Origin of the sequence: Methylobacterium sp. J-092 (genome assembly GCF_022829325.1) — a bacterium.
Classification (GTDB): Bacteria; Pseudomonadota; Alphaproteobacteria; order Rhizobiales; family Beijerinckiaceae; genus Methylobacterium.
In genome coordinates, this window is sequence record NZ_JAKSXU010000067.1 from 54902 (window position 1) to 111396 (window position 56495).

Annotated in this window: 53 protein-coding genes, 2 tRNA genes and 2 pseudogenes (1 of these 57 cut by a window edge); 31 read left to right on the top strand and 26 right to left on the bottom strand. The window is 67.3% G+C overall.

What is annotated here, in order from left to right; all coding sequences use genetic code 11:
- Positions 1-220 precede the first annotated feature (220 nt).
- From MKK60_RS06375 to MKK60_RS06385, 3 genes are all read left to right on the top strand, one after another.
- Positions 221-832 carry an urease accessory protein UreE gene (locus tag MKK60_RS06375; protein ID WP_147728379.1) on the top strand — a complete coding sequence of 204 codons (612 nt, stop codon included), beginning with the start codon at positions 221-223 and terminating at the stop codon, positions 830-832.
- A 97-nt stretch (positions 833-929) separates the two neighbouring features.
- Entirely contained in the window at positions 930-2672 is a 1743-nt protein-coding gene (locus MKK60_RS06380) for a hypothetical protein (RefSeq protein WP_243984472.1), read from the top strand.
- 145 nt (positions 2673-2817) lie between these two features.
- The gene (locus MKK60_RS06385; RefSeq protein WP_243984474.1) at positions 2818-3672 is read left to right on the top strand and encodes a class I SAM-dependent methyltransferase; all 855 of its coding nucleotides are present in this window, start codon (positions 2818-2820) and stop codon (positions 3670-3672) included.
- 10 nt (positions 3673-3682) lie between these two features.
- Here MKK60_RS06385 and MKK60_RS06390 read toward each other — a convergent pair whose 3' ends face one another.
- The 4 genes from MKK60_RS06390 to MKK60_RS06405 all read right to left on the bottom strand — a co-directional run bounded on the left by MKK60_RS06390 (position 3683) and on the right by MKK60_RS06405 (position 9907).
- Positions 3683-4831: a glycosyltransferase family 4 protein gene (locus MKK60_RS06390; protein ID WP_243984476.1), complete on the bottom strand. Its 1149-nt coding sequence runs from the start codon at positions 4829-4831 to the stop codon at positions 3683-3685.
- Between the two features lie 31 nt (positions 4832-4862).
- Positions 4863-6173 carry a glycosyltransferase family 2 protein gene (locus MKK60_RS06395; protein ID WP_243984478.1) on the bottom strand — a complete coding sequence of 437 codons (1311 nt, stop codon included), beginning with the start codon at positions 6171-6173 and terminating at the stop codon, positions 4863-4865.
- A 73-nt stretch (positions 6174-6246) separates the two neighbouring features.
- Entirely contained in the window at positions 6247-8367 is a 2121-nt protein-coding gene (gene glgX, locus MKK60_RS06400; RefSeq protein ID WP_243984481.1) for a glycogen debranching protein GlgX, read from the bottom strand.
- Between the two features lie 118 nt (positions 8368-8485).
- Positions 8486-9907 (bottom strand): trehalose-6-phosphate synthase, encoded by a 1422-nt coding sequence (locus tag MKK60_RS06405; RefSeq protein WP_147858801.1) that lies wholly within the window; start codon positions 9905-9907, stop codon positions 8486-8488.
- Between the two features lie 348 nt (positions 9908-10255).
- Between MKK60_RS06405 and MKK60_RS06410 the strand changes: the two genes are divergently transcribed.
- From MKK60_RS06410 to MKK60_RS06435, 6 genes are all read left to right on the top strand, one after another.
- Entirely contained in the window at positions 10256-10735 is a 480-nt protein-coding gene (locus tag MKK60_RS06410; protein WP_147841071.1) for a hypothetical protein, read from the top strand.
- 11 nt (positions 10736-10746) lie between these two features.
- A complete protein-coding gene (locus tag MKK60_RS06415; protein WP_147727465.1) occupies positions 10747-11178 on the top strand; it encodes a phage holin family protein in 432 nt (143 codons plus the stop codon).
- Positions 11175-11555: a DUF3618 domain-containing protein gene (locus MKK60_RS06420; RefSeq protein WP_405043539.1), complete on the top strand. Its 381-nt coding sequence runs from the start codon at positions 11175-11177 to the stop codon at positions 11553-11555. The genes MKK60_RS06415 and MKK60_RS06420 overlap by 4 nt, the downstream gene beginning before the upstream one ends.
- Positions 11556-11610: 55 nt before the next feature.
- Positions 11611-12381 (top strand): hypothetical protein, encoded by a 771-nt coding sequence (locus tag MKK60_RS06425; RefSeq protein ID WP_243984484.1) that lies wholly within the window; start codon positions 11611-11613, stop codon positions 12379-12381.
- A gap of 95 nt (positions 12382-12476) precedes the next feature.
- Positions 12477-13028, top strand: coding sequence for an RBBP9/YdeN family alpha/beta hydrolase (locus MKK60_RS06430; RefSeq protein WP_147727462.1), 552 nt, complete (start codon positions 12477-12479; stop codon positions 13026-13028).
- 100 nt (positions 13029-13128) lie between these two features.
- Positions 13129-13371, top strand: a complete 243-nt coding sequence (locus tag MKK60_RS06435; protein ID WP_147841068.1) for a hypothetical protein — start codon at positions 13129-13131, stop codon at positions 13369-13371.
- Positions 13372-13374: 3 nt separating this feature from the next.
- Here the strand turns inward: MKK60_RS06435 and MKK60_RS06440 are convergent, their stop codons facing one another.
- From MKK60_RS06440 to MKK60_RS06475, 8 genes are all read right to left on the bottom strand, one after another.
- Complete coding sequence (locus tag MKK60_RS06440) at positions 13375-14406, bottom strand: YcjF family protein (protein WP_243984487.1); 1032 nt, start codon at positions 14404-14406, stop codon at positions 13375-13377.
- A gap of 34 nt (positions 14407-14440) precedes the next feature.
- Positions 14441-15880, bottom strand: a complete 1440-nt coding sequence (locus MKK60_RS06445) for a YcjX family protein (RefSeq protein ID WP_409567373.1) — start codon at positions 15878-15880, stop codon at positions 14441-14443.
- A gap of 104 nt (positions 15881-15984) precedes the next feature.
- A complete protein-coding gene (locus MKK60_RS06450; protein WP_243984491.1) occupies positions 15985-17106 on the bottom strand; it encodes a hypothetical protein in 1122 nt (373 codons plus the stop codon).
- A 103-nt stretch (positions 17107-17209) separates the two neighbouring features.
- Positions 17210-17998: a histidinol-phosphatase gene (gene hisN / locus MKK60_RS06455; RefSeq protein WP_243984494.1), complete on the bottom strand. Its 789-nt coding sequence runs from the start codon at positions 17996-17998 to the stop codon at positions 17210-17212.
- Positions 17999-18056: 58 nt separating this feature from the next.
- On the bottom strand, positions 18057-20027 hold the full coding sequence (locus MKK60_RS06460; protein WP_243984497.1) for an AI-2E family transporter: 1971 nt from the start codon (positions 20025-20027) through the stop codon (positions 18057-18059).
- Positions 20028-20150: 123 nt separating this feature from the next.
- Positions 20151-21608, bottom strand: a complete 1458-nt coding sequence (locus MKK60_RS06465; RefSeq protein WP_243984499.1) for an MmgE/PrpD family protein — start codon at positions 21606-21608, stop codon at positions 20151-20153.
- Positions 21609-21783: 175 nt separating this feature from the next.
- Positions 21784-23079: a nicotinate phosphoribosyltransferase gene (locus MKK60_RS06470; RefSeq protein ID WP_243984501.1), complete on the bottom strand. Its 1296-nt coding sequence runs from the start codon at positions 23077-23079 to the stop codon at positions 21784-21786.
- A gap of 153 nt (positions 23080-23232) precedes the next feature.
- Entirely contained in the window at positions 23233-23736 is a 504-nt protein-coding gene (locus tag MKK60_RS06475) for a pyridoxamine 5'-phosphate oxidase family protein (protein WP_243984503.1), read from the bottom strand.
- Between the two features lie 224 nt (positions 23737-23960).
- Between MKK60_RS06475 and MKK60_RS06480 the strand changes: the two genes are divergently transcribed.
- Entirely contained in the window at positions 23961-25100 is a 1140-nt protein-coding gene (locus tag MKK60_RS06480; protein ID WP_243984505.1) for an Mrp/NBP35 family ATP-binding protein, read from the top strand.
- An 8-nt stretch (positions 25101-25108) separates the two neighbouring features.
- Positions 25109-25735 carry a molybdenum cofactor guanylyltransferase MobA gene (mobA, locus tag MKK60_RS06485; RefSeq protein WP_243984507.1) on the top strand — a complete coding sequence of 209 codons (627 nt, stop codon included), beginning with the start codon at positions 25109-25111 and terminating at the stop codon, positions 25733-25735.
- Between the two features lie 72 nt (positions 25736-25807).
- Here mobA and MKK60_RS06490 read toward each other — a convergent pair.
- The 3 genes from MKK60_RS06490 to MKK60_RS06500 all read right to left on the bottom strand — a co-directional run bounded on the left by MKK60_RS06490 (position 25808) and on the right by MKK60_RS06500 (position 26827).
- Positions 25808-25883, bottom strand: a tRNA-Phe gene (locus tag MKK60_RS06490).
- Positions 25884-25982: 99 nt separating this feature from the next.
- Positions 25983-26177 carry a DNA gyrase inhibitor YacG gene (gene yacG, locus MKK60_RS06495; protein WP_147726000.1) on the bottom strand — a complete coding sequence of 65 codons (195 nt, stop codon included), beginning with the start codon at positions 26175-26177 and terminating at the stop codon, positions 25983-25985.
- The gene (locus MKK60_RS06500; protein WP_147726001.1) at positions 26174-26827 is read right to left on the bottom strand and encodes a Maf-like protein; all 654 of its coding nucleotides are present in this window, start codon (positions 26825-26827) and stop codon (positions 26174-26176) included. The genes yacG and MKK60_RS06500 overlap by 4 nt, the downstream gene beginning before the upstream one ends.
- 289 nt (positions 26828-27116) lie before the next feature.
- On the opposite strand from MKK60_RS06500, the gene MKK60_RS06505 reads away from it, so the two are divergent.
- From MKK60_RS06505 to MKK60_RS06560, 12 genes are all read left to right on the top strand, one after another.
- A tRNA-Gly gene (locus MKK60_RS06505) sits at positions 27117-27190 on the top strand.
- A gap of 212 nt (positions 27191-27402) precedes the next feature.
- Positions 27403-27744: a hypothetical protein gene (locus tag MKK60_RS06510; protein ID WP_243984509.1), complete on the top strand. Its 342-nt coding sequence runs from the start codon at positions 27403-27405 to the stop codon at positions 27742-27744.
- 113 nt (positions 27745-27857) lie between these two features.
- On the top strand, positions 27858-28265 hold the full coding sequence (locus MKK60_RS06515) for a hypothetical protein (protein WP_243984511.1): 408 nt from the start codon (positions 27858-27860) through the stop codon (positions 28263-28265).
- 233 nt (positions 28266-28498) lie between these two features.
- Positions 28499-29980 (top strand): DNA cytosine methyltransferase, encoded by a 1482-nt coding sequence (locus MKK60_RS06520; protein ID WP_243984513.1) that lies wholly within the window; start codon positions 28499-28501, stop codon positions 29978-29980.
- The gene (locus MKK60_RS06525) at positions 29958-31322 is read left to right on the top strand and encodes an McrB family protein (protein WP_243984515.1); all 1365 of its coding nucleotides are present in this window, start codon (positions 29958-29960) and stop codon (positions 31320-31322) included. Before MKK60_RS06520 ends, MKK60_RS06525 begins: the two co-directional genes overlap by 23 nt.
- 3 nt (positions 31323-31325) lie before the next feature.
- Positions 31326-32603, top strand: a complete 1278-nt coding sequence (locus tag MKK60_RS06530; protein WP_243984517.1) for an McrC family protein — start codon at positions 31326-31328, stop codon at positions 32601-32603.
- Positions 32604-32715: 112 nt separating this feature from the next.
- A complete protein-coding gene (locus MKK60_RS06535) occupies positions 32716-33258 on the top strand; it encodes a hypothetical protein (protein WP_243984519.1) in 543 nt (180 codons plus the stop codon).
- A gap of 90 nt (positions 33259-33348) precedes the next feature.
- Positions 33349-34983, top strand: a complete 1635-nt coding sequence (locus MKK60_RS06540; RefSeq protein ID WP_243984522.1) for an AAA family ATPase — start codon at positions 33349-33351, stop codon at positions 34981-34983.
- A 10-nt stretch (positions 34984-34993) separates the two neighbouring features.
- The gene (locus tag MKK60_RS06545) at positions 34994-35158 is read left to right on the top strand and encodes a hypothetical protein (protein ID WP_243984524.1); all 165 of its coding nucleotides are present in this window, start codon (positions 34994-34996) and stop codon (positions 35156-35158) included.
- Positions 35148-35363 (top strand): hypothetical protein, encoded by a 216-nt coding sequence (locus tag MKK60_RS06550; protein ID WP_243984526.1) that lies wholly within the window; start codon positions 35148-35150, stop codon positions 35361-35363. The genes MKK60_RS06545 and MKK60_RS06550 overlap by 11 nt, the downstream gene beginning before the upstream one ends.
- Complete coding sequence (locus tag MKK60_RS06555) at positions 35360-35698, top strand: hypothetical protein (protein WP_243984529.1); 339 nt, start codon at positions 35360-35362, stop codon at positions 35696-35698. The genes MKK60_RS06550 and MKK60_RS06555 overlap by 4 nt, the downstream gene beginning before the upstream one ends.
- Before the next feature lie 14 nt (positions 35699-35712).
- The gene (locus tag MKK60_RS06560; RefSeq protein ID WP_243984531.1) at positions 35713-36093 is read left to right on the top strand and encodes a hypothetical protein; all 381 of its coding nucleotides are present in this window, start codon (positions 35713-35715) and stop codon (positions 36091-36093) included.
- 412 nt (positions 36094-36505) lie between these two features.
- Here the strand turns inward: MKK60_RS06560 and MKK60_RS06565 are convergent, their stop codons facing one another.
- Positions 36506-36760 (bottom strand): hypothetical protein, encoded by a 255-nt coding sequence (locus MKK60_RS06565; RefSeq protein WP_243984533.1) that lies wholly within the window; start codon positions 36758-36760, stop codon positions 36506-36508.
- 450 nt (positions 36761-37210) lie between these two features.
- Between MKK60_RS06565 and MKK60_RS06570 the strand changes: the two genes are divergently transcribed.
- Together MKK60_RS06570 and MKK60_RS06575 are read left to right on the top strand one after the other, a co-directional pair.
- Positions 37211-39307 (top strand): hypothetical protein, encoded by a 2097-nt coding sequence (locus tag MKK60_RS06570; RefSeq protein WP_243984535.1) that lies wholly within the window; start codon positions 37211-37213, stop codon positions 39305-39307.
- Between the two features lie 476 nt (positions 39308-39783).
- Positions 39784-39984 carry a hypothetical protein gene (locus tag MKK60_RS06575; protein ID WP_243984537.1) on the top strand — a complete coding sequence of 67 codons (201 nt, stop codon included), beginning with the start codon at positions 39784-39786 and terminating at the stop codon, positions 39982-39984.
- A 344-nt stretch (positions 39985-40328) separates the two neighbouring features.
- Here the strand turns inward: MKK60_RS06575 and MKK60_RS06580 are convergent, their stop codons facing one another.
- The 3 genes from MKK60_RS06580 to MKK60_RS06595 form a co-directional block, all read right to left on the bottom strand.
- Positions 40329-41741, bottom strand: a complete 1413-nt coding sequence (locus MKK60_RS06580; protein WP_243984539.1) for a DUF3987 domain-containing protein — start codon at positions 41739-41741, stop codon at positions 40329-40331.
- Between the two features lie 713 nt (positions 41742-42454).
- On the bottom strand, positions 42455-43744 hold the full coding sequence (locus tag MKK60_RS06590) for a Y-family DNA polymerase (RefSeq protein WP_243984542.1): 1290 nt from the start codon (positions 43742-43744) through the stop codon (positions 42455-42457).
- Positions 43741-44169: a LexA family protein gene (locus tag MKK60_RS06595; RefSeq protein WP_243984544.1), complete on the bottom strand. Its 429-nt coding sequence runs from the start codon at positions 44167-44169 to the stop codon at positions 43741-43743. Before MKK60_RS06595 ends, MKK60_RS06590 begins: the two co-directional genes overlap by 4 nt.
- A 375-nt stretch (positions 44170-44544) precedes the next feature.
- Between MKK60_RS06595 and MKK60_RS06600 the strand changes: the two genes are divergently transcribed.
- A complete protein-coding gene (locus MKK60_RS06600; RefSeq protein ID WP_243984546.1) occupies positions 44545-45618 on the top strand; it encodes an alpha/beta hydrolase family protein in 1074 nt (357 codons plus the stop codon).
- A 115-nt stretch (positions 45619-45733) separates the two neighbouring features.
- Here MKK60_RS06600 and MKK60_RS06605 read toward each other — a convergent pair whose 3' ends face one another.
- The 4 genes and pseudogenes from MKK60_RS06605 to MKK60_RS28650 form a co-directional block, all read right to left on the bottom strand.
- Positions 45734-46150: a dienelactone hydrolase family protein gene (locus MKK60_RS06605; protein ID WP_313901114.1), complete on the bottom strand. Its 417-nt coding sequence runs from the start codon at positions 46148-46150 to the stop codon at positions 45734-45736.
- Positions 46046-46490: pseudogene (locus tag MKK60_RS06610) on the bottom strand (dihydrodipicolinate synthase family protein); the annotation flags it as partial. The gene MKK60_RS06605 and the pseudogene MKK60_RS06610, both read right to left, overlap by 105 nt.
- 570 nt (positions 46491-47060) lie before the next feature.
- Complete coding sequence (locus MKK60_RS06615; protein ID WP_243984551.1) at positions 47061-47288, bottom strand: GDCCVxC domain-containing (seleno)protein; 228 nt, start codon at positions 47286-47288, stop codon at positions 47061-47063.
- 5 nt (positions 47289-47293) lie between these two features.
- Positions 47294-47746: a mercuric transporter MerT family protein gene (locus tag MKK60_RS28650; RefSeq protein ID WP_409567372.1), complete on the bottom strand. Its 453-nt coding sequence runs from the start codon at positions 47744-47746 to the stop codon at positions 47294-47296.
- Positions 47747-47775: 29 nt separating this feature from the next.
- Between MKK60_RS28650 and MKK60_RS06620 the strand changes: the two genes are divergently transcribed.
- A complete protein-coding gene (locus MKK60_RS06620; RefSeq protein ID WP_243984553.1) occupies positions 47776-48189 on the top strand; it encodes a MerR family transcriptional regulator in 414 nt (137 codons plus the stop codon).
- A gap of 115 nt (positions 48190-48304) precedes the next feature.
- Here the strand turns inward: MKK60_RS06620 and MKK60_RS06625 are convergent, their stop codons facing one another.
- From MKK60_RS06625 to MKK60_RS06635, 3 genes and pseudogenes are all read right to left on the bottom strand, one after another.
- The gene (locus MKK60_RS06625; RefSeq protein WP_243984555.1) at positions 48305-49741 is read right to left on the bottom strand and encodes an IS1182 family transposase; all 1437 of its coding nucleotides are present in this window, start codon (positions 49739-49741) and stop codon (positions 48305-48307) included.
- 490 nt (positions 49742-50231) lie between these two features.
- Positions 50232-51041, bottom strand: coding sequence for a hypothetical protein (locus tag MKK60_RS06630; protein WP_243984558.1), 810 nt, complete (start codon positions 51039-51041; stop codon positions 50232-50234).
- Positions 51042-51045: 4 nt separating this feature from the next.
- Positions 51046-51576: pseudogene (locus tag MKK60_RS06635) on the bottom strand (RNA polymerase sigma factor); the annotation flags it as partial.
- Positions 51577-51736: 160 nt separating this feature from the next.
- Between MKK60_RS06635 and MKK60_RS06640 the strand changes: the two are divergent.
- From MKK60_RS06640 to MKK60_RS28430, 4 genes are all read left to right on the top strand, one after another.
- Complete coding sequence (locus tag MKK60_RS06640; protein WP_243984564.1) at positions 51737-52963, top strand: S8 family serine peptidase; 1227 nt, start codon at positions 51737-51739, stop codon at positions 52961-52963.
- A 70-nt stretch (positions 52964-53033) separates the two neighbouring features.
- Complete coding sequence (locus MKK60_RS06645; protein ID WP_243984566.1) at positions 53034-54485, top strand: SLC13 family permease; 1452 nt, start codon at positions 53034-53036, stop codon at positions 54483-54485.
- A 95-nt stretch (positions 54486-54580) separates the two neighbouring features.
- Entirely contained in the window at positions 54581-56071 is a 1491-nt protein-coding gene (locus tag MKK60_RS06650; RefSeq protein WP_243984569.1) for a glycerate kinase, read from the top strand.
- A 327-nt stretch (positions 56072-56398) separates the two neighbouring features.
- A protein-coding gene (locus MKK60_RS28430) for an adenylate/guanylate cyclase domain-containing protein (RefSeq protein WP_279604000.1) crosses the window boundary here: on the top strand, positions 56399-56495 show its start. 824 nt of this gene lie beyond the right edge of the window; the window shows 97 of its 921 coding nt (coding positions 1-97); the start codon lies at positions 56399-56401; its stop codon lies beyond the right edge, outside the window.

A 56495-nucleotide genomic window follows, 5' to 3' on the forward strand; every position in this document is an offset into this window, starting at 1 on the left:
CGGCCAAGGTTCCGTCGAGATCGGCGACGGGCACCGGAAAGCTGGGCTCGGCCCGACCTCGTGCCGGCGACCGCGATGACTGGCCGCGCCGCGGTTCCCGTGGCCGGCCGCGCGCGAATGGGCCTCGGCACGGCGCATCGTGCGGGGTAAGAGCCTGCGGATGCGGGTTCCGCGAGGCCCGAGCCTCGTTCCTTCCGATCACCGCCTGAGAGAGGGTGCCATGCCGAGAGCCACCACGATCGTCCGCAAGGCCGCGGTCCGCCCCGACGCGGTCGTCGACACGATCAGCCTCGATCATGCCGGGCGCCAGGCGCAGCACGGACACCTCCACAGCGCCGGCGGCCTGCACATCGACCTCGCCCTGACCAAGGCCGCCGGGCTCGAGGACGGCGACGCCCTGCGCCTCGACGACGGCCGCCTGGTCGCGGTCAAGGCCGCCCCGGAGGCGCTGCTGGAGATCCGCGCCGAGAATCCGGCCCGCCTGATCCGCCTCGCCTGGCAGCTCGGCGGCAATCACGTCCCGGCCGAGATCGGCGCCGAGGTGCTCCACGTCCCGGCCTCGCCGGCCACGGCCGAGCTCGTCCGCGGCCAGGGCTGCACCGCGAGCCCGGTCGACCGCGCCTTCCGGCCCGAGCGCATGGCGCATGACCACAGCACCTGCGGCCACGACCATTCGCATGATCACCACGATCACGCGGCCCACGCCGATCGCGACCATGGCCACGACCACACGCACGCGGACGATCGTGGCCACGATCACCACGCGCACGATCCCGCGCCCCACGATCACGCGCCCCACGTGCATGGCCCCGGCTGCAGCCACGATCACTGACACGCCCCGCCGCCGACCGCGCCGGCCGACGACGCTTCACGGGATCGCAAGCCTCGCCTGCGATCCTGATACGGCGACGAGGGATCGAGGTCGGGACGTGAAACCAGCGCAAGCGCCGTCGACGTCGCTGCGCGACCGGATCGCGGGATCGGACCCGCTTCGGCGCGCCCTCCTCGCTTGTACGGCCGTGATGCTGGCGGCCGCGCTCGGCCTGCCGCAGGTTCTCGCGCTCCCGCCGACGATCACCAACTACTTTTTCGTCACCGACGCGTTGTGGCTCACCGGCATCGCCTTCATCCTCGCGCTGGGGGCGACCGTCACGATCCCGGAAGGCCTCGGGCGCTGGGTGCGCCTCGCGCAGGCGCCGGCACGCAGCATCGGGATCGTCGCGTTCCTCGTCGTGCTCGTTACGCTAATCGGAACGTTCGTCGTGTTCCACGGCGTTCCGTTGTCCTACGACGAGGTGATGGCCGACTTCGATGCGAAGGTGTTCCTCGGCGGGCACCCGATCGCGCCGATCGCGCCGGAATGGCGGCACAGCGTGCCGGCGCTGGCGACGAGCTTCGTGCTGCCGGTGCCGAATGATGCGGCCTGGGTCTCCGCCTACCTGCCGGTCAACGCGGTTTTCCGCGCGTCCTTCGCCCTGTTCGCATCGCCGACGCTCACCGGCCCGGTTCTCCTCGCGGTCGCCGTTCTCGCGCTCGCCGGGATCGCACGCCGCCTGTGGCCCGATCGGCCGGACGCCGCCCTCGTCGCGGTCTTGATGCTGGCCACGAGCCCGCAGGTGCTCATAGCGGCAATGACGCCCTACGCGATGACCGCGCATCTGGCGCTCAACCTCGTCTGGCTGCAGCTCTTCCTGCGCGGCGGACGCCTCGGGCATGGCGGCGCGATCGCGACCGGATTCCTCGCCTGCGGCCTGCATCAGGTGATCTTCCATCCGCTCTTCGCGCTGCCGTTCCTGGTCGGGCTCATCACCGGCCGGCGCTGGCGCCTCGCCGCCCTCTATCTCGCCGCCTATGCCGCCATCGGGGCCTTCTGGACGCTGTACTGGCACGGCCTCCTGGTCGCGACGGGCTACGCCGGGCAGGGCGAGGCGGTCGGCGGCGGCTTCATGGTCGAGCGCGTCGCCATGCTGCTGCGGGATTTCGAGTGGCGCGGCCTGGAGACCATGGCGATGAACGTCGTCCGCTTCGCCGCATGGCAGAGCCCGCTCCTCCTGCCGCTGACCGCTTTGGCCTGGCCGGCGATCCGTCGCGGCGAAGGTCTCGCCCGCCCGCTCGCGGCGGGCCTCTTCATCACGGTCGGAGCGATGTTCGTCCTGCTTCCCTACCAGGGGCACGGATGGGGCTACCGCTACCTCCACGGGCTGATCGGCAATGCGAGCCTGCTCGCGGCCCACGGGTGGATCCGCATCACCGGGACACCGGCCCCGCACCGGCGAAGCGTGGCCGCCGCCATCCTCGGCCTCGGCTGGATCGCTGCCGTGCTGATCCTGGTGCCCGGCCGCGCCCTCGAAGCGAACCGCTTCGCCGCACCCTATGCGAAAGCCGTCGAGGCCATCGCCCGGTCGCCGGCCGACATCGTCCTCGTCGACGATGCGAACCTCGTCTACGGCATGGATCTCGTCCGCAACGACCCGTACCTGCGTGAACGCCCGACCGTGCTTCTCCTGCGCCGGCTGTCGACGGAGAAGCTCGCCGAACTCTGCGCCACTCGGACGATCGCGCTGTTCGGACAGACCGAAGGCGCTCGGTTCGGCATCGCCCTCGCGCAGGAACTTACGGCGCCCGCGGTCCCGGCCATACCCTGCTCGGTGGCTGCCGTGCCCGTCCCCTAAAGGCGCGAGGCAGGCGCCGGCTCGCGTTCCGAGTGCCGCCGGTCGTCAAGGCGACGGCCCCCCGGGAAAGCCCCTTACGCCGTTTCGGGCGGGATCGTTAACCAAGGTGACCTAATTCCCGGTTCCCTTCGGAGTTGCCCATCCCGTGATCGAACGCACGCTCCTTCGCGACTTCATGGCGGCCTACCCCGCACAGCCGGCGACCGCGTTCTGGCGTGCGATCGAGATCGGCGCCCTTGTTCGGCACGGCCTGCCCGAGGGGACAGGCCTGGACTTCGGATGCGGCGACGGCATTCTGACGGACATCTTGCTTCGACATGCCGGCTCGCGGCCCCTGATCGGCATCGATATCGATCCGCTGGAGATCGCCGCCGCACGGCGATTCCCGTTCTACGAACGACTGCACCACAGCCCTGACGGATCGGTTCCGGAGCCGGACGGCAGCCTTGACTTCGCCCTCTCGAACTCGGTGCTGGAACACGTCGACGACCTCGATGCAGCCTTGGCCGAGATCGCGCGTGTCCTGAAACCCAAGGGACGCTTCTTATTCACGGTGCCGGCTCCGGCCTTTCGCGACCTTCTCGCCGGGAGCGTGCTTCCCGGTGCGGATCGCGAAACCTATCTGGCGACCCTCGACCGGCGGATCGCGCACCGAAGTTATCTGGATGGGCCGGCTTGGACGAAAACGTGCTCGGCCCACGGCCTCGATGTGGAAGCTTGCGAGACGTATCTCGAGGGCCGGCAGGTCCGACGCTGGGAGAACCTGTCGCGGATGACCGGTGGCCTGCTCTATACGATTCTGGGCGAACGTAGCCGGCCGATCGAGATCCAGCGCGACCTTGGACTGCGTGACCCGACACGACCCCGCCAGTGGCCGGCCCCGATCGCGAGCCTCCTCGGCAATATTGCGGCCTTCGGCATCGATCTCGCGCCGCCGCGTGACCAGCCGCTCGCTCCCGATGCAGCGGCATGCCTTCTCGTCTTCGGAACGCGGGCATAACAGGTCGGATCTACCCGGCCGGGTCCGCACGGTAGGAAGCGACCACCCGATCGAGGGACGATGCCAGCGACAGGCTGGACGCGTGGCACCCGAACCAGGCGGCCGTTGACAAGCGAAGCGTATGACCGGCCGCCGCGACGCGCAGGATCGCCTCGGCCAAGGCTTCGGGCGATGCGCTATCGGCGACGAACCCGTTGACGCCATCCTCCACCAGTTCCGTCGCAGCGTTGTCCGCTCCCCGGACGAGGATGCTCGGCGTGCCGAGGGCGGCTGCCTCGACCACTACGAGGCCGTATCCCTCCCGCTCGGACGGATGAATGAGGCAGAGCGCGCGCGCGAGATGTTCGGTCATCGTCTCGGCGGACACGAAGCCCGGCACGTCGATGCGATCCCCGAGACCCTCCCGATCGACAGCGTCGAGCACCTCGCCCCGTGCCGGTCCGTCGCCGAGGATGAGGGCACGCAGGTCCGGCCGCTCCGCGACGGCCAGGGCGAGCGCCGGGACGATCGCGGCAGCCCGCTTCTCAGGAATATGGCGGCCAGCGAACAGGACGACGGGATCCGCGCGGGACGGCTCCCGAGACGTCGGCAACTGCGCGCAGAGCCCACGAAGGATCTCCGGCCGAGCCCGCAGCCCCTGCGCCGTCAGGCGTCGCGCGACGAGGATGGAGAAGCAGAAGGCATTCTGGGGCAAGCGCAGGCAGAGTCCCTGAACGAGCCACCCGATGCGACCGCCCAGCCGGCCGAGGTAGCGCGTCCAATAGGAGAACGACCAGAATTCGAACCAATCCACCGATACGCGATAATGATGGATCGGCTGCAGGAGGCCGATGGCGAGTAAGGAGAAATACGGGAAAGACGCGGTATGGATCGCGTCGTAGCGTCGCCCGTGGCGGAGCAGATGCCATAAAACGCCGAGGCCGAAGACGATGGGCGGCAATACCCTGCGGTTGCCTCCGGCCCCGTAGAGAGCCATCCGCGGGCCGACCGCAACGACGTCCACGTTCGGGACCTGCGCAGTCTCCCCCTCGGGCCATTGACGCAGCGTGAGATAGGTGACGCGGTGCCCCGCCGCCGCCAGAGCGTCGCCGAGATTGCGGTACCAGCGCTCGGCGCCGCCGATCGTGTGCGGGTAGAGGCAATCGTAGACGAGGCACACGTGCCGCTTTGTCTGAGCGGCCGCCACGCGCCTAAGCCGCACGGCGCGAGCTACGCTTGCCGATCCGATCGGGATCAACCTCGTTCGAGGCGCCTTCGATCAAGTTGGAAGACTTGTCACGAGCGAGAAACGCCGCCTCGTTGCCACCGATGACGGCGAGGAGGAAGCCACCGAGCCCGGTCTGCGTTCCGACGACCAGCAGCGAGGTGCCGACGACGGCGGGCAGCATCGTTCCGATTGGGCCGTAGCCGTTGTGTGACCAATAGCCGACGACGCCGAGAAGGACTGCCAGCCCCGCAGCGAAGCAGGCGGTGCCCCCGGCGAGCATCGTCTCGAGGGACACCCAGCGCGACCACCGAACGAGCGAAGCCGCTGGCCGGCGATACCCGGCGCGCACCCCGTAGAGGTGCGTGGCCGCGGCCAGCAGCGCCGTGCTATGGCCGAGGCCGACGAGGGCGCCGGCGAGGATGACCCAGTAGTTGCCGAACAGGATCTGGGTCGGCTCCGCGACGAACAGGCTGATCCCAGCGGCCAGCAGGATGAGCAGGCCCGCGCCGCCCATCACGCCTGCCGGGACCGCGAACGCCCAGGTCGGGCTCAGCATCAGCAGGTAGCGCAGGTGGCGCCAGCCGTCGCGCCAGGGGCGCAGGTGCGGCGGGCGGCCGCGCACGTCGCGCGAGAGCGTGGCCGGCACCTCGGCGATGCGCTCGCCCTTCAGCGCCGCCTTGATCACCATCTCGCTGGCGAACTCCATGCCGCTGCCGCGCAGCGCCAAACGCTTGACGCAGCCCTTGGTCAGCGCCCGCAGGCCGCAATGCGCGTCGTCGACGCCGGTGCGGAACAGCAGGTTGAGGATGCCGGTGAGCACCGGGTTGCCGATGTAGTGGTTCTTCCACGGCATCGCGCCGGGCGCGATCCCGCCGCGGAAGCGCGAGCCCATGCACAGGTCGGCGCCTCCCTGCAGAGCCCCGACCATCGCGACGGAGTCGCGGAAATCGTAGGAGCCGTCGGCGTCGCCCATCACCAGGTAGCGCCCGCGCGCCGCCTGGAAGCCGCCGGCGAGGGCCGCGCCGTAGCCGCGCTCCGCGACCGGCACCACCCGCGCGCCGAGGCTTTCGGCCATAGCCTGGCTGCCGTCGGTACTGCCGTTGTCGGCGATGACGATCTCCCCGGCCAAGCCTTCGGCGGCGAGGGTTTCGAGGGCGGCGCGCGCGCTGGCGATCGCGGTCGGCAGGGCACGCACCTCGTCGAGGCACGGCATCACGATCGAGACGTCGATCGTGCCTGCCGCCGCGTCGGCGGCGATCTCCCGGTCCTGCCCGCCCCGGTCCTGCCCGCCCATGCCGCTTCCACCCGCGTCTCGCCCGGGCGGCAGGATGGTTTGCAAAGCGTTGCGATTCGGTTTCGGCGGCCGCTCAGGCGCTGACGAAGCGGCCCGACGCTCGCGCGGGTCGGGCATCGGCCTCGGCCAGCACCAGGATCGCGCGGCCGGGCAGCGGCACGATCGCGTCCGCCGCGTGCGCGGCGGCGTCCGGTGCGACCGCGCCGGTCGCGGCGGTGGTATCGAGGACCGTCTGCCACGGGCCGCCGATCACCGCGGCGAGGCGGAAGTCACAGGGCTCGGGATCGGCATTGATCAGGATCAGGATGCGGCCGTGATCGAGGTCGTTGCCGATCTGCATCCCGAAGGCGCGACGGCTCTCGTCGGCCCAGGCGTCGGAATTCATCTCCGCGCCGCAGGGCGAAAGCCAATGCACGTCGCGCAGGGTGCTCCCGGGGGCGATCGGCGTGCCGTCGAAGAACTGTCGACGGCGAAGGGCCGGCCTTTCCCGACGCAGGCGCGTGAGGTTCGAGACGAAGGCGCCGAGATCCGGGTCGGGATCGGTCGACCAGTCCATCCAGCTCGTCGGGTTGTCCTGGCAATAGGCGTTGTTGTTGCCGCGCTGCGTGCGCGAGCGCTCGTCGCCCATCAGCAGCATCGGCACGCCCTGCGCCAGCATCACGGTGGCGAGCAGGTTGCGCTTCTGGCGGGCGCGGGTGGCGAGGATCGCCGGGTCGTCGGTCGGCCCCTCGACGCCGTAGTTGCGCGAGACGTTGTGGCCGTGGCCGTCGCGGTTGTCCTCGCCGTTCTCGGCGTTGTGCTTCTCCTCGTAGGCGACCACGTCGGCGAGCGTGTAGCCGTCATGGGTCGCAGCGAAGTTGATGCTGGCGAGCGGCGAGCGGCCCGACGGCGCGAACACCTCGCGCGAGCCGGTCAGCCCCTGGGTCAGCTTGGCCAGCTGGCCGGCATCGCCGCGCCAGAAGCCGCGGGCGGCGTCGCGGAACTGGTCGTTCCACTCGCTCCAGCCGCGCGGATATCCGCCGAGGCGATAGCCGTTCTCGCCGAGGTCCCAGGGTTCGGCGATCATCTTCACCCGCGCCAGCACCGGATCCTGCGCCACCGCCTGGAAGAATGCGGCCTCGGCCGAGAATGCGGAGGGCGCCCGGCCAAGGCTGGTGGCGAGGTCGAAGCGGAAGCCGGCGATGCCGTAGGCGGTCGCCCAGTGGCGCAACGAATCCAGCACCATCTGCATCACCCGCGGGTGGGCGACGTCCAGGGTGTTGCCGCAGCCGGTGCAATCGACGTCGCGGCGGGGATTGTCGGGGTCGAGCTTGTAGTAGCTGGCGTTGTCGATGCCACGGAACGACAAGGTCGGCCCGGTATGGCCGGCTTCGGCGGTGTGGTTGTAGACCACGTCGAGGATCGTCTCGATGCCGGCGGCGTTCAGCTCGCGGATCGCCGCCTTCAGGCCGCCGAGGCCGCCGTCGCCGAGATAGCGCGGATCGGGCGCGAAATAGCCGAGCGGCGAGTAGCCCCAGAAGTTCACCAGCCCCTTGTCGACCAGGAAGCGATCGTCGGCGAAGGCCTGGATCGGCAGCAGCTCGAGCGCGGTGACGCCGAGCTTCCACAGGTGCTCGACGATCGCCGGATGGGCCAGCGCCGCGTAGGTGCCGCGCTCGGCCTCCGGCACGGCCGGATGGGTCATCGTCAGCGCCTTGACGTGCGCCTCGTAGATCACCGTCTCGGAGAGCGGGCGGCGGATCGGCTGCAGCGCGAGGTTCGGAACCTCCGGCGCGGTGACGACCGATTTCGGCATGTAGACCGCGCTGTCGCGCCGGTCGATCTGATCCTCGCGTTGCAACCCGCGGCGGTGACCGTACAGGGCGTCGTGCCAGCGGATCCGTCCGCGGATCTCGCGGGCATAAGGGTCGAGGACGAGCTTCGACGGATTGAAGCGGTGGCCGCGCGCCGGCTCCCACGGCCCGTGCACCCGGTAGCCGTAGAGCTGGCCCGGCAGGACGCCGCGGAGGTAGCCGTGCCAGATGTCGTCGCTGCGGCAGGGCAGGCGGATCGTGCGGCTCTCGTGGCGCTCGCCCGGCTCGAACAGGCAGAGATCGACCGCCGTCGCGTGCTCGGAGAAGAGCGCGAAGTTGACGCCGCGCCCGTCGAAATGGGCGCCAAGAGGCGCCGGCACGCCGTCGTCGACGGCGATCATGCGTGATTGCGACACTGGATGGTCCCCCCGGCCCGGAGCCGGTGTGGACGCATCCGCGATCCCGGATCAAGCCACCGGGCCGCATGGGGCGTGGAGAACGACGACGTCCGCCCCGAGATCACTCCGCCGCGGCGGCCGTCGTCGGCGGCTCGCGCTCGACGGTGCGGAAGTTCTCGAGCTCCGAGAGGAAATTGCGCGCCCACCAATCGACATCCTCGCGGGTCATGCGCTCGACCATCGGTTTCCAGCGCTCCAGGCGCTCGCTGCGCGGCATGTACAGGGCCGTCCGGATCGCCTCCGCGACCTCGAAGCGGTCGTAGGGGTTCACCATCAGCGCTTCGGGCAATTGCCGTGCCGCACCGGCGAATTTCGAGAGCACGAGCACGCCGGGATCGTCCTCGCTCTGGGCGACGACGTATTCCTTCGCCACGAGATTCATGCCGTCGCGCATCGGCGTCACGAGGCCGACGCGGGCGGCGCGATACAGCCCGGCCAGAACCGGCCGCGGATAGGCCTTGGTGACGTACTGGATCGGCGTCCAGGCCGGGTCGCCGAGCGCGCCGTTGATCTCGCCGACCGTCTCGTTGACGGTGCGCGAGAGCTGCTCGTATTCCGGCACCTCGCTGCGGGACTTCGGCGTGATCTGGATGTAGGTGACGTTGCCGCGCTGGTCGGGGTTCGAGGCGAAGAAGCGCTCCACCGCCTCCATCCGCTCGGGCACGCCCTTGGAATAGTCGAGCCGGTCGACGCCGATCAGCAGCTTGCGGGTGCGCAGGCCCGCCATCGTCTCGCGCACCACCTTGTTCGAGCCCGCCTTCTCCGCCGCGTCCTTGAAGCCGGCGACGTCGATGCCGATCGGGAAGCTGCGGATCCGGGTCCGGCGCCCGTCGACCATCAGCGAGCCGCCGCCGAGCGGGATCGCCCGCAGGGTGTCGATCAGGTTGCGGGACAGGTTCTGCACGTCCGGGTCGGTCTGCAGGCCGATCAGGTCGTAGTCGGCGATGGCGCGGAGCAGGTCGTTGCTCGCCGGCAGCGTGTTGAACACGTCGGCGGCCGGCCACGGGATGTGGTGGAAGTAGCCGATCGGGTTGGCGAGGCCGAGGCCGCGAAGCTCGGCGGCCATCGGCAGCAGGTGGTAGTCGTGGACCCAGATGATGTCGTCGGGCTCGACGAGCTTGGCGAGCGCCCGCGCAAAGATGCGGTTGACGCGGCAATAGCCGGCATAGTCCGAGCGCGAGAACGCCCCGAGACCGAGCCGGTAATGCATGATCGGCCACAGCGCCCGGTTGGCGAAGCCGGCGTAGTATTCCTTGTGATCCTGCGGCGAGAGGTCGACCACGGCGTACTGGACGCGGTCCCGATCGATCAGCGTCGGTTCCTCGGAGGGCTCCTCGCTGATGTTGCCGCTCCATCCGAACCAGAGACCTTCGTAGGCGGTGAAGGCCTCCTTCACGGCGACGGCGAGGCCGCCGGCGGCGACCGCCTTGCCGCCTTCTTCCGGAACCGCAACGCGGTTCGATACGATCACAAGGCGTGCCACTCAGGTGGGCTCCGGATCCTCAAGCGCGCCGGCGTGGAACGCGCAACGTCAACGTTTCTTGCCATCGTGAACGCGCGAGAGGTCGGCGCGATCCGTAGCGTTAGCCAAGCGCGAATGACTGCCGCGGGTCAAGCGATCGTTTGCGGCCGTCACGACGAAATCCGGGGCCTGTCCCCGCATCCGTCCCCGCCGCGCGGGGCGGCGGAGGCAGGAGCGAACCTTGGCCGATCGCCCCTGAACGGAGGCTGAGCCGCGGATGTGCCGTCGTCCCCGGAACCCCCGGACGTGGACGATGTTACTCAGGCGAACATCGCCCCGCTAAGACCCCGTGTTCGAAGGAGTCCCCTCATGGCCGCGTCCGAGATCCCCCACCCCGATCCGGCCAAGGCCGCAGCCAGCGAGCAAGCGGAGTGGCGCGGCCTGAAGGGCGACGTCGAGGGGTTGGCCGACGTCGCGGCCGAGCGCGGGCGCGGCCTGATGGATGCAGCTCGGGTTCAGGCGCAGACCTTCGTCGAGGGCCGCAAGAACGACGCCGCGCAGTCCGTCCACGATCTCGCCAAGACCCTGCGCGATTCGAGCAAGGACTTCGAGGATCGCCCGAACATCAAGGCGTTCTTCGACAGCGCCGCTGACGGCCTGAGCCAGCTCGGCGGCTCGATCGAGTCGCGCAGCTTTGCCGACTTCTACGGCGAGGCCGAGGCCTTCGCCCGCCGTGCACCGGTTGCGGTCGCGGTCGGAACGTTCGTCGCCGGCTTCATCGCCGCGCGCTTCATCAAGTCGTCGAGCCTGCCGCCGGAAGGCGACGCCCGCGACAGCTTCCGCGCGTGAGCGGCCCGGCCATGTCGACCGGATCGCAGACCCCACCCCCCGGCTCCTCCGGTGCATCGCCCGCCGGCAGCATCCAGAGCCTCATCGGCGACGCGCTGCGCGAGACCAACGACCTCGCCCGCAAGGAGATCGCCCTGTTCCGCGCCGAGATGGCGCGGAACGTCCGCTCGCTGATCATCGGCATCGTCTGTCTCATGGCTTCGGCCGTCTTCTCCGTCGTCGCCCTGCTCGTGCTGATCGGCGCCTTCGTGAAGTGGCTGGCGACGATCGTCGGCTCGGAATGGCTCTCGGCCCTCATCGTCGGCGGCGTCCTCCTGGTCGTCGCGATCGGGATGGCGCTGTGGGGACGCAGCGCCCTGTCGTTCTCGACGCTCACGCCCACCCGTACCGGCCGGCAGGTCCGCCAGGACGCCCGCGCCCTTTCCGAGAGAGTGTCCGGATGAGTTCGATGAACGAGATGGAGCGGGACATCGAGGAGAGCCGCGCGCGCCTCGACGAGACCATCGACCGCATCCAGGGCCGCCTCTCGGTGTCCAGCCTCGTCGACGAGATGCTCGGCAACGCCCGCCGCGCACCCGCCGTCAGCGGTGCCTACGACGGAGCGCTCGAGGCGGTCCGCCGCAATCCGGTTCCCGTCCTGCTGATCGCCGCCGGCGTCGGCTGGCTGCTGCATCGGATGTCCCAGGACGCGACGCGCCGCCGGACGCAGGCTTCGGCCGAGCGCGTCCCGGTGCTCAATGACGGGGCGGCCCGGGTCTACGATCCGGATCTGCCCACCCGCCAGCCGAAACCCTCGCTGATGGACGAAACCCGCGCCTGACGGGCCGCCACCTGCGGACATTGCCAGCCGCGTACGAGTTCTGAAGGATCACGCCATGAGCGATACGAGCAAGTCGGCCACGACCGACAACCACCTGCCGGACGACCTCGCCCGGGCCGCCGCCGCGAAGGTCGACCAGGGCCTGCACGCCGCCGGCCTGGACCCGGTCCACCTCGACCCGCATGCGAAGGCGGCCGACCACACCCTGCGGGCGGATCCCACGGGCCTCCGCGATCCGATCGGACGGCCCGACGCGTCGCCGCACGATCATCAGGCCGGTCCCGGACCCGATGTCGGCAGCGTCGCCGGTCAGGCTCGCGCGGCGGCGGGCGATGCGGCGGATCGGGCCGCGGACTTCGCCGATCGCACGCGCGATCGTGCTGCCGACTTGGCCGACGACGTCCGCGATCGCCTCGGCGGTGCGGCCGACGAGGCCCGCAACTGGGTCTCCGGCGTCCATCGCGACCACATGCGCCGGATCGACGACGCGGTGGTGCGCGGCAGCGACCGGCTCGATCGCGGTCGCACCGCCGTCGAGCAGTTCGTGACCGAGAACCCGCTGCTGGTCGGCGTCGTCGGCGTCGCCGCGGGCCTGCTTCTCGGCGCGTTGCTCCCGCGTACGCGCCAGGAGGACCGCAACATCGGTCCCTATGCCGACGAGGTCCGCGACCAGGGCCTGCGCTACGCCCGCGAGTTCACCAGCCGTGGCCGCGAGTTCGTCGAGACCGCCCTTGACCCGGACAACATCCAGACCGCGGCGCAGAAGGCCGGCCTCAAGACCGAGCCCACGTATGAGGGCGAAGACCGTACCGCGCACCGGCTCTGAGCCGGCGCGATCGACCCGATCCGAGAGGCGGCACCGCGAGGTGCCGCCTTTCTTCGTTCTCGACCCTCGCGCCGAGAGACGGTAGGCACGCGACCATGAAGACCGCCGATTGCGACATCCTGATCGTTCCGGGCCTGGGCGGCTCGGAAGAGGGCCACTGGCAGGCGCGCTGGGCCGGCCGCATGTCGACCGCCCGCGTGGTCGAGCAGCAGTCCTGGCATGCGCCCGAGCCCGAGGCCTGGTGCGGCCGCGTCGTCGAGGCGGTCGCGGCCGCGATACGGCCCGTCATCCTCATCGCCCACAGCCTCGGCGTCGTCGCCTGCGTCGAGGCGGTGCCGAAGCTTGCCGAAGGACGCGTCGTCGGGGCGCTGTTCGTGGCGCTGCCGGATGTCGAGGAGACGCCGAACCTGCCCGACAGCGTGCGCGCCTTCGCGCCGCTGCCGCGCGCGCCGCTGCCGTTCCCGTCGCTCTTGGTGGCGAGCCGAACCGATCCGTACTGCCGCTACGAGCGCGCGGAGGATTTCGCCGCGGCCTGGGGATCGGCCCTGGTCGACGCCGGCGAATCCGGCCACGTCAACGTCGCGAGCGGCCATGGGCCGTGGCCCGAGGGGCTGATGCGGCTGGCCGGGTTCATGAAGGATCTTTGAGCCCGTCGGCTCGATCGCGCCCGGCGGTTAACCTCTCGTTTACCCAAGCCCGCGCTGATGGATGCCGGATCACGGGCGATCCGGCCCGCGGGAGATCGACGTGACGCGAAAAGAGCTTCTGGTCCGACTGGACGCCGTGCAGACGGCGCTGGGCGAGCGCGCCCACACCTCCTTCAACAGCTCGATCTTCGGCGACGCCGCGCTGCTCAAGCGCATCGAGGCGTTCGAGGCCCAGCTCGTGGCCGTCGAGAAGCCGAAGGTCGCCGACTACACCGGCAACATGTTCACCCGCATCGCCAACCGCCGCAACGCCGAGGCGGTGCAGAAGCGCGCGCAGTCCTGAGCGTCACGGCTTCGGCTCCGGCTCGGCCGGGCGGAGAAGCTCGCCGGCGACGTCCGACAGGCGCGGCGGAGCCTCGCGCACGAACGGCAGCGGGCGGCAGACCGCGAGGGCCGCGAGGCCGAAGCGCGCGGTCATCAGGCCGTTGAGCACGCCCTCGCCGAGCTTGGCCGAGACCCGCGCCGCGATGCCGAGGCCGAGCACCTGCTGAATCATGCTCTCGCCGACCGCCATTCCGCCGGTGACGGTCAGGTGGGCGAAGGCGGCTCTGGCCAGGCGCAGGAAGCCGAGGAAGCCCGGGCGTCCGCCGTAGATCGCCGCGATCCGGCGCAGCAGCCGCACGGCGGAATAGATCACGAACGCCACGTCCACGATCGCCCGCGGGCTGAGCGCGGTCACGCCCGAGACCTGCTTGGCAGCGGTGGCGATGGCATTGCGCGCCTGCCGGTCCAGCGGGCTCAACAGCTCGTGCTCGGCGAGGCCGATGCGATCGTCGACGTCGAGGATCGCGTCGGCGGAAGCCTCGAGCCGCTGCCGGCCCGCCGCCAACGCCGTTCGATCCGCATAGAAGGCGGCGAGATCCCGAACCACCCCCTGCGCCGCACTGTGATCGCGGGTCGCGATCGCCGCGACGGCGGCCTGGCGCAGGTGCTCGATCTTGCGCTCCCGCCACAGCCCGCGCACCTCGCGCACGATGATCGCCAGGAGAGCGAGGCCGGCGAGCGCCAGGAGCGCGAGCGCGACGCCGCCGAGCCAGGGCGCCGCCTGGAACAGATCGGCGATCAGCCGCTCGACCGACAAGCCGACCCCGAGGGAGACGAGGCCGCCCGCGGCCGACAGCAGCAGGCCGCCCCAAGGCACGCCGCGCGACTTCGCCACCGGCACGGGCGTGCCGTCGGCGGCGTCGAGGATCTCGACTGGATCCTCGACGATGCGGACGCCGGTCGGGGCGGCCGGCATCGAAGGGATTCCCTCGACGGCCGGGGGCGCATCGGCGCTGGGGATGCGGAAGGCGCGCGGGCGCTGGGTCGAGCTCACGGCATCGTCCTCGGGGTTCTCGTCAGGGCCGCCATCACGTCAGCCTGTCGCCGATCAAGAACTGCATGGCCCGGTCGAGGCGGATCTGCGGCAGGTGGCCGGGACGCCCCAGCGCGTCGGGCTTGATCGATGGCGGGCGGAATCGCGGGAACCGCAGCGAGCCGGGCTCGACCGCGCCCTCGAGCACCGCCTCCGGGCGGGCAGGGAGATGGCCCGGGAACACCGCGGCCTCGGCCGTCCCGTCGAACACCTCGTCGCCGACCGTCTCGCCGGCCTCCGGCGTCCCGGCGACGGCGCGCAGCACGGCGTCGCCGTCGTGGATCGTGGTCTCGCGGGTGGCGCGGACCGACGCCAGGGCCACGGTGCCGACACGGGCGCCGGCGGCCTCCGTCCGGCGCATGGCGCGCGACACGAGCAGGCGCAGCAGCGCTTCGAGCCGATCGTGGCTGGTCTGGTGCAGGTGGTCTGCCTTCGTCGCGGCGAACATGATCCGGTCGGCCCGCGGTGCGAACAGCCGCGAGAGCAACGTGTTGCGGCCGATGCTCAGGCTGAGCAGGACGGAATCCAGTGCCTCCTCCAGCTCCGCCAGCGCCGCCGGCCCGGCATCGACGGCGGCCAGCACGTCGACCAGCACGATCTGTCGGTCGACGCGCTGGAAGTGATCGCGGAAGAACGGCACGACGACCTTGGCCTTGTAGGCCTCGAAGCGCCGCTCCATCAGCCCGGCGAGCGTGCCCGGCGCGATCGTCTCGGGCAGCTCGTCGAGCGGGGCGAAGGTCAGGGCCGGCGAGCCGGCGAGGTCGCCCGGCATCAGGAACCGGCCCGGCGGCGTCGTCGCCACCATCTCCGGGCCGGCGCGGAGAGCCGCGAGATAGGCGGTGAAGGCGGTGCTCGCCCGCTCGGCCACCACCTCGTCCAGAGGCCCCGCCGGATCGAGCCCCCTCAGCATCGCGAGCCACGGCGCGGCCATCTCGCCGCGGCCGGCGCGCCGGGTCCCGGCGATGGTCGCCCGCGACCACGCTGTGTAGCTCTGCTCCAGGAGCGCGAGATCGAGCAGCCATTCGCCGGGATAGTCGACGACATCGAGCATCAGCGTGCCCGGGCCGGAGCGCCAGCCGCCGGCGCGCTCGTACTCGATCGCAAGCCGGAACTGGCTGATCCGATCGGTGGAACGCGGCCAGAGGCGGGACTCCGTCAGCGCCGAGAAATGCTCCTCGAAGGGAAAGCGCGGAACGTCGTCGTCCGGCTGCGGCACGAGGCGGGCGCGGCGCAGGCGTCCCTCCTGCGCCGGGGCGAAGGCGGGGAGCGCATGGCTCTCGACGAGATGGTGGATGAGGGCGGTTGTGAACACGGTCTTGCCCGAGCGGGCGAGCCCGGTGACGCCGAGCCGCAGAGTCGGCTGGATCAGGAAGTCGCTCGAAGCTTCCGCGAAGGCCTTGACCGCGGAGCCGGCACGCGCGGCGAAACTCTGGATGGGCAAGGGCGGGCTCGGGGGCTCGGGAAACGCGAAGGGCCAGCCGGTCGGCCGTCGCCGCTCAGGTGGCGCGGGGAGGGGGCCGCGACAAGGCTCGGTGAAGGCTACTTGGCCGCATCGGCCGTCGCCGCGGGGGTCGGACCGAGCCGGGCGATCGCCGCCTCCACGAGGGGCGGACCCGCGTGCAACGCGCCGAGCTCGACCCCCGACATCGCGCGCATGACGGGGGCGAGGTTCGGCAGCGGGCTGCCGTCGGGCGAGAACAGCGCGAGGTCGTCCGTGGCGCGCAGGCCCACGCTCCTGGCGATGGCGGCCGCGTAGTTGCCGATCCGGACCTCGTCGTTGCCGCAGAGCGGGGCCGGTGCACGCAGATCCCCCATCGCCAGGCCGGAGACCATCATCGGCAACATGGCCGAATCGGCCACGAGGCGATCCGGCGACGGCACCTTGCGGTCGAGGAGCGCGGTGGGATCGTCCGCCCCGCGCGGGGCCGGAAACCGTACGGTCGGCGTCGGCCTGTCGGCGAGGCCGGTCGCGATATCCGCGACGGGTTTCTGCATCGCCCTGGCCTGGATCGAAGGGCGCCGGGCCGGATGGCCGCTCATCCGGGCGAGCGGCGACCAGGGCTGCACCCGCAGGGCGGTGCGCGGCGCCCGCGAGACGCCGCGCCGGGCGCCGCCGGGAAGGTGGCGCGCCAGGAAGCGGGCACGAAGCGTGCCGCCGATCCCGCGCGGCGCGAGGGCGGTCGGCTTGGCCCTGGCCGCTAGCGGAGCGGTGGAGACGCCGCAGGAGGCCGGCGCCCAGCGGCGCACGATCGCCAGGGCCGTGCGGCGTCCATAATCCCGGTAGTATCGCCGGAGCAGCCCGGCCGCGGCGTCGGCGCCGTCCGCCGCGGTGGCGAAGCCGGTATGCCCCTCGGCGTCGGCACCGATCTCGCCCGACCAGCGCGCGCTCTTGATGCACCAGTAATTGTTGAGCTTGGCACAGCGCGCGAGGTAGGCCGGCTCGGTGGGTGCCACCTGCGCGACTAGGGCGAGCGAGACCGGCCGAAGCTCGGTACCGGCCTGGGCCCGCCAGTTCGAGACCGCCCGCGCGACATGCTGATAATACGGTGCCGCCTCGACCGACGGCGTCTGCAGGCCGACCGCGTGCGCCCGGAGGGCGTCGACAGGCCCTTCGGCCAGCGGCGGCAGCGTCGTCAGGAGAAGGAGTGCGGCAAGGAGCACGGGCGGCCGGGATGAAGCGTTGCGGACGACCAGGAACGGCCGGGGCGCATGGACGGTTCAGTTCGTCGAGACGGGTCGCAATGCGGTTTCGGGCGCCGCCCGGTCACGGGTTGAGAATCGCCAGCGCCGCCGCGTGCATGCGCGGATCGCCGGCGGCGACGATGCGGCCGCCGCCGGTCGCGGGACCGCCGTCCCAGGCGGTGATGACGCCGCCCGCACCCTCGACGATCGGGATCAGCGCGACGATGTCGTAGGGCTTCAGGCCGGCCTCGACGACGAGGTCGATCTGGCCCGAAGCCAGCATGCAATAGGCGTAGCAGTCGGTGCCGTAGCGCGACATGCGCACGCGACCCTCGATGGCCCGGAACCGATCGGCTTCCGCGCCGTCCGTGAACAACCGCGGATCGGTGGTGGCGAGCATCGCCGCCGACAGGTCGGAGCAGCGGCGGGTATGGAGCGTGCGCTCGCCGCGCGAGCTTCGCAGGCGTGCGGTGCGTCCATCGCCGGTGAAGCGCTCGCCGAGATAGGGCTGGTGCATCAGGCCGCGCACGGCGCTCCCGTTCCGGGTCAGGCCGATCAGGGTTCCCCAGGTCGGGATGCCGGTGATGAAGGCGCGGGTGCCGTCGATCGGGTCGAGCACCCAGACGCATTCCGCGTCGAGCCGCTCCGAGCCGAACTCCTCGCCGAGGATGCCGTGGGCGGGAAACCGCCCGCGGATCATGTTGCGCAGGACCAGCTCGGCGGCGCGGTCGGCCTCGGTCACGGGATCGAACGCGGCCGTGCCCGCCGCCTTGTCGGTCAGCGCATACTGGGCACGGAAGAACGGCAGGATCGCCTGGCCCGACGCGTCGGCGAGATCGTCCATGAACCGGCCGAGTTCGACGACGCTCATCGGCTTTTCCCCGTTCGATCCTGCATCGCGGCAGGAAGGCGGGTTTCGGCCGTTTCCGTCAAGCCTGCGCAGCCACCGGCATGGGGGACGGCTCCGGCTCGGCGTGCACATGGGCCAGCACCGTGTCGACGGCGCTGCCGAGCGACGAGACGTGCTCGGCCGCCGGGATGCTGCCGCGGCCGGCGGCATCGTCGTCCGCCTGCCACAGCCCGACGACGATCGGGACGTCGGGCATCCGGCGCCGAAGGCGATCGACGAGCCGTCGCAGGTGCCCCGGCTCTCCGCTGATCGCCAGGGAGACGATGCAGGTCATCTGCGCCTCGCCGGGGTCGAAATCGGCGATCTTCGCGCGCGACACGTCGCCGAACGGTACGATCCGCGTCCCGAGCCCGCGCTTGGCAAGGAGCTGTGCGAGGATCGCGGCCGCCGGCGTGTCGATGAAGCCCCGCCCCGCGACGCACAGCACCGCGCCCTCGCGGGACCACGCCGGCGGGATCGCCTCCCGGCTTGGCTGCGCCGCTTCGGGATCGGCCTTCGCATCCCCCTCGGCACCGTCGTCGGCATCGGCCGCAGGCGCGGCGGGAACCGGGTCGTCGCGCTCGGCGAGCGCGTCGACGAGCTCGCTGACGGAGGCGCGGATATCGGTCTTCTGCTCGAGGGTCAGCACGCCGCGGGCGGCGTCGCGGGCGGCGAGCTCGAGGCCCTTCAGAACCACGTCGTCGTAATAGGCCGACAGCGAGCAGGTCTGCAGGATCAGCTCGGCGTGCTCCTGCGCCTCTTCCGGGTCGTCGGCGAGGATGCGCTGGTAGAAGTTCTCGACCGGCGTGAGGGCCGCCCGGTTGCCGAACAGCACGTCGAGGAACTCGAGCTTGTCGATGTGCCGCCCCAGCACGACGAGGCAGACCGTCAGCGGCGTCGAGAGCAGAAGCCCGACGGGCCCCCACAGCCAGGTCCAGAACAGCGCCGAGATCAGCACCGCGAACGGCGAGAGGCCGGTGGAATGGCCGTAGAGCATCGGCTCGACGATCTGGCCCGTCAGCGGCTCCAGCACCAGGAACAGGATCGCGGTGGCGATTACCATGTCCCAGCCCGGATCAACGGCCGCCGCCAGCAGGAGCGGCAACAGGGCCGAGAGGAAGGCGCCGATATACGGCACGAACCGCATCATCGCCGAGACGATGCCCCACAGCACCGGGTTGGGCACGCCGATGACGTAGAGGCCGATGCCGACCACCAGCCCGAAGGCGGTGTTGAGCGCCAGCTGCACCACGAAGTAGCGGCTGAGCCGCCGCGCGGCGTCGTCCATCGCGACGGTGGTGCGGTGAAGGTCGCTCGATCCGGCGAGGCGGATCATCCGGTCGCGCAGGTCCTCGCGCTGCATCAGGACGAACAGCAGCACGACGAAGACGATGCCGGTGGTGGCCAGCGGCTGCATCACCGGGGAGAGCAGGGTGCTCGCCGTCTCCAGCGGGCCGGGCGGCGTCTGGCGCATCTCGACGAGGACGGGGGCCGGTTCCGAGGCCGGCCGCGCCGGCTTCGTCTCGGGGCCGGGCTTCGCCTCCGCCTCGGGCTTCGGCGCCTTCTCGGTGTTGCCGGCATCGTGGATCGCCCGGCCGATATTGGCGACGTAATCGGTGAGATGCGCGACCGGGCTGTCGCGCAGGCCCTCGATCTTGCGCTCGATCGTCGAGCGGTAGCGCGGCGCGTCGCCGACGAGGCCCGCGACCTGGACGCCGATCAGCGTCGCCAGGGCGGCGACGATGCCGAGGGTGAACACCACCGCGGAGCCGACCGCGACGACGCGGGGCAGGTGCCAGCGGCGCAGGAGCGCGACCAGCGGCCCGAGCACGAAGGACAACAGAACCGCGATGACGATCGGGATGAAGATCTCGCGCCCGACATAGAGTGCCGCGATGATGATCGCGCTGACGAGGACCGGTGAGACCAGCGCCGATTTCGGCGTCTCGGCGGCGGCGATCCGGGTGGGAGACGGCACCGGGATGGGAGGGTCGTCTGTCTTCGTCGCCATGCCGCCACCGAACCGTACGCTCACGCCCGCAACGCCCGTGCATTCGCCGGTGCGAACGGGGAACGGCACGGCGCCGCGAAACGATCCCTCCCGTTGCGGCGGGTTTTCACGGGCTCGTGATCGTCAGGCTTGCGCAACCCCTGCGCGAATCACGTCGCCGACATCCCTGAGCGTATCGAGCGACCAGCACAGGCTCATCACCCGGCGGGCCTGCGCCGCGGGCAGCACGCCGTCGGCGAGATCGGTGAACTTGCGCTCCAGGGCGGCGTCGCTCATTGGACGCTCGACGCTGCCGATCGCGTGCTCGATGCGGCGGTGCAGCGTGCGCCCGTCGGCGAGCGTGATGGTCATGTCGACCTGTGCCGCCGCGATCCCCGGCGTGACAACCGGCACGACCTTGTCGCGCAACGCGACGACGACGGGATCGCGAACGGCGCGGTCGCTGAACTGCTTCTCGCCGGCCGTGCCTTCGACCAGCGCGACGGCGACCGCGTGATAGATGCTGAACTTGCCTTCCAATCCCGCCTGCGGGGCGGTCTTGCCGGTAAGCTCGAGCACGAGGGGATGTACCTTCAGGTCGACGCGCGCGATCTGCTCGGGCTTCAGGTGCTCCTCGTCGCGAAGCTGGATCGCGGCGTCGATCGCCGGATGCATGACGATGCCGCAGGCGAACGGCTTGTAGGTGTTGAGCAGGCTCTCGTACCGCGTGCCGAGCCCCTCGGTGATCTCGCGATAATCCTGCTTGGTCGAGACGGTATTGGCCCAGCCACGCTTGGCCTCGATCATGCCGTCCGACGAGGTGAAGCCCTTGGCCGCGAGGATCGCGGCGAACAGGCCGTTGGCGGCGGCGCGGCCGGGGTTGAAGCTCTTGTTCATCGAGCCGAACGATTCGCGTAAGCCCACCGGCTGCGAGGCGGCCAGCCCCAGGGCGAACACCATCTGCTGCTCGGTGAGGCCCATCAGCTTGCCGGCGGCGGCCGCTGCCCCGAACACGCCGGCGGTGCCGGTGATGTGCCAGCCGACGTCGTAGTGGTTGGGATAGACCGCGTTGCCGATCCGGCACTCGGTCTCGATCCCGAGCACCAGCGCGTCGAGAAAGTCGCGCCCCGAGACCGGGTGCATCTCGGCATAGGCGAGGATCGCCGAGGCGACCGGGCCGGCCGGGTGAATGACGGTCTTCAGGTGGGTGTCGTCGTAATCGAAGATGTGGCTCGACACGCCGTTGAGGAACGCCGCGTTCATGATGTCGAAGCGCTCGGAGCGGCCGAACAGGCCGGCCTGGGGCGGCCCCGAGAACGGCGCGAGCGCGGAGACCGCCACGTCCAGCGTCTCGTGATGCGAGCCGCCGATGGCGACGCCGACCCAGTTCAGGAAGGTTCGCGTCGCCTCCCGGCGCACCGCCTCGGGCAGATCCTCGAACCGGGCGTTCACGACCCAGCGCGCCAGCGTGCGGGTGACGTGCTTCGCCTCGGGTGGTTTCGGTGCAGGAGCATCCACGGCATGTGCCGAACCCCCGAGGGTGGGGCCCGCGAGCGCCAGACCCGCTGCTCCGATCAGCGCGCGTCGATCGATCCGTGACATGGCGTCCGCGTCCCTGCTGTTCCGGCTTGGTTCGCGCGCCTCCTCGGAAGGCGACGCGCCGATATCGGGGCGGGACATAGCGCACGCCGACCGCGAACGAAGACCGCGTAATTTCAATCTTCAGTCTGTGACACGACTTCAATCGAAGCTGCGCCTGGGCCCGGCGCCGGCAGGCTCAGACCACCACCGCCATCGCATCCTGCGCGCCGACGCCGAACACCCGCTTGTAGCGCGCAACGGCGTCCGCCGGCCCCTGCGCCTTGGTCGGGTTGTCGGAGATCTTCACCGTCGGGCGCCCGTTGGCATCGGTCACCTTGCAGACGATCGAGATCGGATCGAGCCGGCCCTCCGGCACCAGCCCGCGAAAATCGTTGGTGAGCAGGGTGCCCCAGCCGTAACCGATCCGCAGGCGCCCGTAGAAATGCGCGTGGATCCGCTCGATCGTGTCGATGTCGAGCCCGTCGGAGAAGATCGCGAGCTTTTCGCGCGGGTCGGCGCCGCGGGAGCGCCAGAACGCGATCGCCTCCTCGCCGCCCTCGATCGGGTCCTTCGAATCGATGCGGATGCCGGTCCAGTCGCCGAGCCAGTCGGGCGCGCCGGCGAGGAATCCGGTGGTGCCGTAGGTGTCGGGCAGCACGACGAGAAGGTTGCCCTCGTAATCCTCCTGCCAGTCGCGCAGCACGTCGTAGCGCGCGCGGGCGAGCGCCGCATCGTCCTCGGCCAGGGCCGCGTAGACCATCGGCAGCTCGTGCGCGTTGGTGCCGACCGCCTCGACCTCGCGGCGGAGCGCGATCAAGCAGTTCGAGGTCCCGAGGAAGCGCTTGGAGCCCAAGCCCTCGTCCATCGCCTGCACGCACCAGTCCTGCCACAGGAAGCCGTGCCGGCGACGGGTGCCGAAATCGGCGATCGACAGGTCGGGCAGCTTGCGCAGGCGCTCGATCTTCTCCCAGACCCGCGTCATCGCCCGCGCGTACAGCACCTGCAGGTCGAGCTTGCCGAGGTCGCGCAGCACGGCGCGCGAGCGCAGCTCGTTCAGGATGGCGAGCGCCGGCACCTCCCACATCGTGGTCTCGACCCACGGTCCGTGGAAGGTGAGCTCGTACTGCCCGTCCCGCGCCTCGAGCTGGTATTCGGGCAGCCGAAACCCCTCGAACCAGGCGATGAAGTCGGCCGACAGGATGCGGCGGCGCCCGTAGAAGGCGTTGCCGCGCAGCCAGGTCGCCTCGCCGCGCGACAGGCGCAGGGAGCGGGCGTGATCGAGCTGCTCGCGCAGCGCGCCGGCGTCGACCTCGTCGGCGATGCGGATGCGGGTCGTGCGGTTGTTGATGCCGAAGGTCACCGCCACGTCGCGGTGTCGGCGCAGGATCGTCTGCGCCATCAGCAGCTTGTAGAAGTCGGTGTCGAGCAGCGACCGCACGATCGGGTCGATGCCGAAATTGTGGTCGTGCACCCGCCGCGCGAGATCGAGCATGTCTTTGGAACCTCGGGGCGGGCGTCACGGAGCCCCGAGGGCGCATGACCGGCGGGCCGGTGTCAACGGAGGCGGCGGCGCGGGCACGAAAAAGGCGGCGCGCCGCACCGGGCACGCCGCCTGTCGTCGCGAAGGCGGCTCAGGCCGCCGCGATCAGGCGAGGTCGACCTTCTTGGTCTCGGTCTTCGGGCTCTCGCCGGTGAGCGTGGCCTTCACGTAGCCGAACAGGTGCAGCATCTTGCTGTTCGGGCTGTCCCAGTACTCGCCCTGCTCGGGGTGGATGCGGAGCAGCGCCACCTCGGGGTCGTCCTTGCCGTTCGGGAACCAGGTCTTCAGGCTCTCGGTCCACTTGGCGTCGATGGTCGCCTGGTCGCTGACGATCTCCGCCTTGCCGGCGATGGAGACGTAGGTCTGGCTCGACGGGTCGGAGTACGACAGGTTGATCTGGTTGTCCCGGCCGATCTCGGCGGTCTTGGGCGAGTGCAGCTTGGTGAAGAACCACAGGTCGCCGTTCTCGTCGATGTCGTTGTTCCACATCGGACGGCTGTTGAGCGTGCCGTCGGCGTCGGCGGTGGTCATCATCGCCACTTTGACGTCCTTGACCAGCTCGAACAGCTTCTTCGCGCCCTCGTGGTCGCGGTGATTGCCCTGATGCATCGCGTAGGTCTCTCCAGATGGTGACGGCGCACCGGCTCTCCCTGCCGCCCGCGCCGGCGGTCGTGTCACAACGGATGACGCATCGGTTGGTTCGATCGCCTGCGCACAGGCGCCGCATGGTGGTAGGCCCGCTTCGGCTGGCGTTTCCGGCACGGCTGTTTACATGGGCCGGAACCATCTCTTTCCAGATCCAGAGACGCCGGACGCGGCGAAGGAGGCCGACCGTGGCGATCACCCGAGACGACGTGCTGCGCGCGCTGCAAAGCGTGACCATCGATACCGCCGGCACCACCCTGCCGGCGTCCGGCCGCCTGTCGCAGGTGGTCGTCGACCCGACCAACCGCGTGATGTTCTCGATCCTGATCGACGCCAGCGAGGCGGCGCGCTTCGAGCCGATCCGCCGGTCGGCCGAGGGCAAGGTGCTGTCGATGCCCGGCGTCTCGGGCGTGTTCGCGAGCCTCACCTCCGAGCGCGGCCCCGGCATGCCGGAGCAGAGCAAGGCCGCCCCGGTTCCGGTGAATGCCGCGCCGCCGCGTCCCGGCGCGCCTCCCGGCCAGGGGCCGGCCCTGCCGGGAGTCCGCCACATCGTGGCGGTGGCCTCGGGCAAGGGCGGCGTCGGCAAGTCGACCACCGCCTGCAACCTCGCCCTCGCCCTGAAGGCGCAGGGCCTGAAGGTCGGCCTGCTCGATGCCGACATCTACGGTCCCTCGGTGCCGAAGCTGTTCGGCCTCTCCGGCAAGCCGAAGGTGGTCGACAACCGCAGCATGGAGCCGATGGAGGGCTACGGCCTCAAGGTGATGTCGATCGGCTTCCTGATCGAGCCCGAGACGGCGATGATCTGGCGCGGCCCGATGGTGCAGTCGGCGCTGACGCAGATGCTGCGCGACGTGCTCTGGGGCGAGCTCGACGTGCTGATCGTCGACATGCCGCCGGGCACCGGCGACGCGCAGCTCACCATGGCGCAGGCGACGCCGCTCTCGGGCGCCGTGATCGTCTCGACCCCGCAGGACCTCGCGCTGATCGACGCGCGGCGCGGCGTGACGATGTTCAAGAAGGTCGCGGTGCCGATCCTCGGCGTGATCGAGAACATGGCGACCTTCATCTGCCCGAACTGCAACCACGAATCGCACATCTTCGGCCATGGCGGCGCGCGAATCGAGGCGCAGCGCCTCGGCGTGCCGTTCCTCGGCGAGGTGCCGCTGAACATGACGATCCGGGAATCGTCCGATACCGGCCAGCCGGTCGTCGCCGTCGCCCCCGACGGACCGCAGGCCCAGGTCTACCGCGAGATCGCGCGCAAGCTCTGGGACAACCTGACCGCGGCACCGGCCGGCCGGGCGGCGCCCAAGATTGTCTTCGAGTAGGCACGACGATGCCGCCGGTCCTGGGCCTGATCCTGGCCGGCGGTCTCGCCCGCCGCATGGGCGGCGGCGACAAGGTGCTGCGCACCCTCGGCGGCCGGACGCTGCTGGAGCGGGTGACCGGGCGCCTGGCGCCGCAATGCCCGGCCGGGCTGATGCTCAGCGCCAACGGCGACCCGACGCGGTTCTCCGGCTTTCCGGGGCCGGTCCTGCCCGACGGCGTCGCCGGCCATCCCGGCCCGCTCGCCGGCATCCTGGCCGGGCTGGACCATGCAGCCGCGTTCCACGCCGACGTGGACGCCGTCGTCAGCGTCTCCTGCGACGCGCCGTTCCTGCCGCTCGACCTCGTCGCCCGCCTCGCCGCAGCCCGAGAGACGGCTGCGATCCCGGTCGCCGCCTCGGGCGATCACGAGCACTACACCGTGGCGCTCTGGCCGATCCGTCTGCGGGAAGAGTTGCGTGCCGCGCTCGTCGAGTGCAACGAGCGCCGCGTCGGCGGCTTCATCGGCCGTTACGGCGCCGCGGTGGTGCGCTGGCCGATCGAGCCGATCGACCCGTTCCTCAACGTCAACACGCCGGAGGATCTTGAAACGGCGGAGAGGCTGGCCGCGATCGTTGAGGGATCGGGCGCCACCTGAGAGGGCGTCCGCGCAGGCACGAACGGGTCCAGCAGCCGCGGCTGCGAATCCAGTTCAGACGCTGGGGAGGGATGGTGCCCAGGGACGGAGTCGAACCGCCGACACTGCGATTTTCAGTCGCATGCTCTACCAACTGAGCTACCTGGGCCTTCGCCGATCCGCGTGGCGGCTCGACAGGGCGGGGGTATAGTCAGTGCCTCCGGGCCTGTCCAGCCTGATCGGGCGCATCGGCTGGATGATTTTCCCGCTATTCGTGCTCGGGTTTCCGGGCGGCCGGCAACGCGTCCTCGTCCTCGTCATCGGCGGCCGGGATCACGTAGCGGTCGCTGAGCCAGCGGCCGAGGTCGATGTCCGAGCAGCGCTCCGAGCAAAACGGCTTCAGCTTCGGATCGGCCGGCTTGCCGCAGATCGGGCAGGGGGGCAGCTTCGCGACCGTCGTCATGCCATCGCGCCCCAGCCGGCCCGCACCGGGAATCCCTCGCCGTCGAGGAGCGCCATCGTCTCGTAGAGCGGCAGGCCGACGACGGCCGAGTGCGAGCCGACGAGCTTGACGACGAAGGCGCCGGCCAGCCCCTGGATCGCGTAGCCGCCGGCCTTGCCGCGCCATTCGCCCGAGGCGAGGTAGCTGCTCATCTCGCGCTGGGACAGGCGCTTGAACCGCACCCGGCTCTCCACGATGCGCTCGCGCCGCGCGCCCTTCGGCGAGAGCAGGCAGATCGCCGTGAACACGCGGTGCTGCCGCCCGGAAAGCAGGCGCAGGCAGTCGGCGGCCTCGTCGGGCACCTCGGCCTTGGGCAGCACGCGGCGGCCGACCGCGACCACGGTGTCGGCCGCCAGCACCCAGCTCTTCCCGCCGTGCTCGTGGAGGTGGAGCGCCCCTTGCGCCGCGGAGAGCTTCAGCCGCGCGAGCCGCCGGGCGAGCTCGCGTGGCGATTCGGACTTCAGCGGCGTCTCGTCGACGTCGGCGGGAAGCAGGGCGTCCGGCTCGATGCCGATCTGCTGCAGGAGCGCGAGCCGGCGCGGCGAGGCCGAAGCGAGGATCAGCCGCGCGGGATTGTCCGCGGGCGCGGCCAGGGGGGAAGGGGCGTCCATGGATCTCGGATCGGTCCTCGGCCGGCGCCGCCCACCGGAGGTGGACGCCGCACGCATCGTGGGTGCAGGTCCGACGGGTGATAGTGGAACGGCGTCGCCATGGGAACGGATACGGCGGCGATGGCCTGCGCGCGGCGATCGTGTGGCCGCTGCCGGAGCATCGCGTGCCGGGCTGCCGCGCGAAGAAGATGTTTCGCGAAGACCGTCCATGACCGCAGGACCATCGACCCCGTGGACAACGTCGGCGGCTCTGCTATGGTCCAGCCGCGCTGCCGAAACGCGGCCCGGCGCGGGCGTAGTTCAGTGGTAGAACGTCAGCTTCCCAAGCTGAATATGCGGGTTCGATTCCCGCCGCCCGCTCCATTTACTATCAGGGACTTAGCCCTGGTTTCTGGTATCTCCACCCCGATGGATACCAGTTTGGATACCAGCCAATAGGCATGTACTCCTTGGTCTGCGCGGCGGTTTCCGCCTGTGGATCGACACGTTTTTACCGATCCGATTCAGCAGACGCCCACCGGACCCTGGCACCGTTTCCCCATGAACGATGGGGATGCGCGATGAATCGGGTCGACATGACGGACATGAAGCCGGAGGTGATGCGCAAGCACATCGACCTGGCGCAACAGAACGAGCGCAACCTCGCCGGGCATCCCGACATCTACGGGCAGATCGTGGAGCAGATCCGCAAGCGCGATCTCGTCTGGGCGGTCTGGCCGGAGGACAGGGCGGACTGCATGTTCGGGCACGGGCTCGCGATGCTCAAGGGCAAGTGGACGCTGATGGCGCGCTACCAGGCCGGGGTCGCTGCCAATGTCCAGGTGGTGCGGCTCATGTTCCCCTCCTTCGAGGCGGCGTCGCAGATGTGCGCGCTCTATGGCGACGACTCCCAGCATGCCGAGGTGCAGGCGTCCTAGGCCGTTCCATGGGCGGCCATCCCCCGCCTGTGGAACTCGCATTTTTATCGATCTGATTCAGTCGAATGCGATCCGTCCCTGGCATCCTTCGATGGGACACGGGGAGGAATGCCATGCCGGACATGAGGATTTTGAGGCTCGACGATTTCCCGCTTGAGGAGATCCATCAGATGGTCGACCTGTGCAACCGCATGACGGACCATAATAACGCGAAGTACGGGAACTCCCAGGCGTGGCTTGATGACGCTGCCGACGAGGCTGACGTCATCATCGCGATCTGGCGCAACCCGGAGGTGGACCGGGGGTGGGAAGCCGGCTTTCTCAAGGGGGCGAACGCGGACCCCGCCGTCCTGAAGGATCGCCCGGCGGGCCAGCAGGGGGGCTTCAAGTCGATCCACATCCGGCTCGCCGACCTCGACACCGCGATCAAGGTCGGCCAGCGGTACGGTGATATCGCCGGGGGCCAGAAGCCCTCGCACCTGCTGTCCCTTGGCTCCCGCCCTGCCGGCAAGGCGAACTGACGCGCCGTTTCGTCACCCTTTCTCACGGCCGGGGACTTCGCCCCCGCACGTCGGAGACTGCACGACCAAGAGGCCGACGGAGCGCTGAAGGTCGCGCGGATGTGCCGGTCGGATGGCGTGCGATGGGAAGAGAACGTCAGCGCCTCGTAAACCTCGTGCCCTTCTCAGCGTGCGCTGTTGAAAAATTTGGCCGTGAATTGTCAGCCGCCCGCCGCTCATTTACGAACGAGGCAATGAACAAGATCGTAGGCAGCACTCTGCAAGGAGCCACCCTCGGTGACGAGAGCGCTGCCGGCTTGGACCTTCCGGAGTTAGCCCCACGACGCAGGCTCAAGGTCACGTCGCTGTTCGCAGGAATCGGCGGGTTCGACCACGCTTTCGAGATGGCGGACGCGGAGGTCGTGTTTCAATGCGAAGTGGACGGTTTCTGCCGTTCGGTCCTTCGACGGCACTGGCCAAAGGCGAAGCTGGCAGACGACATCCGGACGTTGCCGCCAGATGCAATCCCAGAGAGTGATGTTTGGACGGCAGGTTTTCCCTGCCAGGACGTTTCGCTGGCTCGCGGCAACCATGGCCGCAGCGGCTTGAAGGGCAATCACACCAGCCTGTTTTTCAAGTTGATGGGATTGGTCGACGTGAGGCGACCCCGCGTCATCGTTCTTGAGAATGTCGTAGGCCTGCTTAACAGCCACCAGGGTCGTGACTTCGCGATCATTCTGAGGGAACTGACCAGTCGGGGCTATGCGGTCAGTTGGCGGGTTCTGAACGCCCGTTATTTTGGGGCCCCGCAGAGCCGATCACGTGTGTTCCTGTGCGCATGGTTGGGCGACTACCAGCGTGCCGTCACTGCCCTGTTTCAGACGGCGCCGGGCGAAAAGCCTGGCCGGCAGCGTGTTGGATTCCTAACGCAGCACGCCCACCCGTCTACAGGGGCCATCGTGCCCGAGGTTGCCTACTGCGTTGCGGCGACGTCGGGGCGCCACACAGGCAATGATTGGGCGCGTTCCTACATCTCCTATCGGAACCGCATCCGACGCCCGACGCCGACCGAGAGTGAGCGCCTACAGGGGTTCCCGGCGGGGTGGAGCCTTCCGGAGGATGGATACCGAGCGCCCGCCCGGGGCTTGGACTCGGAGCGCTACAAGGCTGTCGGGAACGCCGTAGCGGTCCCGGTAGTGCGTTGGGTGGCGGACCGGATCGCACGGCTGGCGTCGAAGCCGCCGTCACGCGCACTCAAGATGAACTTCTATGCGGACGTAATGCGCGCCGCACCCGACCTTCGGAAGGACGCGGGGCTCCTGCATACGCACACTGTCATGGCGGCCGTAGATCGCGAGGAATTCGTTCACCGGTGGAAGCCCGGGGGATGCGCCTGGAAGGACCAGATCGTGGAGGGTGCAGCATCCGCGGCGCCGCTCCAGATCATCCCATCGCGTTTCGTTGATGCACTCGACCCAGACGTGCCGGACGACCGTTATTTCTTGACGGCCAACGCGGCGGTCGGGATCCTCCGACGTGCTGATGTCGTCGGGCGGACACTGTTTCCACCGATGCGACTCGCGCTAGAGAACCTCGTGTCTGGCAAGGCTGCGAATCAACCGGCAGAAGCGACCAGGAAAACTGTCGGAGATATTGGTGTCAGAACCCGCCTTCGTACGTCTAGGGCCATCAAGCGCCGAAAAATCCAGCGAGTTGGCTCAAGTACCGCCTGGTAATTATGACGACCTGATCGAGCTTACCTGCGCCCAAGTTCCAAAGGACTTCACGGAGGGGTCCCCAGTTTGGGTCTGGTTGGGAAGCGACAACAATAAGGGGCAACCGACAACGTGGAACCAAGGCATATGCGGCGTCGGCGTATGCTATGGAAAAGAAAATGTTTCGGACAAGCTTTACGAGATATCCATCGGGGACGTTTATATTCTTCCTAGAACTGTCGAGAAGGCAGAGCTTCTACAGGCATCACCCGAGACTTACGCCACGTCGCTCTCCGAGGCCGCGATCGTAGGCCTCAACAACTATTCGTCGCAAGTCGTTCAGCTTCTCTCGCGAGATGAGTTCGCGACTATCGGCGCGGTCATTGCGACCCTCATCCCGGACATCCAGCAGGATCTCTATGATCGAGTGGAAGGCGCCGCGGAGGTCGAGATCGTGCCTCGGTTGCCCATTGAGAAGGACATCGAGAAACCCGGCGCGACATCAACGGTCATCTCACCGGCCAAGCCCCTGATCCCGGAAATTGATGACGATGACGAGGTTCTGCAGGATGTCCGTCACCACATTGCAGACGGCGCCGGTGGCGTCCTATTGGTGGGACCGCCGGGAACTGGCAAGTCGTACTACGCGCGGCAGGTAGCCATTCGTCTCACGGGCGGCGACGGCACCCGCATCCGCGAGGTCCAGTTCCATCCGTCTTACCAATATGAGGACTTCGTTGAGGGGTTGGTGCCGGACGCGGAGATCGGCTTCAGGCTGGTCGACAAGCACCTGCTTGAAATGGTCATCGTCGCGAAGCGCACCGAGGGACCGGTTGTCCTCGTCATTGATGAGTTCAGCCGCACCGATCCTGCGCGGGTCCTGGGCGAGGCGATGACATACATGGAGGGCACGCTGAGGGGCGTCGACTTCCACCTTCGGTCGGGCCGCAAGGCAAGGATACCGGCCAACCTGATCTTCCTCGCGACCATGAACCCCGAGGATCGATCCGTCGACGAAATCGACGATGCTATGGACCGCCGGTGGACGAAAATCACCCTGTCACCGGATCCGGCTAGAGTGCGCTTCTTCCTCGATCGGAACGGCGCGAGCCCTGAGGTGATCACGCCGATAATGGATTTCTTCATGGAGTTGCAGAAGCACATGGCCATTGGCCACGCCTTCTTCAAAAACGTCCACGATGCCGATTCCATGCGAAGGCTGTGGAACAGCCAACTCCACTATGCTGCGCGGAAGAAATTTCGCTTTTCACCGGATGAGCTTCGTGAGGTCGAGGCGCTTTGGACGGAGTGCGACGAGTCCATGGTGGGACCCGATGCCCCGGCCGGTCAGATGCCCGGCTAGTCAATGGCGAATGGCGCCGTCGTTGAACCGACCATCCTCAGCCTCGAATCCCGCAAGTCGATAGAGATCGGGCTTACCGACCTCGTCACCGGCGGACGCATCGAGGTCTTTCCCCATGTCGAGGAAAAAGGGCTGCTGTTCCTCAGCTTCAGGAAAAGCCGGGTGACGCTGTCGGCCGGACCATTCATCGGCTTGATCCCCCTTACCCCCCGGATATCCGTCGACGTCCGGCCTAAGCTGCCTGTTAGCAATCTCGCCCGGGTGCTCGACCTAGCACGCAGTTCCCTGGGCTCGCTGGCGAACGTTGACCGCCTCTATCTCTCGGATCACCTCGGGAGCAACAGCATCCTCGAATTTATGGCCGCCAACCTCGTTGACGCGCTGCGTCCGGTGGAGGTGAATGGGCTCATTAAGGAATACGTCCGTCGAGCGGAGGTTACCAGCCATCCCCGGGGCGGCGTAGACCTCGGCGAGACGATGAGGGCCGCGGCGAGCCGTGGTCATCCCTACAGCATCGCATCGAGCTACTACGAGCAAACAAGCGACGTGCCGGTCAACCGCGTCCTCAAGGGCGCGATGCGTCACATCCTGTCTCGTATGCGCCCAACCTCCGAAATCGGTCGAGCGCTCCTGAGGCGTGCGAATCGGACGTACCAGGAGCTCCCGCATTCGGTAAATGGTATGCGGGCCAATGATCTCGAAATAAGCCGCGGGATCGTCGCAGAGCGTCGCCTACCCGCTTCGCGAACCTACTACTATCGCCCCTTAGAGATTGCGTTCTTGATACTCTCGAACCGTGGCGTTGCGCTTCAGGATCACGGGTCGGACGTATTGCTTCAGACCTTCATCCTGAACTTCGAAAACCTTTTTGAAGAGTATCTTCGGCGCGTTCTTCAGACGAGAGCCATTGGGAACTTGGTCGTAAAGGATGGCAACAAGGAGGGAAAGAGATCCCTTTTTGACAACAACAAAGATCGTAACGCTGAGCCTGATATCGTCGTAATTTCAAGGGATTCGAACAAGCGCGTCATCGCTGAGGTGAAGTATAAGGAAAAACCTAATCGCGACGACATAAATCAGGCAATCACATACGCCCATGTTTATCGCACGGGTCGCGCCGTTCTAGTGCATCAGAACAAGCCTGGAAGTAGGTCAGGCCATAAGCACGTAGGAAATATCAACGGGATCGCCCTCGACGCCTATGCGTTCGATCTGGCCAATCCCGACCTTGATGCCGAGGAGCGCATGTTTGCCTCGACCATTTTTAGAATGGTCGAGTAGGAGGCGCGATTGGCATCGGCTCTCACCATCCCGGGGGTATACGACGATACTAGAAGGGCCATGGCATCAGCCGGGGCCTTCTTCGTTTACGGACACATGCTATCCCAGGGGCATGCAGATCGCGCTCTCCTACGTCGACACCGAGGTGTTCCCCGTCCCGGCGGGGTGGATCGCAGTCGGCTTCCTCGGTACCGGCCCGGCGGTGCTCGCCTACGACCCGGCGAGGGCTCCCCATTCCGTCCTTGATGGCGTCCCGACCCCGCTCGATCCGGCCAGCGTCAACCCCGTACTGGCCGGCGCCATCGAGGCCGCGGCGACGCGGGCATGGCCGGAGGGTTGGTCCTACGCGCTGGCGGAATCGTTCGCGATCAACCGGCGGGCGTTGCAGCGGGACCGGCTCGCCAAGAACACGCTGCACCCGAACATCCTACGCACCCTCGGTGCTGTTTCGGAAGGCCCCGATGCGGAGGGCATGGGACGCATCCTGCGGGCCCTGGCCTCGTACGCAACGTCCTACGGTGAGGGGCATTCGATGCTCGACCGCATCGACGATGCCGGCCGGGTGGCGCGCAACGCCGTCGAGGCCCTCCGGCAGGTCCACACGGGACGGCCGATCAGGCCGGAACCGGTGGATGCAGACAATTGTAAGGACTGAGATCTCCGATCATTAAAACGGGCCTGCTATAACCGTGCGTCCCCTACCGCCAGAGGCTCAAGCCACTCGCGGCAACCCGGTGCAACCGACATGCGCGACGCCCTGCGTCTGGAGCCCCTTGAGCTGATCTTCGCAGGGGAGATTGGCTACTACCGAAACTCCGGTCATCGAGACCTCATCCCGCGCCTCGTCGCCATCGCGCCGTCCCTGGCCGTGGAAGACAAGAAGGCGGTCATCGACGAGTGCGACGGCGACCGCCTCCTCGCCTGGGTCGTCATGGGAATGCACCGCGCGGCGATGCGGCGCGTGGCCATCCAGAGGAATGGCCCGGTCGCAGATGCGCGGTTCCTCGATCAGATCCTGGAGGCGTTTCTCTCGCTTCAGCGCACCCTGGAACGGGTGCGGGCTGGCAAGCATCACGTCTCGAACGCCGCGTGGCTGACGTTCCAGGACCTCCACGAGATCGCCGCGACATACCTGGGCCTCGCCGGTTACGAGCAGGCGCGGCCGGCCCTGATGGAGACGATGTGGGCTATGGCCCGCCAGCCCGGGGAGGTCGCCGCCAGGATCGGTCGCAGGGCGTTCGGGCTGAACTTGCTCGCGCCCGGAGAATGGCCTGATCGGGAGCCGTGCATCGTCTACCCCGACATGCTGATCGTCGCCGATGACATGGCCGACCGCGTTCTCCGTCGGGGCGTAGCCGAGCCCCGGCGCGAGATCCGCGAGATCCACGACGACGGCATCGACAATGACCGCGCCGGGATCGTCCGCGTCCCAGCCGGCCCGATCCTGGATCGCCTGATCAAGCAATCGCTCGCCGAGCCTCTGCCGGCGCCGGGCGTCGTCGTCTTCCCCAAGTCGATCCTCGCCTCCATCGGGAAGACCGAAAATCAGAAGGACGTGAGGTCCCTCCTCGGCGACGCCCTCGGTCGCGAGCTTCCCCTGGTACCTGTGCCCGAGGATTGGGACGCGTGGGAGCGGGACCGCCTGAAGGCATACCCGTGGGCGCACAGGGCCATCCGCGCATTCCGGACCGCCCAGGCGGGCAGGACGCATTTTGGTCTGGCGGTCCTGTGCCTGCATGGATCTCCGGGCTGCGGGAAGTCGGCGCTGGCCCGCGAGCTCGCCGAATCCTGCGGGCTGAGGTTCGTCCGGTACCAAGCCGATTCCGCCTCGGAGAACAGCTACGGCGGCACTAGCGTGAGGTGGCAGAGTGGCCACCTTGGCGTCGCTGAGGCTGCCGTTGCCGGAGAGAAGAAGGCGACCGTCTGCATCTCCCATGACGAGATCGAGAAGGCGGCCGGAACCCGCAAGAGCAACGGCGGGAGCCTACACGACACTCTTCACGGCGCCTGGGAGCCCGAAACGTCTCGGTCTTGGCACAGCCCGTTCCTGCTCCACGCAGTCGACATCTCCAACCTCGTCTACATCCCGACGGCGAACAGCGTCGCTGCGCTCCCGGCCTCCCTCCGCGACCGCATGACCCTGGTGGAAGTCCCCGAGCCGTCGGCCGAGCATCTGTCCATGCTGGCGCCCCGGGTCTCTCAACAGCTCTGCCGCGAGCGCGGTCTCGACCTGGGCTGGTCCGCCTTCGATTCCATCGAGTGGGAATCCCTGCGCGAGGGCTGGAAGGGGGGCTCGATCCGGGCGCTCCAGACGTGCGTCGAGATCATCTTCCGTGTGCGGGACGAGCTTCCGCCCGCCGCCCGCGGCCCGCTGAATTGAGGGGGCGATCATGACGAACGAGAACTCCCGTCTGCAGGGCCTGCGGGACCTGCAATTCACGCTGATGAGGCTGGTGATCACGTCTCAAATCGATCCGGCCGACGCCATCGCCATTGGGTCGACAATCGAGGCTTTGATGGGCTCGCTCACTGACGGGGAGCCCCATGCAGAGTGAGGATCTCGTCGCCGTCCGCGACCGCGTCCGCACGTCGTGGGATAGCCGTAGCTGCGGGCTGTTTCAGATCGCGGCGACGTTGCGGATCGAGCGTCTGATCGCCCTTCATGCCAGCGGGCGCATCGATATCTACGATGCCATGCGTCTGGCCCTGCAGACCGAGGGGGCCACCCTGTTTCTTCCGCGCCTCCCCCGCATCCCGTGACTGTCGACGTCTACCGGAACCTCCGGCGGCGCGCCTTCTCGATCCGCGAGGGCGGTCGCGTCGTTGGGCACCGGCAGGCGGTCATGCTTCGGGACGTCACGTTCATCGTCTCGGCGGCCGGCGTCCGGCGTGTTCGGTCACGGGGCCAGCGCGAGGTGGTGGCCTTCGCGAGGGGCGTCCTGTCGGAATCCCCGCTCGCCGAGCAGGCGGTGAGGGTTCGCTTCGACCCCTACCGCGCAGCCGATTTCACTCTCCCCGACGGCACCTCGATAAAGGCGGCCGCCGTCGTCTCGTTCCTCGCGGACGGCTCGTGCTGGGCCTCCAACCTCTCCTGATCAGGACCTCCACGATGCGTTTCGCAATCCTTGTCCTTGCCGTTCTCTATCCTTGGGCCGCCATCGCGGGAGACGGCCCGTGGAGCGCCCCCAATTGGGCCGTCTCGACGACGGAGCGCCACGGGCCCTTCACCCACGCGACGACGCTCTACGTCTCCCCCGGCCGCGGGCACGACGTCGTCGAGGCCCACTGTTCCATCACCGACTGGCGCGCCCCGAAGGAGGCGGTCATCGTCAAGGCGAAGGGCCGCGCGCAGATGGCCCAGGGTTTGTGGTGCGGCGGCGCGGGCAAGCTCGGCACGTGGTGCGTCGACCTCGCCGAGGGGGCCGCGATGCGGTGGTACGACAAGACCATCTGCGCCGGCGGTCCCGCTCAGTTCTCGACCGGGGACTGAGCCCTTGATGCCATGAAGGCCGCGTGCCCCTTCTCGACGGCGCGCCTGTCCAGACTTCTCAGGCGGTCGCGGACGTCGCCGGCAAGGTCAGCCTCGCCCGCGGCATCGAGGAGATCCGCTGCGGTCCTCATGGCCCATTCGCGGCACCATGCCATTGTCCGGGTCGAGGGCGCGCCCTCGCCGTCACGCCACCGGCGCAGGGTGCGGGGGCTCTCGCCGAGGTGGTCGCAGACCTTGCCTTCCCAGTGGGGGCCATGCCCGGCATCAGGCCCGGCTTTCCTCGATCTCTCGACGCGGGGCCCGTTCGTAGATCTCCCAGGGGGGAATCGGCGTACCGGCGCGGGGCGATGCTTTTGTCGGTCTCGATGATGACCTTCATCCTCAGGCCCAGGGCCTCGAAGAACGAAAGGGATTAATCCAGGCTCACGAGCTCGCGCCCGCTCATGAACCTTTTGACGAATTCCCGCCTCACCGAGGGGAGGTTCTGCGCGATCTCGGTCGGGGTGTACCCCTTCTCGTCGAGGCGGTCGCGAGCGGCTTCGACGACCTGGGCCTGAAGGCGACGCGCCGTCTCGCATTCGCCCTCGGGCGGGGCATCGGAGAGGATGCGGGCCACCTCGGCCGGGGTCCACCCTTGACGCTCGATGTGGTCCTGTACCGCCGTCACCAGCGTGTCTCGTGCCGCCCGAGACGTATCCGACACGCACACACGCACGCACCACACTCATCGGCAGACCTCGGGCTCAAGGAGACGCCGCAACTGTATGGAATTGCTGCCGATTCGGCTACCTTCTAGTAGGTAGGCGGTGTCAAGGCTGTGCGAGATGGCTCGGGCGGCGGGGCATCAAAATAAAGTTGGTTCGTGAGGCGAGGACGAGAAGGCGGCTTCAGGACCGGGTGGAGGATTCTTCAGCCCAACTCAAAGTCACCCACGCCAGGCCGCTCAGACCCGCGATGGATCGGGGGTCGCGAGCGGCCTGGGGCAGCACGGAATTGACGGGGAGCGCCGGAAATCCGGCGGGCTAAGCCCCTCTGGTCAAAGGGCAAATCCGGGGTGAGCATGCTCGGACCGTGACGGTGTGGTGCCTGTCACGGGCCATCGAGAGCCCCCTCCCACATGCTGTTCGACCCCCGTTGCCTTGATGCCCGAGCCCTGGACTTTCATTGGCGCGCCCCGGACGCCATCGCCGAGCGAGCCGGCCTGACCGAGATCGGCCGCTCATCCTACCGCCGGGCCCGCAACTCCGTCCTCGCATCCCTCGTCCTAGCGGGGGATTCCGACCGGCCGTGGGTCTCGTACAGCCGCTCGCGTGATTTCTACGCGAAGCAGGGCAGGTACGAAGGCACGGACTACTCCTACGCGAACGTGCGCCGCGCGGTCGCCGAACTCGGCGAAGCCGGCCTGATTGACGAGATGAGATCCGCTCCGGGCGCCCATCTCACCCATGGCCACCAGTCCCGCATGGTCGCGACCGACAAGCTGCTCACCCTCGCCGAGGGCGTCGACCTGCTCCACGTCGGGAGCAGGTGCCCTATCGTCCTGAAGAACGAAGCCGGCGACCGCATCGACTTCCGCGAAACGGCGCAGACCCGGCGCTTGGTGGCCGAGGTCGAGGACATCAATCGCTACCTCGGCGACATCGAGGTCGGAATCAGTCCGGACTCCAACCCCGAGGACTGGAAGATCTCGGCGCACCACATTCACGCCCGCAAGGTCAAGAAGAAGGGCGTGACCTGGACCTGCGTCCGGCCGACCCCGACCCCCGAGGTGTATCGTGTTTTTGGCCGGGGACGCTGGGACCGGCACGGACGTTGGTATGGGTGGTGGCAGTCCCTCCCGAAGGATCGCAGGGCCGAACTCCTTATCGACGGCGAGTGGACGGTTGAGCCGGACTTCTCGGCCATCCATCCGCGGCTCCTGTACGCCATGCGCGGCCACGTCCTCCAGCACGATCCGTACGTCACGAAGGGCTGGCATCGTGACGCCGGAAAACTGGCGCTCAACGTCGTGCTCAACGCCAAGACGATCCCGAAGGGCATCGGCGCGCTGCTGCAGAAGCGGTATGAGATGAACGAGGATGGCGAGCCCGTCTGGACCTATGGGCCGGCGGAGACGAGGCGCATCGTCGAGGCCGTGCAGGCGGCCAATCCTCTCATTGCTGCCGACATCGGGAGCGACGCCGGCATTCGCCTCATGTCCGTCGATTCCAGAATGGCGCACGAGGTCATGAAGCGGTGTCGGGCTGCCAAGATTGGTGTGCTGCCCATCCACGACAGCTTCCTCGCACCAGGGTCCCGAGGGGCAGAGGTATCCGGAATTATGGGGGATGTCTTGAGCCACACGATTTCGACCATTTCCCCTGTAGTTTCAACACGATCAACGCAATCAATCCGATATACCCCCTCGGGGGCGATCTCGGGGGTCGTGGGTGTCCTTCCTTCCTTGGAGGAGACCTCCTCTGCGGATCCCATGGTCGCCCCTTCTCCGGAGGCGGCGGGGAATACCCTACCCTTCTTGGAGACCCCATTTGCGGAGCCCGTGAGCGATCCTACCACCGGGGTGACCGCCCCGTTCCCGGAGGGGAAGGAGGGCCTCTCGCCGGAGGCGTCGGGGTCCGCCTCCTCCCTTCTGGCTGCCCCCTCTCCGGAGGCCCGGTTCCGCCCCGTCCTGGCTCTGAGGCGACCCGCTCCCCGGCCTGTCTCTCTCCGTCCCGTGGTCTCCGCCGCCGTTCCTTCTCCGCCCCCTCTTGCTCCGCCCGCTCTCGTTCCTGACGCTACCCCTACTCCTCGTCCCCCCCTGCCGCCCTTCCTCCAGGCCGCCCTCCACGAGCTCCGTGCCGAGGCCGAGGTTGCCGCCGCTGCCGCTGCCGCCGCTGCGCTCGTTCGGGAATCTGCGCCTCCTCCTGCCCCTGCGCGGAGGCAGTGGGCGCCCTTGCCCCCCAGGACAGATTCCCCAGCCCCGGTGCGTGTTGAGGCCCCTGTCACTCTCCCGGCGCCGCCTGAGCCTGAGCCTGTTCGTCGACCGCAGGTCGAGATGACGGCCGTCTCCGAGTTCGCCTCGCTGGGGGCGTGGGGGCCCCTCGGGGCTATTACGCCGCCTCAGCGTCCGATGACCCGGGCCGAGGTGAGCGCCAACCTTCGTGCCTGCGCCGAGAAGGCGCGGCTGCGCATGGAGGCGAGGGAGCGCGAGAGATCTCGGACGGCCTACAGATAGGCGTTGTCTATCGCCAAGGGCGGGGCTATTATGATCGGGCTCTCGGGCTCGACGTTGCACCACAACCTCGAAGACCCCTCGTCGGTAACGGCGGGGGGTCTCTTCGTTTCATGGCCATGCTCAATGCCGGATTGGGGCATGCCGATTTCAACAACGTGTTTCACCCACCACTGTTGGTGAAATCGTTGGTCATGAAGTGTCCCATGTTGGGGGCGCCATCGGGTGAATGGTCCGATGGTTCATGTGGCGCCCTGAGCTTGCCTGGGACCTTGGCCACCACCCCTCGGGGGTTGTCCGTTGCAGGTGCCCGCAGCCCCCTAAACCTCGCCATCTGCTCCCGCGCCGCCCTGCAAGGAGATGCGTGCCGAGGACTACAGGATTGGCACCTGCCTCCACCGAGGACGGACGCCTGCTGCGAGCCTCCCGGCCCAGCGGGCGTTCTCACGTCCGGACATCGCCGCGGTGGGAGCATGACCATGCTGGATGCCTCCGCCTTCGATGAGCGCTGCGCTCGCCTTACCGCCATCCGGGCAGGCTGGTACGGGGATGCCCCGGCCGTGTCGCCGCACGGGCGCCGTATCTACAAGGATCGCACCGTCGAGCACCTGACCGCCCACAACGAGAACCGCCAGCCGCGGGCCTACCTACGCGCCATCCTCCGGGACTGGCGGACCTAGCATGCACGCTGGCCGAGTGGGACGTCGAGCACAGTGGCGCCCTGCGTCAGTGCCTCGTGGCTGCAGGTCTCGCTGTGCGGGAACAGGCAGACGACGGGCGCGAATGGGCGGATTATCTCGTCAGGGCAACCACGATGTCGGCCGCGCACTCTGCCCTGACCAAGCTCGACAAAATCGTGTCCAGCAGCGCCAGGGTACCCGTGGCGCATTGGAGGCGGCCTCGCCTACGTCTGAGCGTGTGCATCGCCAGGGAGCGGTGGCATCCTCCCCCGAGAAGCCCGCCATGTTCCCCGAAACCTTGCACCTTCTCGCCGCCCTGATCGAGTAGATGTCTGAGGTCAGACTTAGTCCTCAACTAGATCACGCAGAGTGATTTCTTTCGTTGTCATATCAACGGTTACACAACGACGATCTTCAAGCTCTTTTAGAGCACGCGCTAATTTATCCTTGCTCCTCATAGATGAGTGCGTGCGCTGAAGTACGTAGCGAACCTGGAAAGCTGAAGACCCAGTTTCCTCAAGATGCTTTTGATACTGATTTTTAAGCCAAATCAGCAACCTTTCTGCGTCAGAGATCGCTTCATCGACTGAATTTGGAGCTTGTGCGTTCTTCATTTCATTAAGGTAATATCTATATAGTTCAATAGAATTATTTAGCGTTTCGTTCCCAATATTGACAGCATTTGGGTCGGAATATATTTCCAATACGCCTGCAAGTCGACAAATATGTTCGGCGGTATTCTGGGTAAAGCTTCTTATTGCTGCGAAATACTCGCCTGGCTTCGAATGAGCCTCAACGTCTTCTACAAACTCAAGCAGCTGCATTCTTTCCTTACCTCCCAATTTCAGCACTCGCGGAGAGAGTTCGTTATATTTTTCCGCGGGCGGCGACTCGATTTGTGTGAGAAGAGAAATACAGCGGTCGCTGAAGTCTTCAATTCCAATAGGCTTGAGATCCGTCGCATCTACAAAGGTGTCGTATTCGACATTCCAGTTCGGACAAGAAACTAGAGATTTAGACAGGAAGCTTCTCGAGCTGATTTTATCAAATCTGAGCACGTCTGGGGCTAACTCGTTGTCAACATAGAGACTTAGAGCGACCCTTCGGCCGCGAATAATCTTTAGGGCTGATCCATGAGTCAGCGTGAACGTTTCGCCGGACCATATTTTATCAAAATAATTATCTAGATCAAACTTTATATTATTGGCTTTACGTCCGCTTCGACCTAAAAATTGTGTCAGATCTTCACTAGAATACAAGATTGAGCCGGATAAATCAGAGAGGTTTTTGACAACTTGCTCGAAACTTAAGCCTGACAACATATGTAAGCATCCGAGAGAAATTTTATCGGCGTCGCGAGCGCCTGAAGTTCGGTCATCACCGCTTTTTCGACGTAAATGATCGACCAACATTCTCTGCTGATCTTGTTCGTATCCTTTAATATCAGAAAATAAAATTCTATCGATGAACTTCTTCTTCGGCCAGGACTCAATAGCTGTTACCAGGCATAACGATAACGGGCATTCTTGCATAAACGGTGTTTGAACGCTCGCAATACCCTGCGTCACAAGTGACAAAATACTGAGCAAGCACTGAGCAACTACCTCGATTGGCGCCTGCACAATCTCAGCCGTTGACTTGGCAAGATTTGCCAGTGGACCGAGAGCTTCGATTGGGTAGCTAGAAACAAAAATAGTGTCTTCGTTATTTGTATCTTGCAGTTCACGACCGGTTGGTTTGGTTTCGGAAGCGCTCATTGTGTCCTAATCCTCAAATATTTCTTAGTTTTACGGCCACTCGCTCAGCAGACAGGCAATCGCGACGGTTCGCCGGCCGTTCAGATCGGACGCGACCACTTCGTCGCAAATTGCCATACTCCATGTCAGAAATCAACGGTTTCATTTGCTACGCTGCTACATTGCGACGGAAAGTGGCCGGCCGATCGGGCTGCTATCGTACGAGTTGCCACGTGGATTGAAGCGATTGGATCTAATTGGATGCTGAAACAGGAAGCAGGACGGCAAGCTCATTCCGTCGCAATGTAGCAAAGTTGCAGCCGTGATGAAAAAACTCAGGCGCTTGTGAAGAGCTTCCGATGCAGTCGCTGGTGGTGCGCACCGCCCAGCTGGACGCAGGTCGCATCGCGCTCGGCGAGACCCATATATTCGTTGGGCGGGGCTACGTGGTCACCGTTCTTCACAGCGCATCGGTCTCGTACGCTCCTAGCCGGGATAAGACCGAATCTGAGCCCCAGGCCGCTACGTCGAACAGATCCATAATGCTGACGCGGGGGCGGCCCGCAGCCGTCGGCCCCTGGACGTTTCGATGGCCATGTCTTGCTCCTCGGCAGCAAGTGGGCCGAGGGCGCCAGTCGTTGAAATGTGGAACCAGCGCTATCGGCCGAGTGGGACCAAAGCTAGGTACCCCTCCGGGCCAGGAAAGGCAGCACGGCTCGCCTCGGTCGGCACCGTCATGCCGCAGCCACTACGGGCAACTCATCGACCCGTGTGGTGTATCGTGGCGACCGCATCTCAAACTTTGTCGACCACGAACGCTTTGGGGCGAACCCGGCGGCCCCCGGCACGACGGCACCCCGTCCGAAGCGTCGGTTGCAGGCGTCGAGGGCTTCCATGAGGGCCACCCCCATCTCGCGGTCGAGTTGACCCAGGCCGGGCATGGCGCGTTGCGAGGTAGCCAGCGGCATCAGGTCGGTTGTGACCACCCCGGCCTTGGAATAGCGGTACCCGTCACGCCAGGTCTTCCGGACGCCGTGGGTGGCGGCCTTGACTAGCGCGAGGGTGTCGTTGGTCGCCTCGGGAAGCGTGACGACGGTGGAGATCGATCTCTGCGGCCGGTCGCGGTCATGCTCCGAGGTGTGGAAGAAGACCGTGACGTGGTTGGTCGCCAACCCCTCCCGCCGAAGCTTCTCGCCGAGTCTGGAGGCATGGGTGGCGACGGCCTGCTCCATCGTGCCGCGATCCTCGACGCGCTCGGAGAACGACCGGGTTACGGCGCATCCCTTCCGCGTCGGGGCAACGGTCTCCAAGTCGAGGCAGGCCGTCCCGCGGAGCTCGTGCACGAGGCGTTCGCCCACCACCGTCAGAGCTTTGCGGGCGATCCTCGGGTCAAGGTCGCGTACGTCGGCGACGCTCTCGCACCCGAGCGCCTCCAGCCGGCGGGCCGAGGCCGCCCCGACGCCCCAGATTTCCTCTGGCGCGACTCGCACCATCCAGTGGTCATACTGGACCGGGTCGGTCAGGTCGCAGACTCCTTCGAGCTCGGGCGCCTTCTTGGCGATGTGGTTGGCGAGCTTGGCCAGCGTCTTCGTCGTCCCGATGCCGACGCAGGTGGGGATGCCCGTCCAGGCCCGCACGGTCGCCCGCATGTCCCGGCACAGGGACGCCCGGTCCCGCTCCCGCACGTCCGAGATGTCGAGGAAGCTCTCGTCGATGGAATAGATCTCGATGCGCGGCGAGAAATCCCTATAGATCGCGTTCACACGGGCGGACATATCACCGTAGAGGGCATAGTTCGACGAGTAGACCTTCACGCCCTGCTGGCGGCACATGTCGCGGATCTTGAACCAGGGCTCACCCATCTTGATGCCGAGCGCCTTGGCCTCGGTGGTCCGGGCAATCGCGCAGCCGTCGTTGTTGGACAGCACGATCACGGGAAGGCGCGCAAGGCGGGCATCGAAGACCCGCTCGCACGAGCAGTAGAAGCTGTTGCCGTCGGACAGGGCGTAGGCCCGGGCGCTCATTCGCAGCGGCGCCGGGCGCACACGGAACCGGAGACGACGCCCCAGACCTCGACCAGGGCGTCGGGCGCCAGGCTGAACTCGGGGAAGCGCGGGTTGGCGAAGTGCAGGGTGACCCGGGGTCCCTGTCGTTTCCAGACCTTGAAGGAGCGCTCCCCGTCAATGTCGACCACCACGACGTCGCCGGTACGCGGGGTCAGGGACCGGTCGACCACCGCGAGGTCGCCGTCGTGCAGGTGGGCGAGCAGCATGCTGTCGCCGGCGACCCGGACCAGGAAGGTGGCAGGGCGATTGACGATGAGCAGGCGCTGGAGGTCAATCTCCTCCTCGATGAAGTCATCGGCCGGGCTCGGGAAGCCGGCCCGGACGGGTCTTGCGAGAAGCGGCACCGGCATGGGGTAGCCGATGACGATTTCGATGACCTGCATGTGATCCTCCGCGAATCCACGTTACGAACAAACCATGAACGGATTCGACGCGTTCCGTCCAGCGGTCACGCTTGATGGCGGACGCACATTTCGTTGCGGACCTCTTTCCCGGATGGGCGATTGCGAACGCTACGGGGGGACGACGAAGCGGTCTCGCCGCTTGCGACAGGTCCGCCCGGCCCGGAAGGTCGGTTTCCGCCGGCGGTTCGGGTCCCGGGCCGCCAGCGGGGAGGCATGACCACGGGCACGGTGACGGGCCTCGTCAAGGCTCGTCACCGTGCGACGGGACACATCTGATCGGGCCCAGCGGCGTCAAACCGAAGCCATAAGGTTTCGGTCTGTTCGATTTGCCAGCCGGGCTCCCGCGAGACATTCATGACCATCCATGACGATGCTCCGTCCCGGCCGGGCGTCTCCTCGGGGGCGGGCCCGGTCGGCCTCGACCGCCGCCGCTTCGGGGCCATGGTGCTGGCGGCGGGCGCCGGAAGCCTGTTCTCGCGCCGGTCGGCCCTGGCGCTGTCGGCCTCTGAGGAGGCCCGGTTCATCGACTTCGAATGGATCGACGCTTCCCGAAACCGCGCGGTGCCGGCCAGGCTCTACTGGCCGGCGTCGTCCACCAGGAAGGGCCCGATCCCCCTGATCGTCTTCTCCCACGGGCTCGGCGGCTCGCGGAAGGGCTACAGCTACCTCGGCGAGGGGTGGTCCGCGGCCGGGACGGCCAGCCTGCACATCCAGCACGTCGGCAGCGACGAGACGCTGTGGCAGGGCAACCCGCTCCTGCTGCTTGACCGGCTGGACAGCGCTGCCGACGAGCGCGAGGCCATCGAGCGGACGCACGACGTGCGCTTCGGGCTCGACCGCCTGCTCGACCGGGGCGGCCCCTTCCACGACACCATCGACCGCAAGCGCATCGTCGCGGCCGGACATTCCTTCGGGGCGAACACAACCCTGATCCTCACGGGCGCCCAGGTCGTCCGGGACGGGAAGCTCCTCGGGTACCGGGACCCGCGCTTCACCGCGAGTATCGTCATCTCGGCACCGCCCTTCTACGGGGAGACCGACCTCGCGGCGGTGCTCGCCTCGGTCGACGTCCCAACACTCCACGTGACGACGACCGAGGACACGATCCGCATCCCGGGTCGCTACTCGCCCGCCCAGGACCGCATCGACGTCTACGCGGCGATCCCCACCCCCCGGAAGGCTTTGGTCGTGTTCGAGGGCGGTTCGCACAGCGTCTTCACCGACCGAACCCTCCGGAACGGCGGCCCGCTGAACCCCCTGGTCAAGCGGGCAACTGCGGAGGTGGGCCTCGCCTTCCTCGACCTCGTCTACCGGTCCGATCCCGTGCCCCTTGAGGACTGGAGCGCGACCTGGAAGCCGATCCTGGCGGCGGCGCCGGCACCGTTCCAGGTCACCCCGAGGCGGATAAGCGGAAGGCGCCCCGCGTAAGCGCCGTATCCTCTACACGGCAGGCTGAGGCTCGCAGCCCTACCAAGGGGTCGAAGCCCATACCCGCTTTGAGGGATGCGGCAGGAGCCAGCCCTCGGCGAACGCTCATCTGCGATCACGCCTCTCCGTGCAGGGTCCGGCGGAAGAGCGCGAGCATGTCGTCCCAGCCACGCTCGGCGGCGGCGGGATCGTGGACGGGGAAGTCCGGCATCATCCAACCGTGTGCGGCCGGATAGGTGCGCGTTTCGTACCGCACGCCGGCCTGCGTCAGCGATGCCTCCAACCGCTCGGCCATCGCCGGCGGATAGCTGCCGTCGTCCGTGGCCGCGGCGACGTAGACCTCCGCCTTGATCCTCGGCGCGAGGAGGTGGGGGCTCGTTGGCGCGTCGGTCGCGAGATTGCCGCCGTGGTAGCTCGCCGCCGCCGCGAACCGGACTGAACCGGAAATGCGTGGTGCCCGGATTGTCGTAGATGCAGAGCGGTAGGCCACTCTCCCGCGCAACTGTGACGAAGTGCTCGAACACCTCATCATCGGTAAGCGGAGTGTAGGACACGGACGCGAGCAGCCCGGCGACGGCACCGGCAGCCTGCGCGTCCTGTGCCAGCCGCACAGCCTCATCCGTTCGCAGTGCCCCAACCCCAACGACGATCGGTACGGCTCCCGCCTCTTCAAGGGTGCCGTCCAGTGCGCGACGGCGTTCCGTACGCGAGAGGAAGAGATACGTCCCCGTACTGCCGAGGAGGCCAATCGAGTTGACCCCTGCCGCGCAGAGCGGGGCGACGAGCTTGCGCAGGGCAGGCACATCTACTCGACCCTCAGCGTCGCCTGGAGTGATGGGGAAGGCGGAAAGCCCGCTTAGGAACGTGGACATCCTCCTGCTTACCGCCTCCTGGCATCGCCTTGAAACTGGGGAAACGTATGAGAAGCAGCTTCCGACTGTAGGTCCGCACCGGGTGGGGAACGGACCCTGACCCTTCGCCCTGAAGCGGACATTCCGCATCCGACCCAACCCAGTCGTTCAGGCTCCCCAGCGCGGCGCCCGAAAGCGGACGTAAGAGGCAACACCGTTGTACGACTGAAGCTGGCCGCAAGTCGTCTGGCTGGTTTCAATAGCGCAATGCGCAAAACCAGACGCGCAAGCATCGACGCTAGATTGTCAGAGGCGAACGTTTACCCGACGTTTGAATAGCCGACACCGTTTACTGACAGAGATGCAGCCATTTTTCGGCAGCGAAACTGAGGTTTAATCAATCGCCGGAAAAACGGTCGGATACCCGACATGGCGTTTAGGTTGCTTTCGACCCTTGGCGGCCCCTCGGAAGGTCCGCTTCGCAGCATCCTAGTGGAGGATGATCTACGTCCGAATTGAGTGGAAAGCGGCCATTCATTTGGCTGAGTTAAACAGGGCGTTCTGAACTGCGAGGTTCGGCTGGGCCGATCGCTATGGTCCCGAGCAACAGGACGCTGGCTGACCGCTTTCACGAGCTTCTTGGATCGGCGGACAAGGCACGTCACCGAAGGAGCAGAACACGCAGCAGTCGCCCGCATTCGGGCGCAGGAGCGTACCGCAGCCGGTGCACTCATAGAAGAACTGGCAGGCGTCGGTCGGCATCGTTTCCGTCGCTTGATGGCTGCAATGCGGACATGTGAGAGTGGATTGAAGCTGCATCCGCCTTACCGAATGGCCTTGAGCACCACCGGCTCAAGGTAGGGTTCCCACACAAGCGCCAGGGCAACCAGCGCCGATCCGAGCCCGAGTAGGGCAACCGTGCGCCGGGATGATCCGGTGCTGGCACATGGACCAGCCATGGCGCAGGTCGTTGCCCGGCTGCGGAAGAACAGCGCCCACCCCACGAGGAGGGCCAGCGCAGCCCCCCCGAGCAGGAGCGGCCGGATGCTCGCCAACATCGCCAACCCGCTGAACACGGCTCCCGTCGCCCCAATACCGAGGAGCGCCACCGGCAGGGCGCAGCAGGACGATGCCGCCAGAGCACCCAGCCCAGCGACAGTACCAAGTCCGGCGAACCAGCTTCCTGAGGGAACCGGCAGGCTGTCTGGTGGGTGCAGGGTGGGACTCGCGGGAGCCACTATGGATGGTGTGTCGATCATGATCATGGCACTCTGCATCCCGTAGCCACTACTGGATCAAGCGCAAAATGGTCACAGGTCCGCGCGGCCTCTCCATCGGGCAACTCGCGGCGGCGGCCGGGGTCAATCTGGAGACGGTCCGCTACTACGAGCGCATTGGGCTCATGCCGCCGCCCGCCCGCACCGGAGGCGGTCACCGGGCCTACGATCCCGCTCACGTCCAGCGTCTGGCGTTCATTCGCCACGCCCGTGCGTTGGGCTTCGGGATCGAGGACATCCGAACCTTGCTGACGTTGGCTGCGCCCGGTCACCGATCCTGTGCTGAGGTGCAGGACATTGCCAGTGCGCACCTGTCCGAGGTCCGCACCAAGCTCGCTCATCTCGTCCGGCTTGAGCGCATCCTTAGCGAGACAGTTGGCCGATGCAGCGGAGGGCCGACGCCTGCTTGTCCGGTCCTCGACATGCTTGATGCTCCAATGTGAGTGACCGGTCCGCTTCAGGGTGAAGGGCCAGTGTCCGCTCCCCACCGAGGCTGTGTGAGAACGCGTTTGCGGACTGGACGGACCTGACAGCGCAAGGCCCAAAGGGACCGGGCTTTCAGCCTCGGATGGCTGCGATGAGCGGGCTGGCACCGAGGATCGCGATCACCCGCTTCATGTTGTAGGCAAGAACCTGCAGGCTCATCTCACCGGCCACGTTCCTCAGCCCCCGGGTCAGGAAGTGGGTCGCTCCCATCCAGGCTTTCAGGGTGCCGAAGACGTGCTCGACCGTCTGGCGGCGGTCACGCATCGCGTTCGGGTTCTCGTCGAGCCGGCGCTGGACGGCTTCCAGCACGTGCTCGTGTTCCCAACGCGTGATGCGACGCTGCTCGGCGGGCGTGCAGGAGGTCTTGATCGGGCAATTCGAACAGGCCGACGTCCAGTACCGCCGTAGGGTCATCCCGTTCTCGATGCTCTCGAAGCGATAGGTCAGCGTCTGGTCCCCCGGGCAGCGATAGGTGTCGTCGCTCGCCTGGTAGACAAAGTCCTGCTTGCCGAATCGGCCCTCGGCCTTCGCGCCGGACGTCATCGGCTTTGGCAGGGTGACCGCGATCCCCGCCCGGTCGCAGGCCAGGATCTCCTCACCGGAGAAGTAGCCCCGATCCGCCAGAACCTGGATGGCTTCCTCGCCCGCGGCGGCCTGAGCTTGCCCCGCGATATTGGCGAGCTGGGTTCGGTCGTGGCCGACGTTGGTCACTTCATGGGCGACGACGAGGTGATGCTTCGTGTCCACCGCGGCCTGAACGTTGTAGCCGACGAGCCCGGTGCCCTTACCGTTCGTCGCCATGGCCCGTGCATCGGGGTCGGTCAGCGAGATCTGTCGGTCCGGCGCGGCCTCGACGAGCGTCTCCATCGCCTGCAACGCGCGCAGCCGATCCCGGAGTGCAGAGAGCCGCTCCTTCAGGCGTGGGGTTCGAAGCTCTGTCACCTCGGCCTCCTGACGGTCGGCGGTATCGAGGGCCGCGAGGTAGCGCACGATGCTCGTCTCGACCTGCTCGATGCGCCTGCGGACCGCGGCCGGGGTGAAGTTCCGGTCGCGCGTGTTCACGGCCTTGAACCGGCTGCCGTCGACGGCCACGACGCCTCCGGCCAGGAGACCGACCTGCCGGCAGAGCATCACGAAGTGCCGACAGGTCGCGCGAAGCGCATCCCCGTTCTCGCGTCGGAAGTCGGCGATCGTCTTGAAGTCGGGTGCGAGGCGGCCGATCAGCCACATCAGTTCGACATTGCGGCCAGCCTCCCGTTCCAAGCGCCGGCTGGACGGGATCTGGTTCAAGTAGCCGTACAGGTAGAGCTTCAATAGCGTCGCAGAGTGATAGCCGGGTCGACCGGTGGCGGCGGGCGTCACGCCGGCAAAGCCGAGTGCTGCGAGATCCAATTCGTCGACAAACGCATCGACGACGCGGGCTGGATTATCTTGCGTGACGTAATCGTCCAGGCAATCAGGAAGCAGGGCAACCTGGTGACGATCTGCAGCTTGGACAAAGCGTGTCATCCCGGGCCTCCGCTAGAGGATAAGTCTAACACAAAAAGTATCAAATTAAATATATGTTGCCATAAATCGCTGATTTACTGTCGAAGATTTCAGATCCAGGGATCGAACGATCGACGTCGCAGATTTCTTTGAGCTTCCTTGCGATCTTGCAACGATCGGGATGGGGGGGCAAAAAGCCTGCCCGTCGCTCTCCCAAGCGGCCGGACATCCCCAGCTTGGCGTCCTCTTTTCACACAGCCTCCACCCAACCCGGACTTTGCCGTATGTAGCTACATGCGTCGGGAAAACAGTTGAATACCCGACATCGAGGCTGGCTGGACCGATACCCAAGTTGAGTGGTGAGCCGCCATTCCGCTTCGCGCCCACTGCTAATGCAAGGCGAAGAGCAGCGCCTCCTGTGTCCAGGGTTGTTCGATAAAGTCGATTGCTCCTGCCTTCATCGCGCGTACCCCGAAGCTGATGTCGCGACAGCTCGCACCGACCGCCACCGTCACCTCTCTGCTCGAAGTTTTAGAACCCGGCGCTCGTCTTCGGCGGACAGGGAATCACTACCACCGGCTTGGCTCAGAAATTGGTCCACGATCTCGTCACCGCCCGAGGCAGTCGCGAAGCCCCCGGAGCGCCCGCCCGGACGCGCCAGGACGAGCTCGGTCCGCCATGCGCCATCTCGACGGCACGACACGCGCGTCTCGCGGGAGCGCCTCGAGTCCTCCAACGTCAGGTCGTAGGTGCGGCATAAGCCACCGCCCTCCACCGTGTACGAAGCGACCATGGTGACGGTTCCGCGTGCACTGTTGGCTGGGTCCGAGAACGACGCTGATCTGCCGCTTGGCAAGGAGGTCAGTGCCTCCGAGACCGTAGGGCCGGCGGCGGGCATCGACGTCAACCCGGCGACGTTCGTGTCAGGCGCTGCACGCCGTCCAAGCGTCCACCCCGCCGCGCCGCCGACCAGCAGGGCCAGGCTGGCGGCAAGGGGCAGCGCTGCCCGCACTCGCCGGCGCCGGTTCGCCGGCGGCGCAGGTGCCACGACGGCCTCGCCGCCATCGACGACACTGAAACGGCGCCGTCCCGCTGCATCGGCACGCAGGATGGCTGCTTTTAGCCGGTCAGGCGGAGCGATCCCGGTATCGGCCGGCACCGGCGCAAGGAGAGCTCGCACCTCCGCGTAGGCGGCAAGGCGGCTCGCCAACTCCGGGCATTCGTTTAATCGTGCGCGCACCCGCTTTGCTGTCTCGGGATCCAGTTCGCCGTCCGCCAGCGCCATCAGGGTCTCGTCGGTGACCATGTCGTCGGTTGTCATGATCCTATCCTGTCCTCGACGGAGCGACCCCGTCCGGCATCAATCCCATGTCCTCGGCGAGCCGTCGTCGCGCACGCGCCAATCGGCTCATCACCGTGCCGATGGGGATGCCGAGCGCTTCCGCCGCCTCGCCGTAGCTGCGGTCCTCGACGCAGACGCAGATCAGCACCTCGCGCTGTTCGATCGACAGGGTTGCCATACGGTTCTGCACCGAGCCGAGCATCAGTGTCGCTTCTGTCGCCCGTACGCCGTCCTCGCCGACCGCGTCCTGCGCTGCCGAGATTTCGTCCTGATATCCTTCGGTCCGCCGCTTCCGGACCACGTCGATCCGAAGATTTCGAATGATCTGGAACATCCAGGCGTCGAGCCGAGTCCCCTCCTGCCACTGATCTCGGGCGCGTAACGCCCGCTCGCAGGCCGCCTGCACGAGGTCGTCGCCATCCTCCCACGAACCGGTCAACGAGGTCGCGAACCGGCGCAGGCGCGGAAGCAGGTCGATCAGGTCCTGAGCGAAGGTCGATGCCATCTGGGCTCGCGTTTCGGGATCAGGAACGGAGCCCCATAGGGACGTATTCCAACCACCCGCAAATTTTTACGTGCCAACCGCAAGGGACTAGAACCCGGTTCCGCTCGTTACCGCGCCGCCTGCAACGTTCGACCCGACACTTCACACCCTACCCAGGGAGCCACCTCCCATGCGCCCACCGGTCCGCGCCATAGCGCTCGCTCTGACGCTCCTGATGCTCCACCCGCCACTCGCCCGCATGATAACGCTGGCGACCGGTGTGCCGCTGCAGAGTTTCTCCGCCATCGCGGACGACGAAGATGAAGACGACGACGACGATGACAAGCGTCCCGAACTCGCGGTCACGGGACTGACCGAGGCCGAACTGGAGAGGTTGCGACAAGAGGGTTTCGGCGTGGTGTCGACACGCCGGCTCGGTCTGTTACCGGGCGTCACCGCCCGGTTGACGATACCGCAGAAGGTCTCGAGGGCGCACGCCGTTTCGCGGGTGCGCGCTATCAACCCCAGCGCCACCGTCGACGGAAACACTCTCTACCGGCAGAACTATACGGTTCAATCCGGCACCGGCTCACCGGGCGAGGGGATCTCCGATCCCTTTTCGCTGGTCGACTGGCCGCACGACGACGCGTGCGCGGCCCGCGGACCCATCGGGCTGATCGACACCTCCGTGGACCTGGCGAACCCGGCGTTGGCCGGACGCAGCATCGAACGCGAGACCATCCGCGGTCCGCAGTACCAGCCGTCCTCGACCGGTCATGGCACAGCCATCGCCGTCCTGCTCGTCGGGCACGGACCGTTCGAAGGAGGCGCCCCAGACGCCAAACTCGTCGCAGTCGATGCCTTTCATCGGGACGGGACGCAGGATCTGGCAGACACGTTCGACCTCGTCACCGCCATCGACCTGCTGGTTGCCCGCAAGGTCTCCGTCATCAACCTCAGCATCGCGGGAGCGGAGAACGCCTTGCTCGACCGTGCTGGTCGAGCCGCCTTGGACAAGGGTGTCCTGGTCGCTGCGGCAGCCGGAAACAACGGTCCCGCCGGACCGCCGAGCTATCCCGCGGCCTACCCGTGGGCGGTCGCGGTCACCGCAGTCGATGGCCGTCTCGCGGCTTATCCACGAGCTGCGCGTGGAGGCTACATTGCCTTGGCTGCACCAGGCGTGCGCCTTGCCTTGCCCGCAACGGACGGCAAGCTGCACCTGTTGACCGGGACCTCCTTCGCCGCCCCGTTCGTCACGGTCGCCCTCGATGCCCTACAGGGGCAGGCGCCCGGCATGCGTCCGACAGAACTTGTGCACTTCCTGAAGGCGTCGGCCCGCGACCTTGGTGCCCCAGGCCCGGACCCGGTCTTCGGTGCCGGCCTCCTACAGCTGCGCGCCGCCTGCGGGCGGTCATGATCTGCAGGCGTCGGGAATAAGTTGATCGAGGTTCCGTTTCCCGGATTTCCGAACGCCTGAGGAGTCCGCGGTGACCGCCTTGACCGAGGAAAAGCTGCCCCCACCCGCATTATTCCGTTACGAGCTCCGTAACCGGTTCGACCATCGGTTCGTCGTCGCGGTCCTGGCCGCCGCCGGAAGCGCTCTGGTGTGGTTCGGGGCCGGGACCCTGTCCGTCTCCGGCCGCATCGCGCTCATCGTGTTCCTGCTCACCGGCATTGGCTGGACCCTGACCAGGCTGAACGACACAACGGTCGCCTTGGTGGCGACCCTCGCGCTGGTGCTTCCCGGCATAGTCCCGCAGAAGCAGATGTTCGCGACCTTCGGCGATCCATTGATCTGGTTGCTGGTCGCAGCGTTCGTCGTCGCGGCCGTGCTGCGCGAGACCGGCGTGACCACACGCGTCTCGCTGGCGGTGCTCGGGACCGCAGGCTCCGTACGGCAGCTCTTCTACCTGTTGACCTTCTTCATCGTGGCCACGGCGCTCGTCATCCCCTCGACCTCGGGCCGGGCCGCCTTGTTGCTTCCGGTGTTCCTGGCCCTCTCCGAGGCGGTGGACGACCGACGCTTCCGGCGCGCGCTCGCGCTCCTGTTCCCGAGCGTCATCCTGCTCTCGGCCGGGGGGTCGCTGATCGGAGCCGGTGCGCACCTGGTCGCTGCCGGCTATATCGCGAACGCAGACGGTCAGCCGGTCAGCTACCTGCGCTGGCTGGAGCTCGGCATGCCGTTGGCGCTGCTCTGCAGCCTGTTCGCGACCGAGGCCGTCCTACGCCTCTTCTTATCCGGCGACGAGCGCCGCGCGCTGCCGCGGGTGCCGGCAGGGGCGTCGGTAGCCTTCGGCTTGCGGGAGGGCTACGTCGCCGGCATCGTCCTCCTGACCGTAGCGTTGTGGGCGACGAGCACCTGGCACGGGATTTCTGCACCGGTGGCGGCTATCGCCGCCGCCGTGGCCCTGACGATCCCTTCACTGTCGGGAGTTTCCCTAAAGACCGCCCTACGTGCGGTCGAGTGGGAGCTCATCCTGTTCCTCGCCGCGACCCTGGTGCTGGGACGCTCACTGGTTTCTACGGGCGCCGCAGAGTGGCTCGCAACCTGCCTCCTCGCCAGCGTGAAGGAAGACCTGCTCCACGGGCCCATGTCGGTAGCAGCCTTCGTCGCGGTGGTGTCGGTCCTGGCGCACCTCGTGATCACTTCGCGGACCGCGCGCGTGACGGTGCTGGTACCGACCCTCGTCCTGCCGATCGCAGCCCTCGGCTACGATCCGGCGGGCCTCGTGCTCCTCTGCGCCATGGGTACCGGCTTCTGCCAGACCCTGCCGGTCAGTGCGAAGGCAGTAGCTCTGTTCGGTACCCTCGATGAACCGACCTACGACGCCGGCGACCTCCTCCGCCTCAGCGCCGTGCTGGCACCCGTCGTCACCCTGCTTCTGCTCGTCTTCGCCCTCTGGATCTGGCCGGTGCTCGGAATGCCTCTCGCTCGCTGAGCTCGGTCCAGCGCGAACGATCCCAGCCGCGGGAATAATGCCCCACGGCCTCCGTTCCTCGCCCGAACGGCCCGACGGACCCACAGGAAACCACCATGAGCTTGACCATCTTGGTAGCCCCCTCGGGGTTCAAGGAGAGTCTCGGTGCCCGGGCAGTCACGGAAGCCATCGCCGAGGGCGTGCGCCGCGCGATGCCCGACGCCCGCATCCTGAAGGCCCCGATGGCGGATGGCGGCGAGGGCTTCGTCGAGGCCCTGGTGAGCGCCACCGGCGGCACGACCCATCGCCTGACCGTCACCGGTCCGGTCGGACTGCCGGTTCCGAGCTTCTTCGGCTTCCTCGGCGGATCGGGTCCGCGCACGGCCGTCATCGAGATGGCGGCGGCGGCCGGGTTATCGCTGGTGCCGCGGGACCGGCGCGACCCGACGCGCACTACGAGCTACGGCGTGGGCGAGTTGGTCCGCGCGGCGCTCGACGACGGCGCCGCGCGCATCCTGATCGGCTGTGGCGACAGCGGCATCAACGATGGAGGCGCAGGCATGGTCCAGGCGCTCGGCGTCGGCTTGCTGGATGCGGAGGACCGTCCCCTCGGCTTCGGCGGCGGGGAGCTTCCACGTTTGGCGCGTATCGACGTGGAGGGCCGCGACCCGCGTCTGGAGCGGGTTCGGATCGACGCGGCTGTCAACTGGTACAACGAGCTCCTCGGCGAGCGCGGCGTCGCCCGTGTGTTCGGACCACAGAAGGGCGCGACGCCCGTCCAAGTCGAAGAGCTCGAATGCGGCCTTTCCGTCTACGCCCGCTGCATCCGGGACGCGACCGGCGTGGATTGCGCCACAGCACCCGGGGCCGGCGCGTCCGGCGGCCTCGGCGCCGGCATCCTCGGCCTTCTCGGCGGCAGTCTGCACCCGCGCTTCGACGTCGTGATGCGATATCTCGCGTTCGACGGCCTCCTTGCGGAAGCGGATTTGGTGATCACGGCCGAAGGCTCGCTTGATGCCCAAACCCATCGCGGCAAGGTCCCGGCGGAGGTTGGGCGCCGCGCCAAGGCTCGTGGGCTGCCGGTTATTGCTCTCGCAGGCACTCTGGGTGAGGGCTGTGCGGAGAACCTCGATCATGGCATCGACGCCTTCGCAAGTATCCTGGAGCGGCCCTGTACGCTTGAGGAAGCTTTCGGGCGGGCCGAGGAGATGCTCGTCTCCGCAGCCGAGGAGGCCATGCGCATGGTCCGGGTCGGGCTTGAGGCGCGGCGCGATCCGGCAAGGTCAAGCGCTACAGCCGAACAGCGCACGCGTGCCGGAACGGATGTGAGGACCAGGTCGGTGGCGGACGAACGGCAAGCCGACGTTGCCTTGAAGGAGAACGTGCCCGCCGAGCATGTTGTCGTTCACCAGGCCGTAGCCGTGAGCGGACCAAGCCGCCGTTATCAACGCAAAGACCGCCGCGTGGACCGGGATGGCCGCAAGTGCACCGGGAAAAAGAAAAATATAGGCCCTCAGCTAGTGGCCGCCGTCTGCAACGGTAAAGCCGATCACGGCGAGCATCTGCTAACGCAAACGGGCCTCGGCCCCGTGCTCTTGCCCGCATAGGCGCTTCCACTTGGCTGCAGCCTGAAGCGCGCGAAGGCGGGCATACTACGCAGGCCGAGTGCCTGAGGACACGAAGCCGAGAAGCTAGGTTCAGCTCGCAGGAATAACGATCGCCGCAAACCTACGGAACCATGCGACAGTCAGAGTTATGGTGGAGCTCTTACGTCCGTGCCGAACCAACCGCCGATCTGCTTGCCCCCCCCTACGATGCGGGGGCCCCGCTCGTTATGATCGCGACTGGTACTGCGCCTATATCCGTTTTGGGCAAGATCTTTCCAGCTTCTTTAAATCCTGTCCTAGCGATATAGGAGAGCCACGGAGAAGCGCATGAACGAGGTTGATGAGCGGCGACTTGCAGCCATCCTGGTTGTAGATGTCGTTGGCTACAGCCGTCTCATGGGCGCTGACGAGACGAGCACGCTGC

Excerpts from the sequence above, each read along its gene's own strand:
- MKK60_RS06375 (WP_147728379.1), top strand. The coding sequence starts at position 221 with ATGCCGAGAGCCACCACGATCGTCCGCAAGGCCGCGGTCCGCCCCGAC.
- MKK60_RS06395 (WP_243984478.1), bottom strand. The coding sequence starts at position 6,173 with ATGGGCGGGCAGGACCGGGGCGGGCAGGACCGGGAGATCGCCGCCGAC.
- glgX (WP_243984481.1), bottom strand. The coding sequence starts at position 8,367 with ATGATCGCCGTCGACGACGGCGTGCCGGCGCCTCTTGGCGCCCATTTC.
- MKK60_RS06410 (WP_147841071.1), top strand. The coding sequence starts at position 10,256 with ATGGCCGCGTCCGAGATCCCCCACCCCGATCCGGCCAAGGCCGCAGCC.
- MKK60_RS06415 (WP_147727465.1), top strand. The coding sequence starts at position 10,747 with ATGTCGACCGGATCGCAGACCCCACCCCCCGGCTCCTCCGGTGCATCG.
- MKK60_RS06420 (WP_405043539.1), top strand. The coding sequence starts at position 11,175 with ATGAGTTCGATGAACGAGATGGAGCGGGACATCGAGGAGAGCCGCGCG.
- MKK60_RS06425 (WP_243984484.1), top strand. The coding sequence starts at position 11,611 with ATGAGCGATACGAGCAAGTCGGCCACGACCGACAACCACCTGCCGGAC.
- MKK60_RS06430 (WP_147727462.1), top strand. The coding sequence starts at position 12,477 with ATGAAGACCGCCGATTGCGACATCCTGATCGTTCCGGGCCTGGGCGGC.
- hisN (WP_243984494.1), bottom strand. The coding sequence starts at position 17,998 with ATGAGCGTCGTCGAACTCGGCCGGTTCATGGACGATCTCGCCGACGCG.
- MKK60_RS06460 (WP_243984497.1), bottom strand. The coding sequence starts at position 20,027 with ATGGCGACGAAGACAGACGACCCTCCCATCCCGGTGCCGTCTCCCACC.
- MKK60_RS06465 (WP_243984499.1), bottom strand. The coding sequence starts at position 21,608 with ATGTCACGGATCGATCGACGCGCGCTGATCGGAGCAGCGGGTCTGGCG.
- MKK60_RS06470 (WP_243984501.1), bottom strand. The coding sequence starts at position 23,079 with ATGCTCGATCTCGCGCGGCGGGTGCACGACCACAATTTCGGCATCGAC.
- MKK60_RS06475 (WP_243984503.1), bottom strand. The coding sequence starts at position 23,736 with ATGCATCAGGGCAATCACCGCGACCACGAGGGCGCGAAGAAGCTGTTC.
- mobA (WP_243984507.1), top strand. The coding sequence starts at position 25,109 with ATGCCGCCGGTCCTGGGCCTGATCCTGGCCGGCGGTCTCGCCCGCCGC.
- yacG (WP_147726000.1), bottom strand. The coding sequence starts at position 26,177 with ATGACGACGGTCGCGAAGCTGCCCCCCTGCCCGATCTGCGGCAAGCCG.
- MKK60_RS06500 (WP_147726001.1), bottom strand. The coding sequence starts at position 26,827 with ATGGACGCCCCTTCCCCCCTGGCCGCGCCCGCGGACAATCCCGCGCGG.
- MKK60_RS06510 (WP_243984509.1), top strand. The coding sequence starts at position 27,403 with ATGACGGACATGAAGCCGGAGGTGATGCGCAAGCACATCGACCTGGCG.
- MKK60_RS06515 (WP_243984511.1), top strand. The coding sequence starts at position 27,858 with ATGCCGGACATGAGGATTTTGAGGCTCGACGATTTCCCGCTTGAGGAG.
- MKK60_RS06520 (WP_243984513.1), top strand. The coding sequence starts at position 28,499 with ATGAACAAGATCGTAGGCAGCACTCTGCAAGGAGCCACCCTCGGTGAC.
- MKK60_RS06530 (WP_243984517.1), top strand. The coding sequence starts at position 31,326 with ATGGCGAATGGCGCCGTCGTTGAACCGACCATCCTCAGCCTCGAATCC.
- MKK60_RS06535 (WP_243984519.1), top strand. The coding sequence starts at position 32,716 with ATGCAGATCGCGCTCTCCTACGTCGACACCGAGGTGTTCCCCGTCCCG.
- MKK60_RS06540 (WP_243984522.1), top strand. The coding sequence starts at position 33,349 with ATGCGCGACGCCCTGCGTCTGGAGCCCCTTGAGCTGATCTTCGCAGGG.
- MKK60_RS06545 (WP_243984524.1), top strand. The coding sequence starts at position 34,994 with ATGACGAACGAGAACTCCCGTCTGCAGGGCCTGCGGGACCTGCAATTC.
- MKK60_RS06550 (WP_243984526.1), top strand. The coding sequence starts at position 35,148 with ATGCAGAGTGAGGATCTCGTCGCCGTCCGCGACCGCGTCCGCACGTCG.
- MKK60_RS06560 (WP_243984531.1), top strand. The coding sequence starts at position 35,713 with ATGCGTTTCGCAATCCTTGTCCTTGCCGTTCTCTATCCTTGGGCCGCC.
- MKK60_RS06570 (WP_243984535.1), top strand. The coding sequence starts at position 37,211 with ATGCTGTTCGACCCCCGTTGCCTTGATGCCCGAGCCCTGGACTTTCAT.
- MKK60_RS06575 (WP_243984537.1), top strand. The coding sequence starts at position 39,784 with ATGCTGGATGCCTCCGCCTTCGATGAGCGCTGCGCTCGCCTTACCGCC.
- MKK60_RS06580 (WP_243984539.1), bottom strand. The coding sequence starts at position 41,741 with ATGAGCGCTTCCGAAACCAAACCAACCGGTCGTGAACTGCAAGATACA.
- MKK60_RS06590 (WP_243984542.1), bottom strand. The coding sequence starts at position 43,744 with ATGAGCGCCCGGGCCTACGCCCTGTCCGACGGCAACAGCTTCTACTGC.
- MKK60_RS06595 (WP_243984544.1), bottom strand. The coding sequence starts at position 44,169 with ATGCAGGTCATCGAAATCGTCATCGGCTACCCCATGCCGGTGCCGCTT.
- MKK60_RS06600 (WP_243984546.1), top strand. The coding sequence starts at position 44,545 with ATGACCATCCATGACGATGCTCCGTCCCGGCCGGGCGTCTCCTCGGGG.
- MKK60_RS06605 (WP_313901114.1), bottom strand. The coding sequence starts at position 46,150 with ATGATGAGGTGTTCGAGCACTTCGTCACAGTTGCGCGGGAGAGTGGCC.
- MKK60_RS06615 (WP_243984551.1), bottom strand. The coding sequence starts at position 47,288 with ATGCAGCTTCAATCCACTCTCACATGTCCGCATTGCAGCCATCAAGCG.
- MKK60_RS28650 (WP_409567372.1), bottom strand. The coding sequence starts at position 47,746 with ATGCAGAGTGCCATGATCATGATCGACACACCATCCATAGTGGCTCCC.
- MKK60_RS06620 (WP_243984553.1), top strand. The coding sequence starts at position 47,776 with ATGGTCACAGGTCCGCGCGGCCTCTCCATCGGGCAACTCGCGGCGGCG.
- MKK60_RS06625 (WP_243984555.1), bottom strand. The coding sequence starts at position 49,741 with ATGACACGCTTTGTCCAAGCTGCAGATCGTCACCAGGTTGCCCTGCTT.
- MKK60_RS06630 (WP_243984558.1), bottom strand. The coding sequence starts at position 51,041 with ATGACAACCGACGACATGGTCACCGACGAGACCCTGATGGCGCTGGCG.
- MKK60_RS06640 (WP_243984564.1), top strand. The coding sequence starts at position 51,737 with ATGCGCCCACCGGTCCGCGCCATAGCGCTCGCTCTGACGCTCCTGATG.
- MKK60_RS06650 (WP_243984569.1), top strand. The coding sequence starts at position 54,581 with ATGAGCTTGACCATCTTGGTAGCCCCCTCGGGGTTCAAGGAGAGTCTC.